This is a genomic window from Bradyrhizobium sp. CCBAU 53421 (assembly GCF_015291625.1).
Lineage (GTDB): Bacteria > Pseudomonadota > Alphaproteobacteria > Rhizobiales > Xanthobacteraceae > Bradyrhizobium.
Map to the genome: position 1 here is coordinate 8,475,515 of NZ_CP030047.1, position 54,171 is coordinate 8,529,685.

General features: G+C 59.6%; 66 protein-coding genes and 1 pseudogene (1 of these 67 running past the window's edge). 29 read left to right on the forward strand and 38 right to left on the reverse strand.

All coding sequences use genetic code 11. The annotated features are described in order from the left end of the window. Positions 1-16: 16 nt before the first annotated feature. Both XH92_RS39195 and XH92_RS39200 read right to left on the reverse strand, forming a co-directional pair. Positions 17-1,033 carry a VOC family protein gene (locus XH92_RS39195; RefSeq protein ID WP_246788033.1) on the reverse strand — a complete coding sequence of 339 codons (1,017 nt, stop codon included), beginning with the start codon at positions 1,031-1,033 and terminating at the stop codon, positions 17-19. Further along, on the reverse strand, positions 1,033-1,413 hold the full coding sequence (locus XH92_RS39200; RefSeq protein ID WP_194456802.1) for a hypothetical protein: 381 nt from the start codon (positions 1,411-1,413) through the stop codon (positions 1,033-1,035). The genes XH92_RS39195 and XH92_RS39200 overlap by 1 nt, the downstream gene beginning before the upstream one ends. Before the next feature lie 134 nt (positions 1,414-1,547). On the opposite strand from XH92_RS39200, the gene XH92_RS39205 reads away from it, so the two are divergent. The 3 genes from XH92_RS39205 to XH92_RS39215 all read left to right on the forward strand — a co-directional run bounded on the left by XH92_RS39205 (position 1,548) and on the right by XH92_RS39215 (position 5,559). Next, entirely contained in the window at positions 1,548-1,733 is a 186-nt protein-coding gene (locus XH92_RS39205) for a hypothetical protein (RefSeq protein WP_194456803.1), read from the forward strand. 116 nt (positions 1,734-1,849) lie between these two features. After that, entirely contained in the window at positions 1,850-4,096 is a 2,247-nt protein-coding gene (locus XH92_RS39210) for a TOMM precursor leader peptide-binding protein (protein WP_194456804.1), read from the forward strand. Positions 4,097-4,188: 92 nt separating this feature from the next. Further along, entirely contained in the window at positions 4,189-5,559 is a 1,371-nt protein-coding gene (locus XH92_RS39215; RefSeq protein WP_194461649.1) for a SagB family peptide dehydrogenase, read from the forward strand. A gap of 1,096 nt (positions 5,560-6,655) precedes the next feature. On the opposite strand, the gene XH92_RS39220 is transcribed toward XH92_RS39215, so the two are convergent. The 5 genes from XH92_RS39220 to XH92_RS39240 all read right to left on the reverse strand — a co-directional run bounded on the left by XH92_RS39220 (position 6,656) and on the right by XH92_RS39240 (position 9,696). After that, on the reverse strand, positions 6,656-7,126 hold the full coding sequence (locus XH92_RS39220; RefSeq protein ID WP_194456805.1) for a hypothetical protein: 471 nt from the start codon (positions 7,124-7,126) through the stop codon (positions 6,656-6,658). Between the two features lie 292 nt (positions 7,127-7,418). Continuing rightward, positions 7,419-7,667, reverse strand: a complete 249-nt coding sequence (locus XH92_RS39225) for a hypothetical protein (protein ID WP_194456806.1) — start codon at positions 7,665-7,667, stop codon at positions 7,419-7,421. Between the two features lie 298 nt (positions 7,668-7,965). Continuing rightward, on the reverse strand, positions 7,966-8,217 hold the full coding sequence (locus tag XH92_RS39230) for a hypothetical protein (RefSeq protein WP_194456807.1): 252 nt from the start codon (positions 8,215-8,217) through the stop codon (positions 7,966-7,968). Positions 8,218-8,488: 271 nt separating this feature from the next. Then, entirely contained in the window at positions 8,489-8,860 is a 372-nt protein-coding gene (locus tag XH92_RS39235) for a hypothetical protein (protein ID WP_194456808.1), read from the reverse strand. A gap of 641 nt (positions 8,861-9,501) precedes the next feature. Then, positions 9,502-9,696 carry a hypothetical protein gene (locus XH92_RS39240; protein ID WP_194456809.1) on the reverse strand — a complete coding sequence of 65 codons (195 nt, stop codon included), beginning with the start codon at positions 9,694-9,696 and terminating at the stop codon, positions 9,502-9,504. Positions 9,697-9,885: 189 nt separating this feature from the next. On the opposite strand from XH92_RS39240, the gene XH92_RS39245 reads away from it, so the two are divergent. The 5 genes from XH92_RS39245 to XH92_RS39265 all read left to right on the forward strand — a co-directional run bounded on the left by XH92_RS39245 (position 9,886) and on the right by XH92_RS39265 (position 11,629). Continuing rightward, the gene (locus tag XH92_RS39245) at positions 9,886-10,131 is read left to right on the forward strand and encodes a hypothetical protein (RefSeq protein WP_194456810.1); all 246 of its coding nucleotides are present in this window, start codon (positions 9,886-9,888) and stop codon (positions 10,129-10,131) included. Positions 10,132-10,515: 384 nt separating this feature from the next. Next, positions 10,516-10,782, forward strand: a complete 267-nt coding sequence (locus tag XH92_RS39250; protein ID WP_018273180.1) for a hypothetical protein — start codon at positions 10,516-10,518, stop codon at positions 10,780-10,782. After that, on the forward strand, positions 10,775-11,071 hold the full coding sequence (locus tag XH92_RS39255) for a hypothetical protein (protein WP_194456811.1): 297 nt from the start codon (positions 10,775-10,777) through the stop codon (positions 11,069-11,071). The genes XH92_RS39250 and XH92_RS39255 overlap by 8 nt, the downstream gene beginning before the upstream one ends. Positions 11,072-11,147: 76 nt before the next feature. Then, positions 11,148-11,384 (forward strand): DUF1488 family protein, encoded by a 237-nt coding sequence (locus XH92_RS39260; protein ID WP_194456812.1) that lies wholly within the window; start codon positions 11,148-11,150, stop codon positions 11,382-11,384. 44 nt (positions 11,385-11,428) lie between these two features. Further along, positions 11,429-11,629: a hypothetical protein gene (locus tag XH92_RS39265; RefSeq protein WP_194456813.1), complete on the forward strand. Its 201-nt coding sequence runs from the start codon at positions 11,429-11,431 to the stop codon at positions 11,627-11,629. Between the two features lie 217 nt (positions 11,630-11,846). Here XH92_RS39265 and XH92_RS44175 read toward each other — a convergent pair whose 3' ends face one another. Continuing rightward, on the reverse strand, positions 11,847-11,987 hold the full coding sequence (locus XH92_RS44175) for a hypothetical protein (RefSeq protein WP_194456814.1): 141 nt from the start codon (positions 11,985-11,987) through the stop codon (positions 11,847-11,849). 32 nt (positions 11,988-12,019) lie between these two features. On the opposite strand from XH92_RS44175, the gene XH92_RS39275 reads away from it, so the two are divergent. Continuing rightward, complete coding sequence (locus XH92_RS39275; RefSeq protein WP_194456815.1) at positions 12,020-12,247, forward strand: hypothetical protein; 228 nt, start codon at positions 12,020-12,022, stop codon at positions 12,245-12,247. A gap of 56 nt (positions 12,248-12,303) precedes the next feature. Here the strand turns inward: XH92_RS39275 and XH92_RS39280 are convergent, their stop codons facing one another. Beyond that, positions 12,304-12,540 (reverse strand): hypothetical protein, encoded by a 237-nt coding sequence (locus XH92_RS39280; protein ID WP_194456816.1) that lies wholly within the window; start codon positions 12,538-12,540, stop codon positions 12,304-12,306. 478 nt (positions 12,541-13,018) lie between these two features. Beyond that, on the reverse strand, positions 13,019-13,288 hold the full coding sequence (rpsU, locus tag XH92_RS39285) for a 30S ribosomal protein S21 (protein WP_016841194.1): 270 nt from the start codon (positions 13,286-13,288) through the stop codon (positions 13,019-13,021). A 425-nt stretch (positions 13,289-13,713) separates the two neighbouring features. Between rpsU and XH92_RS39290 the strand changes: the two genes are divergently transcribed. The 3 genes from XH92_RS39290 (at position 13,714) to XH92_RS44180 (ending at position 14,543) form a co-directional block, all read left to right on the forward strand. After that, a complete protein-coding gene (locus XH92_RS39290) occupies positions 13,714-13,923 on the forward strand; it encodes a cold-shock protein (RefSeq protein WP_194456817.1) in 210 nt (69 codons plus the stop codon). Positions 13,924-14,018: 95 nt separating this feature from the next. Continuing rightward, complete coding sequence (locus XH92_RS39295; RefSeq protein ID WP_194456818.1) at positions 14,019-14,261, forward strand: transcriptional regulator; 243 nt, start codon at positions 14,019-14,021, stop codon at positions 14,259-14,261. Positions 14,262-14,318: 57 nt separating this feature from the next. Then, positions 14,319-14,543 carry a hypothetical protein gene (locus tag XH92_RS44180; RefSeq protein ID WP_309296299.1) on the forward strand — a complete coding sequence of 75 codons (225 nt, stop codon included), beginning with the start codon at positions 14,319-14,321 and terminating at the stop codon, positions 14,541-14,543. Between the two features lie 922 nt (positions 14,544-15,465). Here XH92_RS44180 and XH92_RS39300 read toward each other — a convergent pair. The 4 genes from XH92_RS39300 to XH92_RS39315 all read right to left on the reverse strand — a co-directional run bounded on the left by XH92_RS39300 (position 15,466) and on the right by XH92_RS39315 (position 17,070). Beyond that, positions 15,466-15,696: a hypothetical protein gene (locus XH92_RS39300; protein ID WP_194456819.1), complete on the reverse strand. Its 231-nt coding sequence runs from the start codon at positions 15,694-15,696 to the stop codon at positions 15,466-15,468. A gap of 188 nt (positions 15,697-15,884) precedes the next feature. Further along, on the reverse strand, positions 15,885-16,196 hold the full coding sequence (locus XH92_RS39305) for a hypothetical protein (RefSeq protein ID WP_194456820.1): 312 nt from the start codon (positions 16,194-16,196) through the stop codon (positions 15,885-15,887). Positions 16,197-16,227: 31 nt separating this feature from the next. Then, on the reverse strand, positions 16,228-16,437 hold the full coding sequence (locus tag XH92_RS39310; protein ID WP_194456821.1) for a hypothetical protein: 210 nt from the start codon (positions 16,435-16,437) through the stop codon (positions 16,228-16,230). Between the two features lie 372 nt (positions 16,438-16,809). Then, positions 16,810-17,070, reverse strand: a complete 261-nt coding sequence (locus XH92_RS39315) for a hypothetical protein (RefSeq protein ID WP_194456822.1) — start codon at positions 17,068-17,070, stop codon at positions 16,810-16,812. A gap of 426 nt (positions 17,071-17,496) precedes the next feature. Between XH92_RS39315 and XH92_RS43730 the strand changes: the two genes are divergently transcribed. The 4 genes from XH92_RS43730 to XH92_RS39330 all read left to right on the forward strand — a co-directional run bounded on the left by XH92_RS43730 (position 17,497) and on the right by XH92_RS39330 (position 19,749). Then, positions 17,497-17,631, forward strand: a complete 135-nt coding sequence (locus XH92_RS43730; protein ID WP_016841200.1) for a hypothetical protein — start codon at positions 17,497-17,499, stop codon at positions 17,629-17,631. Between the two features lie 22 nt (positions 17,632-17,653). After that, positions 17,654-17,812: a hypothetical protein gene (locus XH92_RS39320; RefSeq protein ID WP_194456823.1), complete on the forward strand. Its 159-nt coding sequence runs from the start codon at positions 17,654-17,656 to the stop codon at positions 17,810-17,812. A gap of 336 nt (positions 17,813-18,148) precedes the next feature. Further along, complete coding sequence (locus tag XH92_RS39325; RefSeq protein ID WP_194456824.1) at positions 18,149-18,415, forward strand: hypothetical protein; 267 nt, start codon at positions 18,149-18,151, stop codon at positions 18,413-18,415. Between the two features lie 1,004 nt (positions 18,416-19,419). Continuing rightward, positions 19,420-19,749, forward strand: a complete 330-nt coding sequence (locus XH92_RS39330) for a hypothetical protein (protein ID WP_194456825.1) — start codon at positions 19,420-19,422, stop codon at positions 19,747-19,749. Positions 19,750-19,817: 68 nt separating this feature from the next. Here XH92_RS39330 and XH92_RS39335 read toward each other — a convergent pair whose 3' ends face one another. Beyond that, positions 19,818-20,045, reverse strand: coding sequence for a hypothetical protein (locus tag XH92_RS39335; protein WP_194456826.1), 228 nt, complete (start codon positions 20,043-20,045; stop codon positions 19,818-19,820). Positions 20,046-20,172: 127 nt separating this feature from the next. Here XH92_RS39335 and XH92_RS39340 point away from each other — a divergent pair, with 127 nt between their 5' ends. Beyond that, on the forward strand, positions 20,173-20,889 hold the full coding sequence (locus tag XH92_RS39340; RefSeq protein WP_246788035.1) for a Crp/Fnr family transcriptional regulator: 717 nt from the start codon (positions 20,173-20,175) through the stop codon (positions 20,887-20,889). A 351-nt stretch (positions 20,890-21,240) separates the two neighbouring features. On the opposite strand, the gene XH92_RS39345 is transcribed toward XH92_RS39340, so the two are convergent. From XH92_RS39345 to XH92_RS39365, 5 genes are all read right to left on the reverse strand, one after another. Further along, entirely contained in the window at positions 21,241-21,462 is a 222-nt protein-coding gene (locus XH92_RS39345) for a hypothetical protein (RefSeq protein WP_194456828.1), read from the reverse strand. Positions 21,463-21,548: 86 nt separating this feature from the next. Then, positions 21,549-21,740, reverse strand: coding sequence for a hypothetical protein (locus XH92_RS39350; RefSeq protein WP_194456829.1), 192 nt, complete (start codon positions 21,738-21,740; stop codon positions 21,549-21,551). A gap of 17 nt (positions 21,741-21,757) precedes the next feature. After that, entirely contained in the window at positions 21,758-21,937 is a 180-nt protein-coding gene (locus XH92_RS39355; RefSeq protein ID WP_194456830.1) for a hypothetical protein, read from the reverse strand. After that, positions 21,934-22,251, reverse strand: a complete 318-nt coding sequence (locus XH92_RS39360) for a hypothetical protein (protein WP_246788036.1) — start codon at positions 22,249-22,251, stop codon at positions 21,934-21,936. Before XH92_RS39360 ends, XH92_RS39355 begins: the two co-directional genes overlap by 4 nt. A 402-nt stretch (positions 22,252-22,653) precedes the next feature. Next, a complete protein-coding gene (locus XH92_RS39365; RefSeq protein ID WP_194456831.1) occupies positions 22,654-23,109 on the reverse strand; it encodes an Hsp20 family protein in 456 nt (151 codons plus the stop codon). A 733-nt stretch (positions 23,110-23,842) separates the two neighbouring features. Here XH92_RS39365 and rpoH point away from each other — a divergent pair. Continuing rightward, positions 23,843-24,790 (forward strand): RNA polymerase sigma factor RpoH, encoded by a 948-nt coding sequence (gene rpoH / locus XH92_RS39370; RefSeq protein ID WP_194456832.1) that lies wholly within the window; start codon positions 23,843-23,845, stop codon positions 24,788-24,790. Between the two features lie 949 nt (positions 24,791-25,739). Here rpoH and groL read toward each other — a convergent pair. Both groL and groES read right to left on the reverse strand, forming a co-directional pair. After that, positions 25,740-27,362: a chaperonin GroEL gene (groL, locus tag XH92_RS39375; RefSeq protein ID WP_194456833.1), complete on the reverse strand. Its 1,623-nt coding sequence runs from the start codon at positions 27,360-27,362 to the stop codon at positions 25,740-25,742. Between the two features lie 48 nt (positions 27,363-27,410). Next, complete coding sequence (gene groES / locus XH92_RS39380) at positions 27,411-27,725, reverse strand: co-chaperone GroES (RefSeq protein WP_194461651.1); 315 nt, start codon at positions 27,723-27,725, stop codon at positions 27,411-27,413. Between the two features lie 1,860 nt (positions 27,726-29,585). On the opposite strand from groES, the gene XH92_RS39385 reads away from it, so the two are divergent. The 7 genes from XH92_RS39385 (at position 29,586) to XH92_RS39415 (ending at position 34,288) form a co-directional block, all read left to right on the forward strand. Continuing rightward, positions 29,586-30,077 (forward strand): NADH dehydrogenase ubiquinone Fe-S protein 4, encoded by a 492-nt coding sequence (locus XH92_RS39385; protein ID WP_246788631.1) that lies wholly within the window; start codon positions 29,586-29,588, stop codon positions 30,075-30,077. Positions 30,078-30,533: 456 nt separating this feature from the next. Further along, complete coding sequence (locus tag XH92_RS39390) at positions 30,534-30,755, forward strand: hypothetical protein (protein WP_194456835.1); 222 nt, start codon at positions 30,534-30,536, stop codon at positions 30,753-30,755. A gap of 38 nt (positions 30,756-30,793) precedes the next feature. Further along, positions 30,794-31,429 carry a MarC family protein gene (locus tag XH92_RS39395; protein ID WP_194456836.1) on the forward strand — a complete coding sequence of 212 codons (636 nt, stop codon included), beginning with the start codon at positions 30,794-30,796 and terminating at the stop codon, positions 31,427-31,429. 493 nt (positions 31,430-31,922) lie between these two features. Continuing rightward, positions 31,923-32,372 carry an Hsp20 family protein gene (locus tag XH92_RS39400; RefSeq protein WP_194456837.1) on the forward strand — a complete coding sequence of 150 codons (450 nt, stop codon included), beginning with the start codon at positions 31,923-31,925 and terminating at the stop codon, positions 32,370-32,372. An 84-nt stretch (positions 32,373-32,456) separates the two neighbouring features. Further along, complete coding sequence (locus XH92_RS39405; RefSeq protein WP_246788037.1) at positions 32,457-32,954, forward strand: Hsp20/alpha crystallin family protein; 498 nt, start codon at positions 32,457-32,459, stop codon at positions 32,952-32,954. A gap of 92 nt (positions 32,955-33,046) precedes the next feature. Continuing rightward, positions 33,047-33,580, forward strand: a complete 534-nt coding sequence (locus XH92_RS39410) for a hypothetical protein (RefSeq protein ID WP_194456838.1) — start codon at positions 33,047-33,049, stop codon at positions 33,578-33,580. A gap of 474 nt (positions 33,581-34,054) precedes the next feature. Then, on the forward strand, positions 34,055-34,288 hold the full coding sequence (locus XH92_RS39415; RefSeq protein ID WP_194456839.1) for a hypothetical protein: 234 nt from the start codon (positions 34,055-34,057) through the stop codon (positions 34,286-34,288). Positions 34,289-35,239: 951 nt separating this feature from the next. On the opposite strand, the gene XH92_RS39420 is transcribed toward XH92_RS39415, so the two are convergent. Further along, on the reverse strand, positions 35,240-35,728 hold the full coding sequence (locus tag XH92_RS39420) for a MarR family winged helix-turn-helix transcriptional regulator (protein ID WP_246788038.1): 489 nt from the start codon (positions 35,726-35,728) through the stop codon (positions 35,240-35,242). Between the two features lie 72 nt (positions 35,729-35,800). Between XH92_RS39420 and XH92_RS39425 the strand changes: the two genes are divergently transcribed. The 3 genes and pseudogenes from XH92_RS39425 to XH92_RS39435 all read left to right on the forward strand — a co-directional run bounded on the left by XH92_RS39425 (position 35,801) and on the right by XH92_RS39435 (position 38,558). After that, positions 35,801-36,967 carry an NAD(P)/FAD-dependent oxidoreductase gene (locus XH92_RS39425; RefSeq protein ID WP_194456840.1) on the forward strand — a complete coding sequence of 389 codons (1,167 nt, stop codon included), beginning with the start codon at positions 35,801-35,803 and terminating at the stop codon, positions 36,965-36,967. Between the two features lie 77 nt (positions 36,968-37,044). Continuing rightward, positions 37,045-37,245 (forward strand): annotated as a pseudogene (locus XH92_RS39430) (transposase); the annotation flags it as partial. 449 nt (positions 37,246-37,694) lie between these two features. Continuing rightward, a complete protein-coding gene (locus tag XH92_RS39435) occupies positions 37,695-38,558 on the forward strand; it encodes a helix-turn-helix domain-containing protein (RefSeq protein ID WP_246788040.1) in 864 nt (287 codons plus the stop codon). Positions 38,559-38,606: 48 nt separating this feature from the next. On the opposite strand, the gene XH92_RS39440 is transcribed toward XH92_RS39435, so the two are convergent. The 12 genes from XH92_RS39440 to XH92_RS39495 form a co-directional block, all read right to left on the reverse strand. Next, complete coding sequence (locus XH92_RS39440; protein ID WP_194456841.1) at positions 38,607-39,839, reverse strand: ABC transporter substrate-binding protein; 1,233 nt, start codon at positions 39,837-39,839, stop codon at positions 38,607-38,609. Positions 39,840-39,939: 100 nt separating this feature from the next. Continuing rightward, a complete protein-coding gene (locus tag XH92_RS39445; protein ID WP_194456842.1) occupies positions 39,940-41,811 on the reverse strand; it encodes a long-chain fatty acid--CoA ligase in 1,872 nt (623 codons plus the stop codon). Between the two features lies 1 nt (position 41,812). Further along, positions 41,813-42,592: an enoyl-CoA hydratase/isomerase family protein gene (locus XH92_RS39450; RefSeq protein WP_194456843.1), complete on the reverse strand. Its 780-nt coding sequence runs from the start codon at positions 42,590-42,592 to the stop codon at positions 41,813-41,815. Positions 42,593-42,622: 30 nt separating this feature from the next. Further along, positions 42,623-43,753: an LLM class flavin-dependent oxidoreductase gene (locus XH92_RS39455; protein ID WP_194456844.1), complete on the reverse strand. Its 1,131-nt coding sequence runs from the start codon at positions 43,751-43,753 to the stop codon at positions 42,623-42,625. A 162-nt stretch (positions 43,754-43,915) separates the two neighbouring features. Next, positions 43,916-44,683 (reverse strand): creatininase family protein, encoded by a 768-nt coding sequence (locus tag XH92_RS39460; RefSeq protein ID WP_194456845.1) that lies wholly within the window; start codon positions 44,681-44,683, stop codon positions 43,916-43,918. Beyond that, positions 44,684-45,451 carry an enoyl-CoA hydratase/isomerase family protein gene (locus XH92_RS39465; RefSeq protein WP_194456846.1) on the reverse strand — a complete coding sequence of 256 codons (768 nt, stop codon included), beginning with the start codon at positions 45,449-45,451 and terminating at the stop codon, positions 44,684-44,686. 17 nt (positions 45,452-45,468) lie between these two features. Continuing rightward, positions 45,469-46,188: an ABC transporter ATP-binding protein gene (locus XH92_RS39470; RefSeq protein WP_194456847.1), complete on the reverse strand. Its 720-nt coding sequence runs from the start codon at positions 46,186-46,188 to the stop codon at positions 45,469-45,471. Next, positions 46,181-46,906 carry an ABC transporter ATP-binding protein gene (locus XH92_RS39475; RefSeq protein ID WP_194456848.1) on the reverse strand — a complete coding sequence of 242 codons (726 nt, stop codon included), beginning with the start codon at positions 46,904-46,906 and terminating at the stop codon, positions 46,181-46,183. The genes XH92_RS39470 and XH92_RS39475 overlap by 8 nt, the downstream gene beginning before the upstream one ends. After that, positions 46,903-47,934 carry a branched-chain amino acid ABC transporter permease gene (locus XH92_RS39480; protein WP_194456849.1) on the reverse strand — a complete coding sequence of 344 codons (1,032 nt, stop codon included), beginning with the start codon at positions 47,932-47,934 and terminating at the stop codon, positions 46,903-46,905. Before XH92_RS39480 ends, XH92_RS39475 begins: the two co-directional genes overlap by 4 nt. Beyond that, positions 47,918-48,724, reverse strand: coding sequence for a branched-chain amino acid ABC transporter permease (locus XH92_RS39485; RefSeq protein ID WP_246788042.1), 807 nt, complete (start codon positions 48,722-48,724; stop codon positions 47,918-47,920). Before XH92_RS39485 ends, XH92_RS39480 begins: the two co-directional genes overlap by 17 nt. A 69-nt stretch (positions 48,725-48,793) precedes the next feature. Continuing rightward, the gene (locus XH92_RS39490) at positions 48,794-49,252 is read right to left on the reverse strand and encodes a flavin reductase family protein (protein ID WP_246788044.1); all 459 of its coding nucleotides are present in this window, start codon (positions 49,250-49,252) and stop codon (positions 48,794-48,796) included. Between the two features lie 126 nt (positions 49,253-49,378). Then, positions 49,379-49,729, reverse strand: coding sequence for a VOC family protein (locus XH92_RS39495; RefSeq protein WP_194456852.1), 351 nt, complete (start codon positions 49,727-49,729; stop codon positions 49,379-49,381). A 484-nt stretch (positions 49,730-50,213) separates the two neighbouring features. Between XH92_RS39495 and XH92_RS39500 the strand changes: the two genes are divergently transcribed. Continuing rightward, positions 50,214-50,840 carry an Lrp/AsnC family transcriptional regulator gene (locus XH92_RS39500; RefSeq protein WP_194456853.1) on the forward strand — a complete coding sequence of 209 codons (627 nt, stop codon included), beginning with the start codon at positions 50,214-50,216 and terminating at the stop codon, positions 50,838-50,840. Positions 50,841-51,391: 551 nt separating this feature from the next. On the opposite strand, the gene XH92_RS39505 is transcribed toward XH92_RS39500, so the two are convergent. The 3 genes from XH92_RS39505 to dctA form a co-directional block, all read right to left on the reverse strand. Then, complete coding sequence (locus XH92_RS39505) at positions 51,392-51,946, reverse strand: hypothetical protein (protein ID WP_194456854.1); 555 nt, start codon at positions 51,944-51,946, stop codon at positions 51,392-51,394. Further along, positions 51,943-53,382: a thioredoxin gene (locus XH92_RS39510; RefSeq protein ID WP_194456855.1), complete on the reverse strand. Its 1,440-nt coding sequence runs from the start codon at positions 53,380-53,382 to the stop codon at positions 51,943-51,945. The genes XH92_RS39505 and XH92_RS39510 overlap by 4 nt, the downstream gene beginning before the upstream one ends. A gap of 97 nt (positions 53,383-53,479) precedes the next feature. Continuing rightward, positions 53,480-54,171: the 3' portion of a C4-dicarboxylate transporter DctA gene (dctA, locus tag XH92_RS39515; RefSeq protein WP_210345520.1), read on the reverse strand. Its footprint extends 673 nt past the window's final position; the window shows 692 of its 1,365 coding nt (coding positions 674-1,365); its start codon lies off the right edge, out of view — the gene reads right to left on this strand; the stop codon is at positions 53,480-53,482.

Consider the following 54,171-nt stretch of genomic DNA (forward strand, 5'->3'; position numbering starts at 1 on the left):
GGCTAAACATGCGGGCTTAGCGCTTCGTCTTGTGAAGAACCAATTTGCCCTGTGAAGCAACATCACCCCACTTGGCGGACCAATTGACTTCCGCGGCGGAAGGTCGCCCGGTGGCTTTCTGGTCCCAGGCTCCCTGCAGCGCAAAAAGGGCGCCCTGGGGATCGGCACATCGCACGATCCAGCACCCATCGGGCAACTCGATTGGACCCTGGAGGACCCGGCCCCCGCCGGCATTGACGCGCTCGGCGGCCGCGCCGATGTCGTCGACATTGAAGTAATAGAGCCAGCAGGGTTGCGATACGCTCGGAAGCTTGGTGAGCATTCCGCCGATCGTCTGCCCTGCCACCGAAAACAATTCATACAGGTCTGCCGGCTCGGCAGCGTAAGCCTTCTGCCAACCAAGAAGCTCGCCGTAAAACGGGAAGATCTTGTTCCGGTCGTCGGCCAGCAACTCGTGCCAGCCCACGCGTCCAGGCTCGTCCAATCCGCCGGGTTGCTGTCGGCCATATGTCAGCCCGGTAACCAGTGCGAACGTCGCCCCTTGCGGATCGGCGACCAGTGAAATCCGGCCGATATTGCTGTCGGTCGGCGTTACCAGAATGGCGCCCCCACGACGGCGGATCTGCGCGGCTTTCGCATCCACGTCATCGACGGCGATGTAGCCGACCCATCGCGGCCTTGCTCCCAACCGCAGCCCCTCTTCCGGGAGATGCATCAGCCCAACTGCCGGGGCATCGCCTGCGGTAAGCAGCGTGTAGGCGAATTCCGGCGTCGACGCATCTTTCACCGCCCAGCCGATGACCCGGCCATAAAATGCGGCTGCTGCCGGCATGCTCGTCGTCAGCAGCTCATACCAGGCGAAGCGTCCGAGTTGATCGACCAAGCTAATTTCCTCGTTCAAGCGGGGCCGACGATTGCGCACTGCGTCAAATCGCATCCGTTGCAATCCGCTCCACGGGCGCGGATCCTCGATGTAATCGACCAAATGCGCGATATCGTTCATGAAGATGAACGCAATCTGACCGCGCTTCATTACATTCTGTGTATGCTGTAATTCTTGTCTGCCGTGTCAGCTCGGCGTAGGATCGCCCCACGGAAATCCTTCTTCCAACCCGGGAGGATGCGGCCATGCAGCGAGCGAAGCAAGCTTCGAGAAAGAAGCGAACGACCAACGCCGCGGTACCGGCGCTGGGAGTAGCCGGTCTGACTTTTTCGCTTGCGGGCAGCGCATATGCATCCGCCGTGCCCACCGGCGACGTTCAACACAGGCCGAACTTCGCGCCCGGCCATATGACGACGCTCAGTGAGGAAGAACTCGCCGACGTCAGTCTCGCCACCTTCCACCTCAATCTCATCGACGATGAAAGCGTCGGAGGTCGCGTGCTGCTCGCGCGGGGATGCGGTGGTTGCCATGGCTGCGGAGGCGCCAGAGGTTGCGGAGGCTGCAGGGGCTGCGGAGGATGCAGGGCCTGCAGAGGTTGTCGCTGCGGCGTCGGTTGCGGAGGGTGTGGCGGCTGCGGCGTTGGCTGGATAGGCGTAGGCGTGCCATGGGTTACATGCGCAGGCTGCTGTGCATCCTGGGGCCGCTGCCGCTGGTGCTAGCGCTCACTGACTGGGCATCGACACGTCGCAATTTCATTGGCCGGGCGCGCGAGCGACCCGGCCAATTTTTTGCTTTCATTGCGCATTCGCCGCGCCTGGCTGATCAGCTTGCCGATGGTGGGCGAGTGTGATCCAAATTGTTCGAAGAATGCCGGTGGCCGACGCGGCGCACAAGTCGTGCGATGCCAATGGTCCGCCCCGCGCCGGCGATCGGAAGCGACAGCAACAGGATCAGCGTGCTGACCCGATGACAGTCAATGGCAAGAGCCGCGCTGCGAGGCAGAGCCGCAAGGGCATTTTGCGATTCGCGCCGAACTTCACCGCTTATGCGATTCCTCCCGATGTGGTCTGCCTCTACTCCGAGAACCGCAAATTCTTCCTGCACGGTGATCTCTATTGTGCGGTGGCCGCGGCGATCGGCAAAAATGGCAAGGCTGCGCCAGAGCTCGTTCGCCAGCTCTCAAAGAGTTTTCCAGCCGAAAAGATCGAGGAAGCGATCGGGCGGCTGCTGGAGCGCCGATATGTCGTAAGCGGAGCGCCGCGCGCGTTCGCGGGCGCCGTCGATGGATATTGGGCGAGTCTCGGCCTCCCCCCCGAGGTCGCCGAACGGAATCTCCGCGATTGCCCCGTGCGGGTCGAAGCGATCGATGTCAAAGGCGCCAAGGAACTTGCCGCGGCCTTGAGCAAGCTCGGCGTTCGGATCACCAAGCGGTCGCCCAAGCTCACGGTCACGCTGGCGAACGACTATCTCGACCGGCGGCTCGCCGAATTGAACGGACAGCGGTTTGGCGATGGGACGCCCTGGCTGCTGGCACAGCCGTCCGGCGTGTTTCCGCTGGTGGGACCTGTGTTCAAGCCGGGCGAGAGCGCCTGCTGGACTTGCCTGTTCGACCGCATGATCCGCAATCGGGAGATCAAGGGATTCCTCGATCGCGGACCGGCGCAAGTGGTCGCCGTATCGCCCCTGGTCGGCGACACCGTAGGACAGATCGGCATCCACTTCGCTGCTGTTGAAATCGCGAAAGCGATTGCCTCGGGATTTCGCACCGATCTGCGGGATCACATCGCAAGCTTCGACCTAACCGGCGCCGTCATTGCCAAGCATTACGTCGCGCGGCGCCCGCAGTGCCCTACCTGCGGCAGCAGGAAGCTGCAGAGTCCGCGCCGTGCGGCAGCGCCGATCGAGATCGCGGAGGGCGGAAAGCTCGTCATGACCAGCGGCGGTTACCGTGCCGTGACATCGCGAGCCACCGTAGCACGGTTCCGCAAGCACGTCAGTCCGCTGACCGGCGTCGTCTCGCGGCTCGAGCGGATCGAGGCCGATCTGCCGATGAACACGAACTTTTTCGCTTACCACAATTTCTCTGCGCCGGCCTGGAACGTCGACCAGCTCAGATCCGGATTGAGCGGCGGCAGCTTCGGCAAGGGCTCCACAGCCGAGCAGGGCGAGGCCAGCGCGTTGATGGAGGCGATCGAGCGCTATTCGGGCATTTTCCAGGGGGACGAGATCAGGACGAAGCGTCGCTTTGTCGATTTCGCGACCGGTGACGCCCTCCTTCCTAACGATGTGCAGCTTTTCAGCGACGCGCAGTTTCAAAACAGGCATACCCCGCGGCCGGACGATTCACATCTGGTGCCTGAACCGCTCGATCCTTCGACCAAGACAGAGTGGTCGCCGGTCTGGTCGTTACGCGACAGGCGTTTCAAACATTTTCCAACCGGTCTCTTGTACTTCTTCTATGGCGGCTTCCACACGGATTCCAACGGATGCGCGGCCGGCAACACCCGGGAGGAAGCCATCGTTCAAGGCTTCCTCGAACTGGTCGAACGCGATGCCTACGCGATCTGGTGGTACAACCGGCTGCAACGTGCCGAAGTCGACCTCACGCAATTCGAGGATCCCTATGTGCGCGACCTGCAAGCCCAGCTTGCCGACGCGGGGCGCAGGCTCTGGGTGCTCGACATCACCAGCGATCTCGGCATCCCCTCTTACGTGGCGATCACCCATTGGATACAGAACGGACACGAAAATATCGAGTTCGGTTCCGGCTCGCATTTCGATCGCCGCATAGCCCTGCTGCGTTCCCTCACCGAGCTGACCCAGTTCATGTCGATCGGCATGATGGGCGGCGGAGGTGGCGAGAAGCCCACGCTCGACGGTATCACGCCGCTGCGACTGAACGATTATCCGTTCCTGATCCCCAGCGACAATCCGATCGTGCCGTCGGCGCCGAGCCTCAAGGTTCACGACAATGCGCGCGACCAGGTCAATGCCTGCATCGAGATTGCCACCGGCGCGGGATATGATTTCCTCGTGCTCGACCAGACGCGGCCCGATGTCCAGGTGCCCGTCGTCAGAGTGCTCGTTCCGGGGTTGCGGCATTTCTATCGCCGCTTCGCGCCCGGCCGGCTCTACGATGTTCCGGTGAAGCTCGGATTGCTGAATCGTCCGCGACTGGAAAGCGAACTTACGCCGTTCCTTCCACACACCTGAAGGCTGGCTCGTTGCGCAACTTCCGGAAAATGCCGGTCAGGAAGATCGCACCCGTCATCGCCGCCCGATTGAACGGTCGTTGTTCCCTTTACATGGAGGCGGACGGAAGCATCGCTGCTGGCTTGGGCGGCTATTCGATCAATCTGGGACAATTCAGCGCGGCAGCGGTCGACCGTGCGGGACATCTCACCAGCGGCCTTCCGCTCGCGTCCTTTGCCGGCAAGGGCGTCCTCGCGAGGCAGGTTCATGCCCTCGTGCGGCGACTGGCAGGACAGGGGCTTCTCGAGTACCGCTTATCCTTTGACGAGCAGGACCTCGTGGTCATCGAGCCGCAGCTCGCCGAATACTGGCCACAACGCGCAAAGCTGGGGAACGGTGATACCATTGTGTTGTCGCGCTTCGCCTATCTGCGCCGGCGCGGCAGCGAGATGGTGCTGGAATCACCGCGCGCCGGCGCGCTGTTTCGGATTTTCGATCCCGCCATCGCTGCCACCCTCGCGGCCCTGTCGCGGCCTCAGAAGATCGGCAAGCTTCGCCGCCATGCGGCCTCCGCGCACCTCGATCTGCTCGGATTGCTGCTCGACAGCCAGATGCTGATCAAGCTCAATGCGAAAGACGGCGACGGCCTTCGGGTGAATGAAGGCGACGGCAATCTCGTTCTCTGGGATTTCCACGATCTCGTGTTTCACACGCGCAGCACGGAGGGCCGGCACGCCAATCCAGTTGGCGGCGCGTTCACCCATGCGGGCGTCGTTCCACCGCTGCCCGCGGTGCGCCCGCCTTGGCCCGGCAAAAAGATCGACCTCGGCAAATTCTCCACGTCAGGATCGATCTCGCACTTCGCGAAGCTGCTGCGCGAACGCCATTCAATACGAGATTTCGACGACCAGCATCCGGTCACGCTCGCCGAGCTCGCACAGTTTCTCGGGACGACAGCCCGCGTGCTGTCGGAATGGAAGATCGGCGCAGGTTCTGACGGTGGTCCAGAGGTCACCTACAGCGCAAGACCCTATCCGTCGGCAGGCGGCGCGTATGAGCTGGAATTATACTTGGCGGTCTTGAACTGCGAGGAGCTTGCGCCCGGCCTTTACCACTATGACGCGGGCAGCCACGCGCTTGTCGCGATCGACACCTCCGCCCAACAGCTCCAGGCGCTTGCTACGGCGGCCGTGCTTGCCATGGACGCGTCCGGCCCACCGCAGGTCTTGATCACGATCGCCGCGCGCTTTGGGCGGATCTCCTGGAAATACAGCTCAATCGCGTATTCGCTGATCCTGAAGGACGTCGGCAGCGTGATCCAGACGCTCTACCTGACGGCGACCGACATGGGCCTTGGCGGCTGCGCAATCGGCACCTGCAACATCGATCTGTTTGCAAAAATGACGGGGCTCGAATTCCATGTGGAGGGCCCGGTCGGTCAATTCGCGCTCGGGCGCGGCAGGAAACCGGCAATCCCTGGCTAGAGGGACGTCTTTCGAATCTCTACGGCCTGGACCGAACGCGAAACGGTGCCCAGGGGCGGGATCGAACCATCCGGCTTCGCCCTGCGGGCTACGCCGGGACGAGCGTTCGTGCGGATGGCTTGTTGGCTACGGCAGCACTGAGCTGGATGGTGCCCAGGGAGGGAATCATACGGAACCACCGACATGACGAACCGCTGTTTGTCCTTCGTATGGTGGCGTGAGTGCTTCGCATGATGGCGGAGGTTCGCGGAGATGAGGGAATGGTCTTGTCTTGGCCGATCGGCAAGCCTCCAGGGCGGCCTTTATCGACAGTGCCGCAACGGCCAAATCGGAGAAGCCGATAACGTCCGGGATTGGGCGGCAGCAAGCCGGAACTATCTCCGTAGACAGATCAGGAACGGAATGCCTAGGCACGACTTAGATTCATGAGATCGTCGCTCGCCGTCAACTACACGGCGCATGTCGCGGATAGCCAGAGGTCCTACAGCTGGACCCGCGTGTTCTCAAATACAAGCGCTCGCGCAGATAGTCAAAAGTTCCGGTCTCCAGTTCCATTGAATGAGCAGCCGTGCTCGCAGACGGCGGGAGGGCAGGCGCTTTTCTCTGCCAAAGGAGACTTCGCTATGCCCGACCGCATTGACATAGACCACAAGCACTGCCGAGCGATTCTTAGAGTCATTGGGCAGCAACTGCGCGCGTCGCTGAAGCTTGAGCCGGAACAACCGGAGAGTCTCAGAGCGCAAATCGAACGGCTTCGGGAATTGGAGGAAGGCTCACCAAATCGTTCCCGTTGACGAGCGTGGTGAAAGGGCCGCTGAAGCCGGTTCTTTTCAGATTGTCCCGTCAAAATGAAAAGAGTGATCTCCGCCAGGAAATTGACGCTCAAAAAGAGGGACCGTCCCCTATGGGTCGAGCGGCAATGCTCTGGCTGATCGTGTGATTTCCGCTTGACCGTCAGACGCTGACATCCGCCCTTATGGACACACACCTTAGTTCAAAGAACCGCCATCGGTCGGCACCACACCTCACTGCGCTTCGGCACGTTTCCACACCGTTTGCAAAATCATTCCAGATGGCGTTCGCGGATTCGCGAATTTCATTTCGCTAGCATCGAGAGACCCGATGAGTGAATAGGCCCGTCAAGAAGATTGGGAAAGTTGATCTTTTGGGAAAGATTGATCCTTCGAGAGAAACCGATGCGGCTTCGAACGGGGGCCGACAGCGTGATCGATCTCTCAGCCACCGATAGACGCCATAGGACCGTGCGTCGATGGCGTAAGTAGATACTCGTCAGGTTCCAGAGTCGGGTCAAATCGGAAAGTATGCGTGGTCGCCGCGTTACAGCGCTGTCGATCCATCTAAGTTCTCCCGAAAGCCGAACGGCGATCTGCCATACATCCAGGCTTGCGGTGCGATTCCGGGAAGTGGCGAGCTCAAGTTGGAGTACTCGATTTCGGGCTTCCGCCATGGCCAGTTCGGTTTGTGCCCGAAGCTCCACGCTGCGGTCGATAGCGCGCTGAGCGCCGTCGAATAGCTCCAAGGACTGTTCACTGAGTGGCTCGGCCATGGCGCACTCCCCTTGCTATGTAGGCGGAGCACAACGGTCTCTCAGCCACCGACGCCCACGGGACAAGCCTTGGCCGGTGACGAGCAGAAAACTACTCCATGTCGCCTCGGTGGGAAAGGCTTTGGCGAACCGAAACTGCCAGTGCTTCGGCCCCGACGGAAACCAGACAACAGTCCAACATCTCCCAGGCGGTGCCGGATGCAGGAGACGGGCTAGCAGCTAGCCACAAGAGCCGCGTCATCGCGATCCAGCCGTCGCACGCTCCGTGATACGGCGAACGAGTAGAAGTGTTTCAGCAACCGCGGCAGATATTCTTTATCTTGGCAGCTGTCCGAGCTTCTTCTGCTGCAAACGGGTCTTTGTATAGAGGCCGCCCTGCGTCGCTTTCAACGATTGCAGGCTTTTCTATTTTCGGCGGATAGGCCGCGTCGTAGCAAGCCAGGCGTTCGGTCGTGCCTCCGATGGCGCGACAGTCCGGCCCCTTAGCGATGGCGCCTTGCGCACATGTAAACAAAACAAACATTGCAATAATACTTCGCATCGATTTCCTCGTTACCCATATGGTCTATTGGCGCATGATGACGGAACCAGAATCTAGTTCCAGGAATACCACTCCCATCCGACACCTTCCGAGAGGAGCCAACGGGCATAAAATGTCACTTGTCCTGTCGTAGGCTCCTGCAGTGATCCTTGCGCCACCGTCTCGCTCAAATCGAGAGTTTGCCGCCATGCTACGATCTTTCGGCTCGGCCGCCGCCGCAATTGCTTCGATCTTTTTCGATTTAGGCAGAACGCACGCCAGTCTTCATTGCTGAAGAAGCAGTGACGCAAAATAGACATCAAGGCATCGAGTCGAATTCAGCCGGCACCCTACCTGCTCGAAAGAACACAGTCGGCTGGTCGTCGTAGTCGCCCGTCTCGGTATCCGAGCTTGTCGAGAAGGCAACGACGCCCGCCTTGCTCATGGCAAGCCTTTCGGCAGTTCGACGCGCACTTTCCTCGCTCCGGCACGCAATTGGCGCATCGGCCTTTAACTGATCGCCTTTCGCAGGGTCAAAGGATTGAACGAGAAAGTGCGTCTGGCGCGACATCGTGACCGCTCTTCAGGACCGTCGTCTCTTCAGGACCGTCGTCCATATTCTACCGACCAGCTATGCATGTCCTGACGCGCAGTCTCGATCCGACCAATTGAGCTCAGATTGACGCACCTGCGATTCGTCACGTTTCGGCTTCATCGGTTGCCGTCGCGGGTGCCTCCGCTTCGTTGGCGCACAGAATCGAGCCGGCGTCATCCGCACCTCATGAAGCACGAATGGCAATCTCGGGTCGCGCAATCCTTGACCCGGCTTGCTGGTACGCTCGTCAACTCTTTGTCGTTGCGTTTGCGAGCTCCGTTTCGATCCCGGTGGCACAAGCCTTTGCGAACGAGTAATCCATGCTGGTGGATGCCACATTCTTCACGAATTCGCTGACGACGTTCTCTTTGGAGTAAGCGCTTGCCGCCTTGAATTTGGCGAGAGCGCCGTCCGCGGCTGTGAACTGAGCGACGCAAAGCGGTACCAGAACGGACATCCGGCCGCTGGTCTCCGCCGCGCTGCGCATGATTCTAGCGCTTTCCCCTGTGACCCAACCGCCCCAGATAAATCCAATCGCCATGGTCGCCACCGCGCCGAAGGCAATCCCCTGAAGGAAGCGGGTCCGTGCCTCGCCTTGCAAGATTGCAGGAAGTTTCATGAAGGTCGCCTTTCTTGAGCGCGCGCAGAGACGCACCTGCGACGCTGGCGCGCTGTGATAAACACAATGTTATGATTGCGCCTTCCGATGGCACGTGAGCTGCTGCTGAGCAGCTTCGAGGTGAGCATTTTGCTAACCTGTACAGGGACGCTATATGGCTAGCTTGATGGTGTAAAGGGCGTTCTGCTCTGCGGCGGGCTGCGCACGCAGATTGTCACTCGTGTCGTGAACGCTACTGGAGAGGGATTGCGACAGTTGGCTACTTCCACTGCTTATCGGATAAAGTCCTCGACGATTGGCCCGCTTTGCGAAGCACGATGTGGCATGCCCCGTCACCGCCGGTCAGCGCGACGACCATCCCGACGAAACACTCCTCCGCAGTGTGCAATTCGCGAAGAATAGCGTTGGCCCGCTTGTCGCTCATTCGCGGCAGCAACATCACGGTATTAGCACCTGACATTTCGAGCACTGAAAGCTGCTGGTCTCCGGATCAATGCAGGCAAACCCGGCCGGCACATGATCGGCGCGTGTAGCGATGTCCCCCCTCACATAGGCGTAGCCATCCGCCTGTGAGAGACGTGCCACGTCGAGCCTCCCACAACGTGGACACTCAAGGTCTACGGTCCATTCGTCGCGCGTGGTCATTCGCTGCTTTTTGGGACGGAACCACGCGACCCCAGCTCATCGGCCTGGCCAGAATCAATGAATTCCTGGGCCTGCGCCTTGTTGGCGAAGGTGATGAGTCCATTGCCGACTACACCACCCTCAAGCAGTTCGGCCACTGCGTATTTGCCGCCAATGGAGGGGCAAGTCGTCCAGCCGATGCGGTTTTTCATTCGTCGAGTATGCGCCCTGGCCGGTCAACATACCAGCCCGAACCTCACCACAACCCGAACTGACCCATCGTCCAAGATTGAGGAATGCTTGGAAGTCCGCTAGCTTGGCAACCATCACCGATCCGACCTGGGCATTTTCCGGTGACAGAGAGACGCTACAGCGCTCCCGCCTTATTCGGGAGCAATTGCATGTGTAGGTACTTTTTCGATCAGCGCGAAGGTGACGAGATGATCCCCGACGAACAGGGGATAGATCTCGTTTCGCTGGAGGCTATGCATCACGAAGCAACCTTGGCGCTGGCACACTTGGCCAAGGATGAAGTTCGACGCTGCACTATCGATGCTCCTGCCCGCCGTCTTGCAATCAACGTTCGTGACGAAGATGGACCGGTCTTACGGGCGACGTTCACCTTCGAGATTAGACGTTTCCAGTGAGGCCCTATATCCGCCTCTCGCTCGGTGCGAGGGGTCGGCCAACGCCCGGTGCGGGCAACAGAGCTATCACAGTAATCAAAAGCAGGAGAAACAGTGGGGCGACCACCGGCGGCACAATAAAGTGGACTTAGGCGAAGCTATGAAAATGGACGCTCCTCGTCTTTGGCGGGAGCGCAGTTAACTCTCAGTGACCGATGGATGCCCACCAATGGGCGGTTATGGGGCGTCATGACGCGTCCTCCGGTGGAACAACGAGCGCTTGAGGCGTTCCGCGCCGCGACATCGGACGGTGAGAAAGCGGTAGCTAATGCGGCTGAAAGAGCGCATGGTGGCTTATGGGCGAGCCGACATCGGCATCCGAGCATTGGCAAAAGGCGGGCGTACATGAAAACTCGCTCGCGACGGGAAGTCGTCACCTTCAAGCATTCGTTTCAGATCAGAGGCATCGATCACCCTCTCCCTGCCGGACGCTACGAGGTCATCACTGATGAGGAGATGATCGAAGGGCTCTCCTTCGCGTCTTATCGCCGCGTTGCGACCATGATGATCGTGCCGGCAGCCTCGCACGGCGCCAGGATGGAGATGTTTTCCATCGGTCCGGTCGATCTGGCGGATGCACAACGGATCGACGCGAGCATGCCAGATGAGTGACGAACCGCTCGATCTCGACAAACATCGCGGGATGGCAGCGCAGAAGGCGACGGAAATCCGCCGCGCAATGACGGATGTCGAAGGCCGTGCGCGGGAGCTGCGCGAACGGCAAAGCGTGCTGGAAAGCGGACTGATGTCGGTCGCCGCGACCTCTTGGCCGGAAGCTGCTGCCAAGGCACGGTACGTGCTGAATATCTACGCTGCGAGCCTGTCGCCTGACGACACAAGGCATCGCGATCTCATCGCGGCGATTCTGGCGGATTTCGCCCGGCTCGATGGGCAGGGCTGAAGCTGTGCCGGCTTCGGCCAACGGCAACGGATTAGTCGCATGGCACTTGAACAAGCCTGTTTCACCAGTTGACCGCATGATCGTCCAGTTCTCGATGCGCGACGGCGCGAAGGTCATCCCCTGCGCGATCTCGACCTCCGCAATGGATGAGCTGGAAGGCGCGGGACGCGCAGCATCGAGCGAGCGCGAAGCACAGTTCATGCGACTCCGAGCGCGCATTGAAGCCCGCGCCACCGTCAAATACATGGCGGGCGAGTTCGAAGGTGTGCCCGCCGGGATCATCCTGAGAAGCATCGACTTCAGGACGCCGTGATAGTCGGCACACCACCGAGTTCGCGAAAACAAGGGAGATCACGCTTGAAGGGCGACATAGTCAACAGTGATGGCGTACACGTCGCCGTGGTGATCGATTCTGCTATTTTCGACCTTAAGGGCCGGAAGCTTTACGATCTGAAGGGCAGCAGGATTTATCGAATCTCCGGTGAACTGGTGGGTCACCTCAACGAAACTGGCGGCTCCTTAAGACGGCTCGACAAGTCGACAGACAGTTTGTTCTAGCAACTTCCGTATGGAGGCGTCGTCGCAGGAACTGGAATGACACCAGGACGTTTGACGAAGGCGGCGAAAGGATCGTGAATCGTAAGGCCGCCGCCAGCGACGGACGAACAACACGCCGAGGCCTAAGCCGGAGTCGGGTCTCCCGAGACCCATCTCATAACTTAGGGAGGATCGAGTGCCAGGGATGATCAGAGACCGAGTCTTCGGCCGTCAGGGCTCAACCGCCGCGGCGCGAGAAGCCAACAAGATGTTCCGAAAAGTGGAAGCCGCGCAGAGCGAGCACGCCAAGGCCGACAAAGCGTTCCAAGCCAACCGCGAGCGTCTCAAAGCCGAGCGACTGGCGCGAGAATCCAAGCATCCCGTCAATGCACCGCCGATAAGGCCCGCTAGATGACGTCGTATCATCGCGAAGCGAGGCAGGCGATCGTTCGCGAATGGGATCACTGGATCAAGACGCAGCCGCTTGATGGAGAAGCCTGCGCACGCGACGCGCGGCGATTTTTCCTCGAAATCAAAGCCAGACGCGAGCCAACATTACTGGATTTTCGGTCAGGCGCTGAGGACAAATGGGAGATCGTCCATCAATGGCTCATGGCGGAGCAGCGGATCTCAAGCTAGGCAATTGTGAGCAAGCCGAGCACCGAAAGCGAGCAACGCCGCCAGTTGCAGCGCCGTTACCGCTTTGTCTCGGTTCTGTCGAAAATGAGGGCGGCTTGGAATACGCCTCCAACAACGGTTCTCACCTCAACCGAGAGATCCGGTCGATCGTCCAGGGTGGCGAGGTCACGCGCTAGGCCTGCCAGCGATTCTGCTGCCTCGACTTCAGCTTCACGCTGCGTTGCAAACTCCATCCCTTCCTCATCGGGATAAATTCCGTTGTCGTCTCTGATGTCGAAGTAGTAGCGGATCATCCGCGTTTCCTTTCGGCGGCAACGGATGGTATGCGGATTTCGTTCCTCGTATTGACACGGTCAGACTTCTCCTCCCTCGCAATGCCTTTTCAATGGATCTGGCGCGCTGGTTGGAGTCCTGGACGCTTAGCAGTCATTTGACGGGTCCCACAGAGAGCATGGCGAATAGAGCGTCATCCCCCTCGATTTGTGCCGTTTCTCGGCTGGTCGCGTACCCGTAGGCCAGCTCAACGTTTGCTTCGGAAACGTGCCATTTCCAGCGCGTGGGCGCTTGAGGCGTCACGGTGACCTCTAGCAAGCGAGGGGTGAAATAGGTTTTCATTTCCTCAATAAGCGCCCTAACCCATCCGATTCCCAAACATATCCAGCTGCCACAATCCAACTGAACGAATTGAAGGTCATCCGGCTTCGATAAGTCTCACGTGCCATTCTGACCGGTCGTTTTACCTCAGCGGAGTCAACCCGGCCGATATCCTTGCTAGGTGACGGTGACCTGCGGCAAAGGCGGCTTGCGCTCTGGAAGCTTTTTCTTCGGAGGCGCCGGCAGCAATCCTTCGCGGATCGCCTGCTTCCGAGCGAGCTTGCGGGCCCGACGAATGGCCTCCGATCTTTCTCGCGTCTTTCTTTCCGAAGGCTTCTCATAGGCGCGGCGTTGCTTCATCTCCCGGAAGACGCCTTCGCGCTGCATCTTTTTCTTCAGGACTCGAAGTGCCTGGTCGATATTGTTGTCGCGAACAAGGACCTGCATCAAAACTCCTCGGTGGCTGCGAACTGGAACAGTCCTGCACGCAGCCTTCGCGCAGGGGACGTTCACGATTGTGAGGATGAGAGTAACGGCGTAATTCTACGCCAGCTTCGAACAAGCCGGTCTGCTCGCCGTGCCGATACGGTTGGTAGAATGACCGGATCACTACCGCACGGCCGTGTCAATCGATTAGGCCTCCCTCGGCGGGCCCGTTCGAAGCTCTCGATCGGCGGCGGAGGCGCCCAACGGAAACAAATCAGCGCTCTCCCTTGTATATCGACCGCACATAGCGTACATGTGAACTGTATTCGATTAGCCGCTGTGCCTTGTTGAACGCGCCCGCGGGCTCCTTTTCCAAAGACATCGACGAAGTTGAAATCACCGCGTGACTGTCACGCGGTACGCGTTCGTGCGCTTTGGAGATCAAGATGACGACAGGTACTGTTAAGTGGTTCAATAGCCAAAAGGGTTTCGGTTTTATCCAGCCGGAAGACGGCAGCAGCGATGTGTTCGTTCACATGAGCGCGGTCGAACGGGCCGGTCTTTCGGGTCTCGCGGAGGGCCAAAAGGTCCACTACGAGGTCAAGACCGACAGGATTCGGGGCAAGGTCAGCGCCGAGAGCCTCTCGCTGGCGTGAGTTTCGTCGTGTCGTTTCACGGATGTACTGAAACGACCATGCTGCCCGCTCGATCTCCGGATTGAGCGGGTTTTGCCTGTTGAGCGGTGGTGAGCATGAGCGTCAAGAAGCCGGCAGAATTATCACCGGAAAGCATCGCGCGTGCGAACCGAAAGCGATTGGCCGTTGAAGAAGGAGCGCGCGCGATGGTGGATGTCGGAAGGCAGGCCATCGAGGTTCGCAAAAACATGGCGCGACTTCGAGAACTCCGCGAGACCAGGGAAGCCGCCGCTGCAACGTGTCTGACACCGTTGCCGGCGCTTTCGCCAAAGAAGCGCACCAGGAAGTTGCCGCGATAGTCAACTTCGGCAGTGGTCGATGATTGTGCCGAGGACCAAGCCTCACCAAGCCGGAGCATGCAGATCGTGCGTAGAGCCAAGTCACTCGGCGACGGAACAATAACGTTCTCTCTTGCGCTCGGCGCAGCTCGACAGATGTGCCGGCTCACAACGACATTTCAGACGGACAAGCAAGCCCTTAGTTATCTTCATAAGTACCGGACGGAACTGGAGCAGATGGCGCGGGCGCGCCTTGCTTCGGGGCAACTTGAAGACGGGATCGTAGTGCTCTCGATGCTCTAGCTTTGGCCGGGACCGCGATGCCACGCTATTTGCTCCCAGCGTCTTGCCTGAAAGGTCGTTCCTAACGAAGCCAAATGCGGCACCCAGCGGAACGGCCATCATCTGACGCCCGCTCGGCTGTGGGCCGGTTCCAGTTTAGGGTCGCCTCGGTTGGCGAGCCTCTCGTCGCTCTCTTCCAGAGAGCCGCGTAAGCTTCAAGCGGCTCAGCAGGCGCTTTGGCATCTCCTCCCAATCACGGCCGAAAAGCGACTATTCGATCCTCATCCAATGCACCCCTCATTGCGTCCGGCTGGACTGGTCCTCATGTTTCTCACAGACCCAACGCGGGTCATCGCAGCGGATGCAGTGAGCCATTATGACGACCCGGCGGGCACACGGAATAATTGCCAACCCGAATAGCTATAAGGGCTCGACCATTGGTGCACCAATCTAGCGCAATGAACGCAGTGAAACTGACCGCTTCGATTGTCGTGATCTTGTGAGGCGTTATATGTGGCGCCACAGCTCTGGCAGGAAAAAAATACCGAGATTTGAGGCAAACTGATCATTTGACCGTGCGCTACTCCCTGCGTGGGGCGAAAGCGCAATCGGCGTTCTCATCACCGATAGAAGCCACGGGCGGAGCGGTGATGTAGAAAGCATACGCCGAACCTGCTGGCAGCGATAGGCCCACAATTGAAAACAAAGAAGTGGAACATCCGGTCCGAACTCCCGGTCAAACGCAAGACCCGCAAGGTAAGGGCAAAGTCACGGACAACAACTGAGGGGGGCTTAGACAAAGCGACGCCGCCCGTTTGAAAATCTTACAGGCGGCGCAGCCTTCCAGCCCGAGAGGGAACTAACAAAATCCCGGATATTGATCCGTCCGGCCGGGACGAGAAAAGGTTCAGCCTTTTTCGAACTGGCCGCGATTGAGGCAGCCTTACTGCTTCAATCCGTGGAACACGAAGGCGGCTTGAAACAGCAGCCCCTTGCCTGTTCGAACTTCGATTGTCACGTCATGGTCGTCGCCAGAACGCCCCGCGTCTCGTGCGATGTCGGCCATTGTGTGTGCTGCCTCCATCTTGGCGTCTCGCAGATCATTCAACTCCAGGCCCTCTTCGTCAGGGTAGAGATGTCCATCGTCTCGGATGTCGAAGAAATAGCGGATCATGGCTGGCTCTCCCGTCCGTTCGAGGCGGGAGCGCATCGCGTCTCTCAGCCACCAGCGCCCAAGGACTTCGTGCCGGTGATTTCCTTACAACGAAACTCTCGCGGGTTCGTTTCTAGCAACCGATTGCTCGAAGTCCTGAAACTGGGATGTCGGCCCATTCTTCCCATTTTCCGCCAACTGAGGCGGCCTTACTTCTGTTCGGGATGCAATTCGCGCTTCTGATCTTCGTAATGTTTGGTCAGAAGGGCCATCCCCGCTAAGGTCAGCTCATCGGTTACATTCGGGGACAGCGCTTTTAAATGCGCAATCTTGCCGTCAAGTTCGACGCATTTTTCGCACATGACACGCTCCCAGTCCGTGAAAGGCGGGAGCGCAAACGGGTCTCTCTGCCACCGGCGCCCGGTGTAGTTGTCGGTGATACCGGGATAACAGGGGCCGCCATGGATGCGTTCCTGTAGAATTCGTCTGGCCAGCAAGGGTTTGACCGGAACTCCGTTCACCCATGGAGAACTCCCGGAGACATACCTTGCTTCAATGGGTCATCGGCGGCGATATCGAACCGATCACGCGCATATCCTCACTGCGGACAGTGACGGCGCGCCCCGTCTCTCGTGCGATCTTCCGGGCGGCCCTCATGGCGGCATCTTCATCAGTGTATTCGAGCACGATGATGCTGCCTTTCCCCGAAAACGCGGCGGGGTTCGATACGTTGAGAATAATCAAAGGCGCCTTCCGGGTCATTGTAGTGACCTCGTATTTCATCCCAGCAGAAGCCAGGCCACGCTAGCGATCAGGGCCACAAACGACACTGCCGCAGCACAGACGAAGGCAATCTCGACGCTGTCGAATTGGTGTTGGTCCGCGTGCATCGTTGCCCCCATGGTCTAGAGGGGAGCCCGTGGACCGGGGGACATGAGCCACTCGGTCAAATGAGCGGTGGTCTCGTCGTACCGCGCCTTTCTCAGCAAAGCTTCCCGCTCTCGACACGGGGGAAGGTTTCTAGCTCGTCGGCGTAGCTCGCTCGCTTCCTGGGTGAGACGTTCTTCAAGGGGGATAATCTGAGCAACCCTGCGTCGTCGCTTCATGACACCAACCTCGTCTTGCTTACGGGTCCTAACCGTTGGGTTTGAGCTTCACGAACATAATATGCGGTTCCCCGGCGTTCAGAAGCATCTCGAATCCGACATTGATCTTCATTCGAAATGCTTTCTCGGCTGTGCTCTCGCTAAAGGTGGCGACCGAGCCACCCGAATACAAGGCTTTCACGGCGGGCACGACAAATGAGATGAATGCGTACTGCGCGATCAGGACTATATGACACAGCGCTCGTTCCAAATCTTCTCTGCGCAGTGACTTTCGGATCGCGACCGGCACACGACGTTTTAGTGCTCGCTATTGGCCAGCCACAGGCGTAGGGTCGCTGGCATCACCGTATTATCAACGGCATCGACCGGTGACTGAGGGTCACATGCGCTCGCGCCAACGAACTAGCAGGAGCGTTCGATGTCGCGTTTTCGTGCCTCGGAGTGGATCGTCCCACCGGTGATCGTGCCACTGTTTCTTCTGCTTCTCGTATGTGCGGCGGCCATCCTCAATGGCTAGCACGGCTCTCTTGGTCTGCTCGGTCACAGAGAGAGCTTATCACGTCACTTTCGGCGCGGCGCGGAAAGACCGTCATGATGCGCCTTACGCGAACTCGGCGCGAGGGCAACATGGACGCCAGCATCCTTACGTCGCCCTCGACGCATATTGCAACTAAATGGGCTGGAAGAACTCAGACCCCAATTGGAGATAGACATCATGGCCAAGGGACAGCAACGCGGCAATCGCGAAGCCAAGAAACCGAAGAAGGAAAAGGCAAAGGTGATCGCAGCGGCGCCGAGCCGCAAAGAGGCCGCCTGGCAGCCGGACTTCGGTCCTGCAAAGAAGAAGTAGGCAGAGGTTGAGCTTTGTTTCGATGGCTTCCAAGATCCCGAGCGAGATGGCGCTGGAAGTCGCCCTCTATCAGTCTTGGAACGTCAACTTCGTCATCACAAGCGGCACAAGGCCGTCAAGCGTTGAAGCAATCGCTGACGGCACTGAGCTTCTCCTCGATGCCTATCGACGGCGGTACTGAGGACGACAGGCGCTCCCGCCTCCTAGCTGGGGACTCTCCATGTGCGAGAAGTGCATCGAACTCGACAGGAGAATCGAGCATTACCAAAAGCTCTCAAGCTTTGTAACCGACCAGACCGCGCAAGAGGGAATCCGCTTTCTTATTGCAAAATACTGCGCAGACAAGAAAGCGATTCATCCGGATCAGGGATAACGCCGCCTGGCTGTTGGGCGAAGCATTCCGCGGGCTCTTCACGCCGGCCACGACGACGTAGCGATCTTCAAATAGAAATTCGAAGCCCAGCCGGTCGTCGGCATTAGTCCATAAGTTTCAAGCCGGCGGCCCAGTCGATCCCCTATGACGGTCGGCGAGATGCTCACGGCTCAGGAGCGCCACCCCGGCGGCCGGCACATTGCGTTTCATGATGGAAGCACCCCATCACGAGAAGCTCACGACGTCTTTGTCAATGACGACCGGTATATTGCGTCCGCATCCGTCTTCGGGATCACGGATTTGCTGATGGCCAATTTCGTTCGCCATGAAGCATGGCGTAGCGCCGGACGCACACTGGACGTGTCGTTCTTCACCCAGGCGTACGATTCTGTGATGAGGCAAACGGCATGATTGCGGGAGCGGGCGACATGGAGGAGCCCTCCACGGCGGAGCTTCGCTCGGCGGTACCATCAAGCCAGTGAAATCGTACAAGATAGTAGCATGTCGCACAAAATCGTAGATTTGGTAGCCGGGGAGCACCCGCCCCCCGACCTTCATTTGTTTGCGAACTGCGGTTCGGCGCTAAAGCGAACAATGCTGAAGGGCTCCCGTCCGTTAACGCGAATTCGGCGAACGCCCTTCGCGCGATCATCCAGCGAACGCAATCGTACAAGATCGTGCTCTAGCGTGGAAAAGCGTAGTTTGGTGCGCCATTCAGAACAAAACAGCGAACTCTTATATAATTGAAATATCTAAATAATTTACCGTTCGCCCAATGGCGGCCAGAGCTGTAGATGCCGTTCGGATGAACTCAATGTGCTCGAATGGCCATCCGACGCGCAGTTGGGCCGTGACAGTTATTTCATGCCAAGGAGCTCCGCACTGGAAGACTATATCAGCAGGGCATAGATGCTTTCCCGAGGTCCGGCGCCGTGCACGTCGCCGGCTGACCGGACGACCGGCAAACGATCCGGATTCGATAGCCGTCTGCGCGGCGGCGGAAAGCACCGCGCGGCCTCCCAGTCGCTGATTGCGAGCCGCCATCTTGGCGATAATCTGAGACGGTGCACTGACATACATCCCTCAGCACCGCAGGTGCAACGTCGATCGGGGCTCGCCCGTCGGGCTCGCCAGCGTTAGTTTTTCTCCGTTATTTTCGAGGCCAGATCATGAAAAGGTCTGACCGAAGAGCCGCCGCAATTTGGACATGGCGGCTGGAGACCGTTTGCCGGAAGCTGCCTAACGGCGGTGACCACGAAACCCTCAGCGAGTGGCCCAAGCACTTTTGCCGGCGGGCAAAAGCGGCCATGCGATCTCGGTTTGGCTATGGTGACACCGCCACAGTATGGGAGCGATGCGGACTGGCTGATACTCTGGTTTACGTCGATTTGCCGCCTGCGGAGCACTATTAGTGGGTGACAAAGCGCCTGATCAAGGGCTTGATTGCCGACCCGGAAGGCTGGCCAAAGGACAGCCCGCTTTGGGACAGCACGATGTCGAGCTACAGGGTTCTGCCGCGCTGCCACCGCTACCTGACGCCGACATACAGGCAACTTGTCTCCGAAATGGCGGCCTCCAAGCGCGCCGCTCATCTCAGATCGTCGCGGGAAATGGTTGCATTTCTCAGCAATGTTACGGACGAGTGGAGGGGTCGGCGCTTGCAGCCCATCGTGACACATTGCGCCGCATTAACGGAAGATCAGTTCTCTCGAAGCGATCTGCCCGACCTCCTTTCAGGGCCTTGATGAAGGACCGCGGATTACACAAATTGCCAGGGCTTGGCAAAGCATCAGGAGGCCTGCTTCGGAAGCGATCAGTGCCTTTCGGCCAACACGTGGACGATGCAAACTGGATTCTCCGCCTCATCGGATACTTCCAGTCGCCATTCCCGGCCAGACTCGAGCGCACCATCCAAGTCTTGAAGAAGTTGTCCAGTGGTGAAGATGGCCTCTTTCCACGCAGCGTCCTTACCAGGAAGTTCGACGCCGGTTTCATCGGCGTGACGGTTCCCGTGATGGATATGAAAGAAATAACGTGGCATTTTAGATAGTGGATCCGGATCATTGCGGTAAATCCAGCGAAACAATTGAATACATATGCGCTCGTTCCAAGCGTATGGTCGAGAAGCGGACTGTTTCTCGCCTTACGCCCTCTCAAGGAACCCTGAGATGCCCATCGAGATGGTGATACGCAAATTGCGGCTGCACTCTGAGTTGCCTGACGCGGATGTTGCGGCGCTCAGGTCGATCGTGGCGCCGGTAAAGATTTATCCGGAAGATTCGGTCATCATTCGCGAAGGGGAGCCCAGTACTCAGTGCTGCGTGATACTGAGCGGCTTTGCGTACCGGTCCAAGGTTTCGGAACAGGGGAAGCGGCAGATCCTGTCTTTCCACATTGCGGGCGACATGCCCGATCTCCACGGCCTGCCGCTGAAGCGCATGGATCATGACCTGACGACGCTCTCGGAGGCGCAGCTCGGTTTTATCAATCATGATTCGCTGGAGCGGATCCTCATCACCCGTCCGGCATTGGCGCGGGCACTCTGGCGAGAAACGCTTCTCGATGCAGCGCTATTCCGACAGTGGATCGTCAATCTGGGCACGCGATCGGCGTCAGGACGCTTGGCCTATCTGATTGCGGAATTGCGCCAGAGACTTGGAGCCATGGGGATGGTAGCCAACGAGCAGTTTAACTTTCCGGTTACGCAATCGAAGCTCGCCGACGCGCTTGGACTAAGCGTCGTGCACGTCAACCGAGTCCTTCAAGCGTTCCGCTCGCAGGGTATTCTTGATTTGAAGCGAAGCGTGGTCACGCTTGGCGATCTCGAGAAGATCGTCGAGCTCGGCGGGTTTGACAGTCTCGAGGACGACATTAGCACGGCATAGCTCTGCGCCTGCCTGGCTGTACCGTGATGGCTTGCTGCCCCCGCATTGATGAGGAGCAGCCGCGTAGCAAATTGCTCTGCAAAGGCATGGGGAAGGCGCGTCGCTGCCGCGGGCATCATTCATAAAAAACTGATCTCAGTGCCTCTTCCCACCCGGAATTGTGATCAATTCTACCCAGCTCGCATCACGCACCGTCACCTCGCGCCCCATGCGCTCAGCGATTCTTCGTGCCACCTCAAAAGCCCGATCTTCATCGGCAATTTCCAAAACGATGAACGAGCGCCTATTCGCCGAGACCCCAGCGCCGGTAAGTATCATGTGGGACGATCCTTCGCTTGAAGGTCTCATTTGTCACCGGACTTCCAATTGCTTGATCGCCTGAGCCGAAATCTCTGCGGGATCAGCGATATCGGTCTGTGCGACCTTGATGATTGTCTTCGCGATCATTTCCGTGAGTGGGTCGTCACGATCCTTGACACAGAGCGCATGTAGAGTGCGCTCGTAAGCTGTCACAATGCGGCTAATCTCCGTCGGCTTCATTTGCCGGATTTGCGTATGCAGATAGGTAGACATTTTTAACCTCCGAGCCCATGTAGGTAGTCAAAGTCAATCTTCTTGCTCGTGAACTCAGCGAGTCCGCTTATGCTGAGCTAATTTCTTCAAATCTCATCCATACCCATGGTCGTCAGAGCAGGGAGCGTGTCACGGATTTCGACGTAACCCATCTGGGTGAGCTTCTGAACGTCGGCCGGATCGAGCGGGCTAACGATGAAGCGCCTGGCTCTGATGTCCCGCAAGACCCAGCGAAGTCGGATAGCTTCATCCAGTGGCAACCTCTTCAATTCACTCATGCGGCCAAGTCATCCTTTCACGCTGCGCGAGCAGGTTGCTCAGGCTGCCGAAGCTTGTCCAGCAGCTGCTGCTCTTGGTTGATGCGCTCGCGAAAGCGCTCGCGCTCCCGTTCCGAGGTCGCGGTAGCCAAGAGATACTGGTAGTGACCGATGATCTTCTCGCTGACGCGAATAAGTGTCTTTTGAAGGTCGATCATGGGGGGCTTTCTCCCGATGTTTCGGCGGCCGGGATTGACATCAGGCGCGTACCGATGGGGGGCACGTCGGATGCCACGCGTTCTACGGCTTCGAGCTCCTCGGCAAGGCGTCTTTCGATGAATTGGCGCTCTAACTCGGAAAGCTGGGTTTTCAGGAGCCGCCGATAACGCCAGATGTTGTTACGGTGCGCTCGAAGTTGCTCGAGCCGCCTGTCGATCAATCTGGAGTGTTGCTTCTCCATCGGGCGGTATCTCGAGGTCCAGCGGGCTTCAATCCTGTCCACGACTTGCTTGGGCAGCTTGATGTCGGTCATGACACACTCCTATGCTGCAAGAGGACGCGCCGTCGAGCGTCGGTGCGCTGACTTTCCTCCCGGCGGTCGGCGTGGATCGCCGTCCAGACCACGAAGTGCAGGCAGGATCACGTCGACGCGAAGGGAAGCTGAATGTCCCTTGGGCGCGCGCCAGGTACGATGAGATGGAATGGCGGTGGCATCGGAAGCCCGGGACGCCAGAATGGCCTGCTTCTCGGTCATGATCAGCGAGGGATCCGAGAATACATCCCGCGGACGTTCGAACCGTCGCTCGTTTGGGATCAATGACTTCAGAGCGTGCAGATTTGTATACGCGGTCGTCGGCCGCATGGTTGCCTCCGTTCTGTAGACGATATCGATGTGAAGGCGCGTGCCGGATGTCCGGCACGCGGCTACGCCGGGTCAGGCCGCAGATTCGAGCTGTCGGGGCGCCTTCGTCGACGCTGCGTTAATCGCGATCCGCCGCGGCTTCATGGCCTCGGGAATCTCGCGCGCAAGCTCGACCTTGAGAAGCCCGTTGTCGAATGCAGCACCCTTTACCTGAACGTGATCGGCCAAGCTGAACTGCCGCTTGAACCTCCGGGTCGAGATCCCCTGGTAGAGGTATTCGCGCTCGGCCTTTTCGAGCTTGTTACCTTCGATCGTGAGGACGTTCTGCTCGGCCGTCACCGAAATCTCGTCAGGTGAGAAGCCTGCGACTGCAAGCGCAATCTGGTAGCGATCTTCGGCCACCCGTTCGATATTGTAGGGGGGATAGTTGTCGTCGCCACCGGCCCGATTGGCCATCTCGGCAAGATCGAAAAGACGGTCGAAGCCGATCGTCGAGCGGAAGAGAGGGGAGAAGTCGTATGTGCGCATAGCCAAATCCTCCAGAGAGCAAGATGGATATGAACGGCACCGGGACACAACCGGCGCCCGTCTCGCCTGGGCCCGAATGGGCGCCCAGACGCCGCCCCAAAGCGGGGCTGGCGCGGCAAAAATTATGCAGCAGAGTGACGGCGTCAAGAGCTGCTCTGAGAAAATTTGAAATCTGCCTTCGGCCCGACCCGCCAATGGTGAACGAGGGGAAGCATCGCGGGGCCGCGCAGCAGCTCGGCACCGCCCCTCTCCAGATTTGTTGCAATGCGGTACCTGGCGTCGGCAAGTTGCGGGCGTGGTGACCTACATGCCGGCAGTTCGTGCGACCTTTAGCAGCGAAGATCGGCCCTGCAGATGCCGAAAGTAAACGTGCCACCGGCAGCGACCGGCGGGTGTAGTGCTTTTCGACTCCAAGAGCTGCGATTGCAACGCTTCGCTTGGCTCCCGGTGAGGGAGCGCACCGACTACATCCATCTGGTCAACTGGAAACAAAACCTCGCCATCACCGTTTTAGTCACCGTCTGGATGGGTCTCCCAGACGCTTTCCGGATGTTGACTTGGATATGCGACGTGTCGACATTCCTGGCACGATCTGGCGCGGCGTTGGTGTCGCTTTCGCTAGGTCGCATCGCGGATTAAAATATGTTCTCACGTCGAGTAGTCGAAAACCTTACGTTGAGCTTTATCTGCTTGATTTCTGTGTGGTTGGAAGGAACAGAATGGAGCGAGCATAATGCCTACCATCGCTGCGCTGCCCTCCCTATCCTCGAGGGACGGGCTCTCTCGGTACCTAACTGAGATTCGAAAATTCCCCCTTCTTGAAGCTTCCGAAGAGGTCGCTTGCGCAAAGAGCTGGCGAGATCACGGCGATCGGCAGGCGGCATACCGCCTCGTGACAAGCCACCTGCGTCTGGCCGCAAAGATCGCAATGAGTTACCGCCATTACGGCTTGCCAATTGCCGACATCGTCTCAGAGGCCAATCTCGGCTTGATGCAAGCCGTCAAGCGCTTTGAACCCGAGAGGGGTTTTCGGCTGGCCACTTATGCCATGTGGTGGATCAAGGCGTCGGTCCAGGAATACATCCTGAGATCGTGGTCGCTCGTGCGGATGGGCACCACGCCCGCACAAAAAAAGCTGTTCTTCAAGCTAAGGCAGCTCAAGACCAGAATTGCCGCCGCCGACGAAGGTGATTTGAGACCGGAGCACGTCAATTATATCTCTAAGCAGCTCAAGGTGAGCCCGCCGGACGTTATTGAAATGAACCGTCGGTTGCGCGGTGATCATTCGTTGAATGTTGCGATTGGCGATGCGGAGGCAACAGAAGAATGGCAGGACCGCCTGATAGATCCTACCCCAGATCCAGAAAGCCGCCTCAGCGAGATCGATGACTATCATCGGCGAAAGGTCGCACTGAAGGAAGCGCTCAACACCCTGTCAGCGCGCCAGCGGGCCATCGTCGAGGCGCGCCTGCTCGCCGATGAACCGAAGACTTTGGACGAACTGGCGCGGGAGCACAGGGTTTCGCGCGAACGGATCCGGCAGATAGAAGGGCGTGCGGTCGAGTTGATCAGGAGGGCGGTCCAGGCCCGCATCGCCGACACCCAAGCACGCTCGACCTCCAGGCTGAAGGCACAACGGTCGCTGCAGGCCAAGTTTCCTAGCTACGCGAGATCTCGATAACTCTGCCCCACAAGCTCTCGGCGCTGTTGGACACATTGCTGGCTCATCGCATCGGAGATGCAAGCATCATTACCGAGATCGTAATCGCTATCGCTTTTGCAAATTTACTCATCGCGGCAGCGTGGGCGCCTTTATTTCTTGAAGGACTGGCTTCATCGTGTGAGCCAACTACAATTGGAGACCAATCTACTGGCGCGCTCGATCAAGCCGCTGGTCGACAGGTTCAATCGATTCTTCCATAGTCCTCTCGGACAATTATGCCCAGCCGGCCACGAAACCGTCGGGCTCTTCGCGATCGTGCGCGATGAGGGGTTCGCACCTGTGGCCGACCAGCCTACAACGCGTGATTGGCACTGCGCGGTGAGCATCGCGATGTCGCGGTGCGCACCGGCCATTGTAGGCAGCGTCAGCCGATCGTCGGCTCTCCGTGCACGCAGTCTGGCGAAACCTCGAAAGCCTTCGATGGGTCAAGGCCCGGCACTATGAGAGTGTCAATTTTCATTGTCGGTGATGTCGTGTTCCACCTCATCCAGGGCATCGAGCCGGAATATGGGATCGGCTGAAGCGGAAGTAGGTCCACCTTCGTTGTCAGTGGACCATTTGTCCGTTGCGGGCTGTCCGCTCCCCACGCCGCGAGCGACGGTAGGCTCAGGACGGCTGCGAGCAATCCCGTCAGCAGCGTACGGGTGGTACGGGGTGCGGTGGAACCGTTGCTTCGATGCTCCGTACGAGCGGAGCCAATGATTCGATCGAGCATCATCTCATCCTCCTGTCGTTCGAAAACCTGCCAGTGCGATCGTTGCGAAAGCTCGACGCGAGCGCAGCTCCGCCTCGACGCAACACACCTGGAAACTGCATGCTCATCGTGAGATTCTTGCTCGTTATCTGCTACCTCCCTCCTACATTGGGCGAGCGGTGCCCGGGGCGCCACGCCCGGGCACCGACCTGGTCAGAAGTCCATCGACGGCGCGACCGGAGCCGGGTCCGCCTTCTTGGGCTTGTCGGCCACCAGCGCCTCGGTCGTGATCAGCAGCGAAGCGACCGAGGATGCGTCCTGGAGCGCGGTGCGTACGACCTTGGCCGGATCGATCACGCCGGCCTTGACCAGGTCCTGGTAATCGCCGGTGGCCGCATTGAAGCCCCAGTTGTAGTCGCTGTGCTCAAGGAGCTTGCCGACAACCAGGGAGCCATCCTCGCCCGCGTTCTGGACGATCTGCCGTGCCGGCACCTGGATCGCGCGACGCACGATGTCGATGCCAGCCTTCTGGTCGGCGTTGGCCGTCTTGATGCCGTCGAGCGCTCTGAGCGCGCGCAGCAGGGCGACCCCGCCGCCAGGAAGAATGCCTTCCTCGACCGCGGCCCGGGTCGCATGAAGGGCGTCGTCCACCCGGTCTTTGCGCTCTTTCACCTCGACCTCTGTGGCACCACCGACGCGGATCACGGCGACGCCGCCTGCGAGCTTGGCCAGCCGCTCCTGCAGTTTCTCCCGATCGTAATCGGACGTGGTGTCGTCGATCTGGGCCTTGATCTGGGCGACGCGCGCCGCGATGTCCTTCTTGGCGCCGGCACCGTTGACGATCGTGGTGTTCTCCTTGTCGACCACCACCTTCTTGGCGCGGCCGAGCATGTTGAGAGTGACGTTCTCGAGCTTGATGCCGAGGTCTTCTGAGATCGCTGTGCCGCCGGTGAGGATCGCAATATCCTCCAACATCGCCTTGCGGCGATCGCCGAACCCCGGCGCCTTGACGGCAGCGACCTTCAGCCCACCGCGTAACCGATTCACGACCAGGGTCGCGAGCGCTTCCCCCTCGACGTCTTCCGCCACGATGAGGAGCGGCTTGCCCGATTGCACCACTGCTTCGAGCAGCGGCAGCATGGTCTGCAGTCCGGACAGCTTTTTCTCGTGGATCAGGATGTAGGGGTCTTCGAGCTCGACCCGCATCTTCTCGGTGTTGGTGACAAAGTACGGCGAGACATATCCGCGATCGAACTGCATGCCCTCGACCACCTCGAGTTCGGTGTTGAGGTGCTTCGCTTCCTCAACCGTGATTACGCCTTCGTTGCCGACCTTCTGCATCGCGTCTGCAAGGAAGCGGCCGATCTCGGTGTCGCCATTGGCGGAGATGGTGCCGACCTGCGCGATCTCGTCGTTGGACGTGATCCTCTTCGCATGAGTTTTCAGATCGGAGACAATTGTCTCCACCGCAAGGTCAATGCCGCGCTTGAGGTCCATCGGATTCATGCCAGCAGCCACCGATTTCGCGCCCTCCTTGACGATGGCCTGCGCCAGCACCGTCGCGGTGGTGGTACCGTCGCCGGCGAGGTCGTTGGTTTTCGATGCCACTTCGCGGACCATCTGTGCGCCCATGTTCTCGAACTTGTCCTCAAGCTCGATTTCTTTGGCGACGGTGACGCCGTCCTTGGTGATGCGCGGCGCGCCAAACGACTTTTCGATCACCACGTTGCGTCCCTTGGGACCGAGCGTGACCTTCACTGCGTTTGCCAGTGTGTCCACGCCGCGCAGTAGGCGGTCGCGGGCTTCGGTCGAAAATTTTACGTCCTTGGCAGCCATGATGTCGATCTCCTTTCTGTTCAATGACTGTCAGCCTACCAGCGGCCTTTAGGCCGCCTTCTTCAGCTTGCCGCTGTCTTCGACGACACCAAGAAGGTCGCTCTCCTTCATGATCAAGAGATCCTGGCCGTCGATCCTCACCTCCGTCCCCGACCATTTACCGAACAGGACCCGGTCTCCAGCCTTCACATCGAGCGGGATCAACTGTCCCTGTTCATTCCGCGCTCCGGGACCGGCGGCGATGATTTCGCCTTCCTGCGGCTTCTCCTTTGCGGTGTCGGGAATGATGATGCCGCCGGCGGTTTTTTCCTCGGCATCAAGGCGGCGCACGAGCACACGATCGTGCAGCGGACGGAAATGCATGCACATCCTCCTTAGCAATCTAGCGATGTCACTTGACCGGGCCGGATCCCAGCCCCGGCGGAAAATCCAATTAGGATCGTAGAAGGACCGTTCAAGAGGTCGGCCAAAAATTTTTGACAATCCGGGCTTGTAGTTTGCCAAGCAGTTCGTTGAACTCTGTTTTGCACTTCCCTGACGACCGCTATTTTAGGAACGGCGAAACTTGGCTTTCAATGGACCACGCGTGCGGCCGTGCTGGCAGACTCGTTTGCCACCTGGGCGTCAACGAAAGTGCCGATGGACCGTCCCACTGACCTCCCTGGTCATAAGTACCCCTGCGGCCAACATCTCCGTGAAGGCGAATCCCGCGAGGCAAGCCGCTCTATCGTGAGCCGCGGTCCACCAGTTCGGAAACGATGGATTCGAAGATCAGGAGCTTCTTGAAAGATCGAGCAGCTCATCTAAATCAATTGTCGCCAAGCCCCTATTGCAGGGAACGGCACGCCAAATGCCGCGAGGATCTGGCGTTTCGGCATAACCGCGTTGCTTGCAGGAGAATGTGGCTATGAAGCTTTATCATCTTCCGTCTGCACCCACTGGGGTGCGATCATCGAACGTAGCTTCAACCGACTTGTTCGCTGGTTCGCCGGCCCATTCAGAAATTGGCGCACCAGGCTCTCGGCTTGGAGAAACAGGGCTTGAACTGGAGGGCGAACATGCGTGGCTTTTGTGCAGCGCTTGCCTTGTCGATGCCAGTGGTCAGCACAAGCCAGGTCGCCGGAATGGAGCGGGCGCCGCCTCGAGCGTCAGTTCAGCGCCACTCCGGACTTCCGCGCTGAAGAGCTCATTCCCGATATCTGCAAGGGATGCTCTTCCTGAGCCGGTGATGGAATTCGATGACTCGCGTTGCAACCGCTAGGACGTCATCGCGCGGATAGGTGCCGCACGACGTCTGCGACCACCCGACATAACCCGCGCAAGCGTGTCATCGTCGATCGCGGAGCCTATTCACGCTTTTTGTTTGGTAAGGAGGATCCAATGAAGGGAAAAGCAGCTCTGACGGCCCTTGCGGCTTTGGCTTTCACGTCGAGCGCAGTGGCCATGCCGAATGGTCTGCCGCGAGCGCAGCAGACCTCTAACGTTGAGCCCAATGTTGAGCAAGTTCGCTGGATCTGCAACCCGTGGGGACGATGCTGGTGGCGCCCGAACTTGTATGGCGCATACGCCTACTATCCGCCGCCGCCGCGCTTCTACGTGGCCCCGCCGTGGTGGCATCGCCGCTGGCATTGGCACCATTGGTGGTGAGGACGAGGACAGTGGGGCCGCCCCGAGGGCCCCGTTCGTTGATTAAGCTCGAAAGACGCCATTGACGGACGGATTGCCCGCAACAACTCTTCAGTTAGGTGGGGCACGACGCGCTTCGTCTCGCCGTAGCTCGTAGGAGCTGACGCCTCGCTCGTTTGGTGGAGCTGTGAATACCGAGGGGGCGCCGCGCCCCCTTGCGATGAAATCGCTCCACGCATGATTCATTCCACAGAGACGGCAAGTAGAGATGGGATGGCACACGGCGCGTCTGCACGAGATGGCAAGGGACTTGAAACGTCAAAGGTCGCTTCTAAGTTGGCTCGGCACAAACAAGTAATTGCTCGCCTGCGGTCACCGCGTTTGCGATCATGACCGAGCAAAATGCCCGCCCGCCGCATTCGAGGACGGTGTCATTAGTGGCCATCGCGCCGCGTTGCCGCTCGAAGAAAAGCGGGGAGCAACGAATGTGAATTAGGCAACTCAACACTTACCGCGGAGGCGGAGATGCCGGCCAACGCCCGATCTACATTTCCAGCTGATGCTCAAGCCGTCATATACAGGGTGGCGCGTTCAGTCATGACTTCAGCGCCAAGGCGGAAAGAGGAATGGAAACTTAAGTTTGAGCGTCGCACGCCGCAAAGCATCGAGCCATTGATGGGTTGGACGGAGGACGATGACCCGCTCGCCCAACTCGAGCTCTCATTTCCCTCAGCAGAGGCGGCGATCGCCTACGCTCGCGGACAAGAGTTGCAGTACCTGCTTCTGGATCGTCCAGCACGTGACCAAGACCCCGGGCTAGTCTCGCCTCATGGCGTATCTGCGGGCCCAGCAGCGCCGGATCCGCGACGGAAGTCTGAGACGCTTATGAGGGCAGCTCCGCGAACCATTACTCGCCGTAAGATGCCCTTTCCGAGGATTTCGGTTTCGGTGATCTCAAGAGGCTTGCAATCGAACACTGCTTGGACGTCGAGCGCGAACCGGTGTTCAGGACTTCCGTCATCAGGGCGTCTTCATCCGAGACGAGGCTGGGCGTCAGAGGGGCGTCATGCAGGATGCGTCACCCGCTGACTCTGACGAATCCGAACACAGAGTTGCCCAGCGTACCCGTGCGGCGCTGGCACGGCAGCCGTGCCATTGCGATTGATGACCTGACAACCAGACACTCTGTTGCCGCGACAAGCAGGCTAACTCCCTTCCGAGAAACCTTGAAATACCCGAGTTTGCTCCTATCGTCTTTTGTGAGCAAGCTTCACATTGCTGACGGATCTTCGGTCGGAGGCAATTGACTATGGACACGAAACGGGGATCGAGCTTTGCAGGTGCCGGAGATCTTGTGGCGCACGCTGAGGCGGCCCGCCGGTACCTTGCCGAGCTGAGCGCAGCCTGTGCGAACGGTGACAAGAGCGCGGCCCGCAGGGCACTGCGCCAAGCAATCAGTGAACTCGAACTCGCTCGTGCGATGTTGCGGATTGGAATCGACTGACCTGGACTACGGATGTCGGGCATTTCGCCAGAGATCTCGTCATGACGGTACAGCTTCACGATCTACTCACTGAGGCACTTGAAAGCATCAAGTCGGGCGGTTTGATCCGCAGATACAGCCTGGTTTGGGCCGGCCGCAGCGAGGCGCCACGCATCATCGTGTGGAAATCCGCCGACGTTTCCGACGCGGCGTTGCGTCGTACGATGATGAGATCGCTGGCCGGCCTCGCGGCTGAGTCGCAGATTGTCATCGAAAAGGATTGAGGACTGCGGAGCACCGCTGTCCGCGGTAGACCACGACCATGCTTTGGAATCAGTTCATCGGAATCACGATGCTGCTCTACGCGCTGACGAATCCGGTCGGTGCGATTCCAATCTTTCTCGTGATCACGCGGCAAGCCGGAAGCGCGAATATCCATCGTATCATCGTTCTGGCCTGCACGGCGGTCGCGGTCTTCTTCGTTGGGGCCGCCGTGCTCGGCAAGGAAATCCTGGGCTTTTTCAACGTCGGTCTCAATGACTTCCGTATCGCGGGTGGGTTGCTCGCGCTGGTCATCGCGCTCGAGATGTTTCAGGCCCAGTCTGGGAAATTCATACAATCACCCAGCGGGGTGGACAGCAGTGAGGTGGATATTCATGGAATGGCGATTACGCCGTTTGCATTCCCGTTACTGGTCGGCCCAGCCGAAGTGAGCATCATCATCACCCTCTCCAATGATAATCCTGGCTGGCTATCGAAGGCGCTGCTTGCCGCGGCGTCGCTCAGTGCAACATTCTTGATCGGGGTGACCCTCTGGACGGCGGCGGCGATTGAGCGGTTCCTGGGAAAGACCGGAATTAACGTCATAACCCGCATCATGGCGCTCATCGTAGCGGCGATAGGCGTGAACTTCATAATGACGGGCCTTCGGAGCGAATTGCCCGGATTGGCGGGCTGAGCTTCTGCAGCGGCCAGCTGCCGGCAGGGGCTCCGAGCCCGGCCGGCGCCGCTCCCCCGGGGGAGGCTCAGCTCCCCGCTGCCAGCGACCTAGCCGGGATGGCACCGTTCTCTAGTTGTCCGCCGCTTGACCTGGATCAAGGAATTTATACCTCTCGAACAGGGTACAAGCGTGCCTCCATTCCTGTTTGGTACCCGAGGGACCAATGCCCCGCACCGAGTGGGCTCATCGCGGATCGCTCGTCGTGCGCTTGGTGGGCAAATTGACCGAGCTCGGTTCCGTTCGGGACCGGAATTATCCGGCCAAACCAACCCAAAAATTTTTGCAGCTACCCTTGAAACTGAATACCGCTTTTCTAATTGGATTTTTGCCGCTTTCGGGCGGTGCCGGGCGCCAGGTTGGGCTCGGCAGAGCGAACAGGGCGCCGACCGGTGTCTTGCACCGTGTGTCTTGCGCTCCTTCGTATCCATCTTGCTCTCAGGAGGACTTGGCTATGAGGACATACGATTTCTCCCCCCTGTGGCGTTCGAGCATCGGATTCGACCGCCTCTTCGATCTTCTCGACGAAACCCAGCATCGGTCCGAAGACAATTACCCGCCCTACAACATCGAGCGGCTCGGCGAAGACCGTTACCAGATCTCGGTGGCACTGGCCGGCTTCAGCCAGGATGAGATTTCCGTGACGGCCGAGCAGAACGTACTGACCGTAGAGGGGCGCAAGGGCGAGAAGGATCAGCACGAATTCCTCTATCGGGGCATCTCGGCGCGTCCCTTTAAACGGCAGTTCAACCTCGCCGATTACGTCCAAGTAAAGACGGCGATGTTCGACAACGGTCTGCTGCGGATCGAGCTCGTGCGCGAAATCCCCGAGGCCATGAAGCCGCGGCGCATCGCCATCGAAAGCGACGCTCCTGCCGCGCAACTCACGCAGAAGGCGGCCTGAGCCCGCCTCATGTTGGGTCAAATCACGCACGGACGATAGCCGCCCGTGCGCTGGACCACTGCATGTCAAGTTAAGGAGGATATCATGGGTATTCGCGATCTTGTTCCCTGGACGAAAGGTCAAGAACTCTCAACCAGACGCGAGGGATTTGATCCGTTTCTTACGCTCCACCGCGAGATGAACCGCCTGTTCGATGATGCCTTCCGCGGCTTTGGCTCTTTGGGTCGCGTCAACACTCCGCTGATGGAAGGCCAGTTCAGCTGGCCGCGCCTGGAACTGAGCGAGAGTGACAAGGAGGTCTCGGTTTCTGCCGAACTCCCGGGCCTCAGCGAAAAGGATGTCCAGGTTGAAATCGTCAATGGCGTCCTTTCGATCCGCGGTGAAAGGAAAGCTGAACGCAGCGACGATTCCAAGTTCGTCAGCGAGCGATATTACGGATCCTTCGAGCGTCAGATTTCGCTTGATGGCGTCGAAGAAGACAAGGCGAAAGCCGAATTCAAGAACGGCGTCCTCACCGTCACGCTACCGAAGTCCGAGCAATCGAGATCGAGCGTCAAGCGTATTGCGATCAATAGCAACTGACATCTGAGGTCGGCGGCGCGTAAACGTCGCCGACCTCATCCTAAACCCGCATCAACCCGTCTCTGGACGAAAGGAGAAATAGGAGACACGACATGAGCCATGTCAATCGCAATGCCAACATCATTGATCCCCTTTTCCATCCGATATCTCACTACAATTCACCTGGAGATGTATTGCACGACGCGCGGCTTTCGACAGACGAGAAGCGCGTTATCCTCTCGTCCTGGGCGTCGGATATGTACGCTGTCGAGTCCCAGCCAGCTCTTCGGGAGGTGCCCGGCATCCCACATAGGTTGCGCCTTGCCGACATCCTGGCCGCGCTGAAGCGCTTGGACGAGGAGAATGACCCGCCGCCTCGCGGCGGAATGGCGATGCCGCCGCCTCGTTTCAGCAAACCTGTTTACGCCGTTTCCGACCCGCAACGGCATACCGTGACGAGGCGGCATCGGCCGTTGAGAATATCTGGCGCCGATGCTCGGTGGACCCGCGAAGCAAATGTTCGGCGGTACCGGCGGCTGTTAGACACTCAACTGACCGACGCCGAACGCAACTTCGTCGGGCGGCGTCTTGTGGAGGAACTAAAGGGCTTGATCGCCTCCAGGAGCGAGCATCGTCGCACAACCTGAGCCTCGGGGTTCCGACGGTGTACAACTGCGAAACTGACGATGAAAGCAGGAAAAGATGGCAGCAGATCCGTTAGCTCAAGCGAAGATGGGCACAGAGGCCCTTGCGCTGTGTATTGCAGGGGTCTTGTGCGAACGTGAACCATCGCTTTTGCCCGTTTTCCAGGAGAGCGCGAAGACACTGCATCGCATTCTCGATGAACGCGGAGATCACGAGGCGGCAGCAATGATCGGCGCATTTGGCCGGGCACTAATCAAGCGCCCTCCAATCCCGAATTAACGAGACGACCCAGAAGAGTCCAAAGAACGTTCGATCTAGGCGCTCAAGTTAGAAGGATCGTCGTTGAGCTTGAACAACAACGTGAATTGGTGCGACATTTGATCTGTGATTTATCTCCATGCCAATCATGTGCGGAGCATCGCAGTTGCGTTGCCGCGTCGGTTCATAGCGAAGTGCGATCTAGATTGAGCTTCCGGATGAAACGCTATTTCTTCGACATCCGGGAGGGCGATGAACTCGCGGTAGACGAGGAAGGCATCCTCCTGCCCGATATCGAGGCAGCCGAGATCGAGGCAGCTAAATCGTTAGCTGACGTTGTGCGCGATCGAGCCGGTGCCAATACGTCGCGTCAAGTCACCATCGAGGTGCGAGATGAATCTGGAGCCGCGGTGGCAGAGCTCAGTCTTCAGCGTCCGGCGCGAAGGCATTGATTGACGATGGACTGCTCGTGACGCGTGGGTGGCCTCTGGGACGAACGACGTCTTTGCGTGGGCGCTGATTTTTTCCCGCGAGAGAGTGGCCAGAGCGCGAACAATCGTTTTCACTAAGCCAAGACACAGAGCCATAGCGCCGCTGTCAGTGACTTTCATCTCATCGGTCAGGAATCCACCGGCTGGCGAGGCCATGAGCATGCTGGAGATCGGGCGCCCATCCAATTCATCACACGCACCGATCGTGAGATGATCTAGCAGGCTGTTGAAGAAGTGTTTGAGCGACGCGCGATGAATGGGATGTCGTCGCCGTTGAGAAGGCAGATCTCACCTTCGAGCGAACCGTCATCCTGCAGTTCGGCCCAGCCGTTACCATTGGCTGGCTATCAGGCAAAAGCTGTTTGTAAGGCCTCAGAAACTCCCCGTCTTCCACCTTACGCGACTTGCGAAAGTGCTGCTCCACGCCGATCAGCATGGGATGGCGGCCTTGCCTGAGGGTCTTGGTCACAGCGGCGCCATCTCGCTTCTTTCGGACGCGAACTTTGACGGGGATGGTGAGCGACTTGTCCTTTGTCCAACTCAGCTGATCGCCCGGAAGCGCAACCGGCAGTTCGGGACGAGGGCTGGCCTTCCCAACCGCCTTTTTCTGCCAGTAACCCGTCGGTGGGCGAGGCACGTTGAGTGCTCCACAGACCCTTGCTAGGTAAGAGCCTGACACCTTGAACTTTTCCACCAGGTGGCTGATGGGTGTAGCCCAGACCATCTCATATAGATCTTCGCGTGATATCTCACTTGCTTTTGTATTCGGCGTCTCGGAGTCCATATTTATTAAGAGACCTTTCACCTTTGGAGCGGTCTTCAGCCTCGCGTTGATACGCTTCGCGCGACGGGATTGTACCGGCTGTCAGATAAGGCGATGTTGGCCCGATAAGCAGCAACATCTCGTGGCCATCATGTCGGCTGCGGCCCGGATCGCTTGGCGGCGTCGGTGAACCATCGATCGTCGTCGCCGAGGTTCGCTATTATGCGCCGTAGCAGCCCGACCAGCAGTTCAGTCTCCTCGTTCGAGAAGCCTTCGAGCGCCATGTTGCTGGTCTCCGTCAGGGCGGCGCGGGCGGCGCCGATCTGATCGAAGACATGATCGGCCAGCTTTATGAGGCTGCTCCGCCGGTCCGTCGGGTTAGGCTCTCGCACCACCAGCCCGTCGCGTTCCATCCGCCGCAGCAACTCCGCCATGCTGGGCTGTTCGATGCCGGCAAAGCGAGTCAGTTCGCCCTGCGTCCGGCTACTGCCGTCCTTGAGTTGCACGAGCACAGGTAGCTGATTGACGCTTATCCCAAGCGCTCTAAACCTGCTGTCGTTCTGCCGTGCGAGAAGATGCGCGCAGCGTGTCACCAGCATCGTCGGCGATTCACTGGGATTCCAGCCGTCTCGCTTCACTGATCGCTCCTCATTGCATAGGGCCCTATATTGATATATAGAGGCCTATGTTTCTAACCCAAGAGGCCGAACATGCAAAAGGGAGGGATCGCCATTATCGGCGGCGGGCCGGGCGGACTGATGCTCGCTCGCGTCCTTCAGCATCATGGCGTGGCTGCCACAGTGTTCGAACGCGAAGCGCGTACGTCCGCGCGTCAACAGGGCGGCTCGCTCGATATTCACGAGCCATCGGGTCAATGGGCGCTGAAAGTGGCCGGCCTCCATGACCGCTTCCGCGAACTTGCCCGATATGACCATCAGGGCGGCGCCATCTACGATGAGCATGGTAGGAAGCGCTTCGAGGAGCCCGACTTCGGCTCAGGCACCAGGCCGGAGATCGATCGCAGCCAGTTGCGCCAAATCCTGCTCGACAGCTTGGACACAGACGTCGTGCGCTGGGGCGTGAAGGTCGTCGAGATCAGTGAGAAAGCGACGGGGCGTTTCGATGTGATGGACGAAGCGGGCCTGCTCGGCACTTTCGATCTCGTCGTCGGCGCGGATGGTGCATGGTCGAGGGTCCGGCCGCTGCTGACGGCAGTGAAGCCCGCTTATTCAGGCGTTGTCGCCTATGATATCCGCATCACCTCGGTCGACGAGCGGCACCCTGACCTTGCTGCGATGCTGCCACGCGGGAAGATCAGTGCGATCGGACGTCATCGGGGCTTGATGGCCCAGCGCAGTAGCCGTGGCGAAATCCACATCTACCTTATGCTACCCGTACCGGAAAAAGACCTGTTGCCTGGCCCTGTGAACCTCGGCTCCGTCGAGACGGCCCGCTGCGATATGAGAAACCTCTTGCAGGGCTGGGCGCCATCCCTGCTCCGGTTTGTCGAGGCGTTCGATGAACTGCCCATTCAACGTCCGATCGTGGGGTTGCCCGCCGGATTCACGTGGCCACACCATCATGGCGTGACGCTGATCGGGGATGCCGCGCATGTCATGGCGCCGTTCGGTGGCGAGGGCGTGAATCTCGCGTTGCAGGATGCGGCCGAACTGGGACTGGCGCTTGCCCGGCACGGAATCTCTGACAGCACGATAGAAGATGTCGAGCGTCGGATGATGCGGCGGGCGGAACCCGCGGCTACGATCGGGCTGGAAGGTATTCGCGGGTTTGTTGCGGAGCATGCCCTTGAACGCGTTCTCCGCCGTTTCGAAGCTTTCAGCCATGGCGCCAGGGGGGCGGCGCAACCAGCACGCTAAGGCTCAAACGCAATCAGAGGGTGAGTTGCAGTGGCTTTCCTGATTTACATGCAGCGTGGGATTGCGGGAGGTGAGGCGTGGCGCTCTTCGGGCTGTCGGACGAGGCGTGGGCGACGATCGAGTCGCATCTGCCGAAGAACCAACCGGGCGCCAGGCGTGTCAATGATCGCCGTGTGACTCCGGCATTCTGCACGTGCTGAAGGTCGGCTGCCGCTGGGTGCGACTGGCCGGCCGACTACGGGCGGTCGACGACAGACCGCTGGTCGCGCCGGGGCTTCTAGCTCAAGTTGTTGGACGCGCTGGTCAACGCCGGCGCGGTGACAAACGCGCGCAACATCAGTCGAGGAATTCGCAAGCCAGTTCGGCAGCGCGATGAGCAATCGCGGCCCTCGCCTGATTGAGGTCGTTCTATAGTTGCTGATGCCGAACATCGTGGCCAGATTCCCACGCATCAGCGCTCGCTACGGGCCTTGCAATAACGCGCGAACTTGCTCGACAGAGGCTATCCACGCCCCGCACGCATGACACCGAGCGGCGACCGCAACCGTCGCGGGCAAATCGCCTCGCCTCCGCGACGGGCGGCCCACAGTCCTCTGCCGCGGCATCCTCTCCTTCGCCCTACTTTCCCGTGACGATCACCTGTCAAAGAGCTATCCTTTGAAGGAACCCTCCGTCGGAGTTATCGCCGCCCAACAGATTGGAACTGCGGTTTCCATGAGCGAATCCAATGCACAAGTCACCCGCTGTTGAAACGGACGACGGCTTTGCCCGAATGAGCTTGCCGGACATTCGGATCAATTACGATCCGATCGATCCAGACCAGTTCGACCGACCGATTATCTCCATGTCCATCGAGACAGGTCAGGGGAACGATGAACTGCCGCTTCATTCGCACAAGAAGGGGCAGCTGGTGGTGGCCTCTCATGGATCGGTCATGTGCCGCGCTCCGGGAGGACTATGGATCGTTCCGCCACAGGGTGCTGTATGGATACCCGCCGGAGTCCTGCACAGCAACTGCATGTCGGACGCCGGAAAGGTCTACGTCGTCTTCATCGATCCACAGGCGAGTGCGCTTCCAACCACATGCTGCACGTTCACGATATCGTCGCTGGTCCGCGAGTTGATCCATCGATTGTCGGTATTTCCGCCCTTGTATCCGATGGAGGGACCGACAAGCCGACTCGGGCGCGTCCTGCTCGACGAACTGGTGCAGATGACGACCGAGCAGATGTATCTGCCGATCTCCACCGATAGTCGACTTCAGCATCTTGCCGCATCGCTTCTCAATGATCCTGCCGATCGGAGCACAGTCGACGAGTTAGCTGCTCGATACGCCATGAGCGAGCGCACATTCGCCCGCCTGGTATTGAAGGAAACCGGAATGACATTCGGACGCTGGCGGCAGCGTCTTCACATCCTTGTCGCGCTGCAGCGCCTGTCGGCCGGATCTTCCGTCCAGGCGGTCTCGCTCGATCTGGGCTATGAAACGCCCAGCGCCTTCATCACCATGTTCAAGAAGACGATGGGCAAGAGCCCTCGTCGCTTCCTCGCTGAGCGGTCCAGCTTCGTCGGTCACGAGTTGCCGGCATAGGCCCTCCGCCCGCGTGCGGCTTTGCCTTCTGAGCCGCAACTCAGGTCCTTACCTCGAGTTGAACGGCGCCAGCGGGTACTGAAGGGTTGCTTCGGCCGCGGCTTGCGGCGCTACCACGCGAGGCCTTCCGTTCTGTCCCTGCAGCATCGTCACATCACCCCCCATGTTCTGGCCGCTGGCATCGAACTTGATCCTGCCGCTGGACATCAGGATCGGCGTCATATCGGTTGCCTTGAGCGCGGCATGGATCGCCCCCGATTCGGAAGAGCCCGCGCGGCTGACGGCATCCGCAACGATCTGCACGGCTTCGAAACCAGCCCCTGAATTTGCATCGAGCCAGTCATTTGGATAGTCGGCTGCAAAACGCTTGAGGATCGCTGCGGCGTCCGGCGCCTTCGGGTTGTACCACAACGTCGACAGTACCGCGCCGTCACCGTATTTGCCCAATGCGTCGTAATATGCCTTGTCTTGCACGCCATTCGAATTCGGCGAGAAGATCAGTTTGGGATTCCACCCTTGCTTGACGCATTCCCGGATGATCATGATGGCATCGTTGACACGCGTCACCGATATCAGCGCGTCGGCGCCGGAGGCTTTCGCCTTCGCCACCTCAACCGAGAGATCCCTGGCCCTCTCGTCGTATGGGATGTACTGCGCAATCTTCAGAGGGACATCGACCTCCTTCCAGGCCTGATCGATGCTGGCCGCGGTCGATTGCCCCATGGTGTTGTTGAGATGCATGATCGCCGCGCTCGTCGGCATATCCTTGAGCGGCGACAACAGCGACTTCAATTCGGCCAGGGACTTCCTGACGATCGTCAGCGACGTGGGGCAGTAGCGAAAGACTTGGGTGAATCCCTGTGAAGTCACCTGGGTCGCGGTCGCGATATGCACCACCATCGGGACCTTCGCGGCTTCCGCGGCCTGCAGCGCGGATATCGTTGCGCCGGAGTCCCAGGCCCCGATGAGCACCGTGCAGCCTTGCCGGATCAGATTCTCGGCGGCAATCCGCCCGTTCTCCGGCCTGCTTTGCGTATCGGCATGGATGATTTCCATGTCTATTCCGAATTTCTCCTTGGCGAACTTCGCGCCGGCATCGATGCCGCGCACACAGGCCTGGCCAGGAAACGCCAGTACCCCGCTGCTCGGATTGATCGCGCCGACCCGTACCTTGCCTGTAGCGTTTGCCTTTGCCGGCCACGACACGAGGCCGGCGGCGGCACCGACGCCACTGCCCAGCAATGCACGACGCGTCAGGCCACTTTCGTTGCGATTCTTCATGTGACATTCTCCTCAGTCGGCTGCATGAATATTGCGGCGATCAAATCACAACGCTCGATTTTGGGCGGCGCGCATCTCGCAACAGACGCGCCCCTTCAAATCACGTTTTCATCTCGGCCTTGACCAGTTCGTCTTCACTCTCGTCGTAAAGCGTATCGATCAACGACCGATATCTTTCGATAATTTGCCTCCGTCGCTTCTTCCTGGTCGGCGTCATCACACCGTTCTCCGGAGACAGTTCTTCCGGCAGAATCCGGAAGGCCTTGATCTGCTCGGCTCTGGCCAATTTGCTGTTGGCCTTGCCGATCTCTCCTTCGATCATCCGGACGACGATTTCGGAATTTGCCAGATCCGCGTACTGCGCGATCTGAAGGTCCCGCGATCGCGCCCACTCCATCGTCGCAACAGCGTCAACTTCGATCAACGCAGTGAGATACTTCTTTCCTTCCCCGATCACCGCGGCTTCGGAGATGAACGGACTGTGCCGGATTTCATTCTCGATCTGCGTCGGGCTGATGGATTTTCCGTTGGACGTGTTGATGATCTCTTTTTTTCGATCGACTAGCTTGAAGAGGCCTGTCGGGCCGATATCCACGATGTCTCCGGTGTGAAGCCAGCCGTCGCGCAGAGTCGACTTTGTTTCCTCTGGCTTGTTCCAGTACCCGACGAAGAGCCCCGGGCCCCGGACAATCATCTCTCCGTCCTCGAGAACCGCTGTCTCCCAGGCCGCATCATGCACGGGCACGCCAACCGTGCCGGCTTCCGGCCATTCCGCCATCTGCACCAGATTGGCTCCGACCAGCTCGGTCTGGCCGTAACATTCCTTCAGCTGCAGCCCCCAAAGCTGCCAGAGCGACATGAGTTCGGAAGGCATCGCAGCCGACGATGTGTAGGTGATCGCGAGCTCTTCGAACCCGACTTCAGCAAGCAGCGGACGGAAGATCTGGTCCTGGCACACGGCGAACAGGGCCGATATCAGGGGATCCGGCGTGCCGCCGGCCTGACGGTCGTCGAGCGCCTTGCGGGCGATCGTCATCGCAAATTGATAGTCCTGCTTCTGCTTCGCGGATCCGGAATGGACCTTGCTGAGGATCTGTGTGGCAAAACGCTGATAGAAGCGGGGCGGCGCCGTGAAATATGTCGGCTTCACGTCCTTGATCGTCTGGGCGAACTCCATGCTGGTCTCGCCGAAATGCGGCACCATCCGCGCGAGCAAAGGCAAGGTCGTTGCCTGCGCGCGCGCGACCGTATGCGACATCGGCAGATGCACGACGACGCGATGCGTGTCGGAACGCATCCGCGGGCTGAACGTCGTCACGCTGTGCGCACCGGCAAGCAGCGACAGATGTGTCAGCATCGCGCCCTTCGGAAAGCCGGTGGTTCCTGACGTGTAACCGATGCTGACCAGATCGCTCGCCTTCGCTTGCGCAGCCTGCTTGCGAAGAAGTCCATCGGCGTCGACCGAGGTCGTGCCGCAAAAGTCCTTGAGAGAAACGACGTTCGCCGCCGCATCGCCCCCATTCCAATCCGGATCGAGCACAATGATCTTCCGCAACTGTTCGGCCTGGCCGGACGCCAGGACGATGCCGAGTTGAAGCTCCCTGCCGACAAAGATGAAGGAGGCGCCGGAATCGCTCAGGTAATAGGCGACTTCCTCCGCCGACGAAGTGAAGTACACGCCGACCATGACGCCACCAGCGCAGATCGTCGCCATGTCGGCGAGAAGCCATTCCTGGGACACATCCCCCATGATGGCTGCACGATCACCGCGCTCGAACCCGGCCTGCTGCAGGGCGGCTGCCAGATTGGCCACCTGATCCGAATACTGCCTCCACGTCACGGCAATCCATTCGCCGCGACGCTTTTGCTTGTAGGCGACCGCCTCGGCCCGCTCCGCCCGTCGCGCGTTCAGGAGCTGCGGAATGGTCACGTCGACGAGTTGAGCTCCGGACGTGATGGATTCGACGTCCATCTCACCGCTCCGCGAAGCGCTTTCGCTTCTCAGCGAAGGCGGCGACGGCTTCGCGGCGCTCGGGCAGCGCGAAGGTCAGCATCTCCAGCGCGCCCGAGGTGTCGAGTACCAGATGCGCGTACTGCTTGATGATCTTGTTGACGCTATACTTCGTCCAGATGATCGACTCCCGCGGGCCGCTTGCAAGCATCTCGGCGTATTCGATCGCCGCGTCCTTGACGTCCCTTCCCAAAATGACCTCGTTGATCATGCCCATGGCGGCGGCCTTCTCGGCAGAGATGAACTCACCCGTCATCAGGTAGTGCTTCGCGCGCACCGGCCCCATCAGCAGCGGCCAGATCACCGCGCCGCCGTCGCCCGCGACCACACCCGCCGTTACATGCGTATCCGCAAATCGCGCGGTCGGATTTGCGAAAATGACATCGCAAAAAAGAGCAAGCGTCGCCCCGAGCCCGACGGCAACACCGTTGACCGCCGCCACGATCGGCACCTCGACCTCGAGCATGTTGCGGACCAGATGGCGTCCGCTCCTCGTTGGCGACGGCAGCGGACCCTTGTCGAGCGATTTCTGATCGCCGCCCGAACAGAAGCCACGCCCGGCACCGGTCAAGACGATCGCGCGAACGTCCTTGTCGTGATCGAGCTCGACGAAGACCCGCTCCAGTTCCTCGTGCATGTCCCAATTGATGGCGTTCAGTATCTCCGGCCGGTTCATGGTGACGACGGCAACGCCGCTGGAGCGCTTCTCGACGATCAAATACTTGTAGCTATGCTGCAACATCGGGTTTCTCCGCCCTGTTTTTCTTTGAGTTCACTTCTGCGGCCGCATCGCGCGGATCCTGTCGAGGATTTCTTCGGTGGGTCGCACAACGTTGTTTTTGTCGTTGAAGTGCGGGATCACGTAGCGACCGCACATCTCGATCGCTTCCATGATCTTCTCGTGGTTCACCGAATCGAGGTGAAGCAGGACTTCATCGATGCCTAACGCCTCGAACTTCTCGAGCTGACGGATGATGGAGTCCGGGCTCCCGCAAACGGTGGTCGCCGATTCGTTGAGCAGGTAGTCCCAATCCTTTCCGGCGCGTTCCGCCGCCGGCTGGCTCTCGCTCATGTATGCGTAGTCATCGGAGAGCTTCGCCAGGCGGGGGTAAGCGTCGGTCGCTATCCGGGCGTAGTGCATCAGAGGCTCAGCGTAGTCGTCCTTCGCCTTCTGGTCCGTGGAACCAATGCCAAAGAAGAGCGGAAGGCCGATGCGAGAGCGATCGAGCGGACCGCGCTCATCGCGCTTCCAGGCTTTGCGGTAGGTGTTGATCAGCCTGGCTTGATAGTCCCACCCTTGGTAAATGTTACTGCTCAGCACGGCGAACCCTTCGGAGCCTGCCCAGCTATGGCTACGTTCGCTTGTGGCGGCGATGCCGATCACTGGATGGGGCTTCTGAAGCGGCTTCGGAACCAGCATTCGCGGCGGAATCTGGTAATACTTGCCTTCGAAAGTGAAGATATCCTCGCGCATCGATTTCCTGAGCAGCGCGAGCCCTTCCTCCATTTGGGGGAGCGTTTCATTCGGGTCGACGTTGAAGGCCCGCATGGCGATGGTCGTGTTGGCACGGCCGGCATAGAACTCCATGCGTCCGTGCGACAGAATATCGGTAACGGCCAGCCGTTCCGCCGATCGCAAAGCGTGATTGATCTTCTGCGGCATCAGGGTCACCGCGGATCGCAGCTTCACGCGGGATGTAACCGCGGCAAGGTAACCGTAGACCACTTCGGGGGCGGAACTCGAAATGCCGCCGAGTGCGACGTGCTGCTCGGATAGCGCGACGCTGTCGAACCCCATCTTTTCTGCGAGGCGTACCTCGTCGACCAGTTCATGAAGCCGGCGAGCGTAGCTCTGCCCGACCTGGGTTTCCTGCTCCGACCAGAAGCCGAACTTAAGTGCCATCTTTGAGGTCCCCTAGGGAAATTCGAGATGGCACAGCGTTTCACAGGCACAGCAACATTTTCGTCCGAATGCTGTACGAGGCTAAGCAGCTTTCCAAATTTTATGCTGTCGGCAGGCGGATCACCTTCCTGCCCTCGACGAAGGCGCGGAAGCAGCGTCTCTTCACTTGCGGAACGAGGTGGCCAGCAGATCCGAGATCGCCTCGAGGCACCGCGCGCCGATTTCGGCCGACGAACCGTACGGGTCGCCAATGATGCCGTTGTCCGTGACCGACTTGATCCCGTTCTTCCACATGGCCTGAAGCTGCGCTTCGGACAGCGCTCCGAGGTGCCCCACTTCGAAACGATGGAGCCGCACGCTGTCCGGGCGAAGTAACATCATGAGCGACGTCTCAGCGATGTCGGCATGCCCACCGACCGCGTTCGGGTCACCCCCGGCCTCCTTGACCGCGCTTCGCCATCGGTCGATCCAGGCAATCGAGTCACAGAATGCATCGATCTCGACGTCCTGCGGAACCGCGCGCCTCAGCCGGGGAAGCATGTCACGCAAGACAGGAAAATTTCCGATGTGCCCGGAGAACAGCAGGATCCGCTTGAAGCCATGCTGCGCGAGGCTTGTGCAATAGTCCAGGCAGATCGCTTCGAACGTTTCCGGCCGAAGCGAGATGGTGCCGGGAAGGACAAGATGGTGGGCCGAACAGCCGACCCTGATCGTGGGCGCTATCAGCGCCCTGCCAAGGCGCTGCGCCACGTTGACGGCAAGCGCATCCGCGTGATCGGCATCCATACAGAGCGGAAGATGCGGCCCATGCTGCTCGACAGCGCCGCATGGTATCAGGACCGTCGAGCTCCCGCTCGCCACGGCATCCGATACGTCCTCGAAGCTCATGAGCTCAAGGTGGAGATGGTCAGGCGGCGCGAGGGATGTCATTCATACCTTCGTTGAGCTCTTCGAGAGAAAGCGGGCGCGCGCATCTGCCGAACTGTCCTCGGACAGATAGGCGCCGAGATCGTCAATCGTCATCGCCTCCAGCGAAGCGTCATCCATCTGTCCCGTCAAGTTCAACGAGCGCTTGATCGCGGCAAATAGCTTTGGTTCCTTTGCACGCAGAGCCCCGCAGACCTCCACGGCGCGACTTGTCACGTGCGTGGTGGCTGCGATTTCGTTGATCGCTCCGATCTCGAGCGCCTTCTTTGCGCCAACCAACTCGCCCCGGTAAAGCAGTGCCTGAGCTTCCCGAAGTCCCAGTTTCCGGGCCGCCTGCCGCATTCCCTTGGCTGCGGGCAAGAGGCCATGATTGATTTCCGGAAACCCGACCATGCATTCGCGATTGGCGACGACGTAATCGGCAAACAGGAGAAATTCCAGCGCACCGCCGACCGCATACCCGCGAACGGCACACACGAACGGAGCCGGATATCGCTCCATCCCGCACAGCAGCGCGTGGAAAGTTCGCATGCGGGGCCTCGATATCTCGATGCCCGCCACCTCCTTGATGTCGCCACCCGCGCTGAAGAAGCGATCACCTCTGCCTGTCAAAACGATGCCTGGCGGCGATGCCTCCGCGGACAGTGCGCGAATGGCGTCCAGCAAGCGGCCGACCAGCGCGTTATTCAACGCATTTGCCGGCGGCCTGTTCATCGTCATTGTGACGATGTCGCCGTCGCGTTCGATGATGAGGGCGCTGTTGCTCTCCATGATCTTACACTCGCCGGCTACATTCCGAGATAGGCCCGCTGAACCTCTGAATTGCTCAGCAGTTCGTCGCCCGATCCGTGCAGGACGATCGAGCCGTTTTCCAGGACGTAGCCGCGATTGCTCAGGGCGAGCGATTTCGCGACGTTCTGCTCGACCAGCAACACCGTGATTCCCTGCGCGTGCAGAGACTTCACCACGCCGAACATCACGTCCGTCAGGGCGGGCGACAGTCCAATCGACGGTTCGTCGAACATGACGATTTCAGGCTTCGCCATGATGGCGCGCCCGATCGCCAGCATCTGCTGCTCGCCCCCGGACAAGGTCCCCGCCAACTGCCGCCGGCGCTCGCGAAGCCTCTCGAACAATTCGTAGACGAATGCGAGCGTTTCGAACCGACTGGCCCTCGCCCGCTTGAGTGATCCGGCCAGCAGCAGGTTGTCCTCGACCGAGAGGCTTCCAAAAATCTGGCGGCCTTCGGCGACCTGCGCAATTCCGCGTTCGCAGATATCCCATGGCGGCATCCCGGTGATATCGACGCCGTTCATCTTCACGACGCCAGCCGAAGATGAAACGATCCCCGAGATCGACCTGATCAGCGAGGTCTTTCCGGCGCCGTTCGCCCCGACGACACAGATCAACTCGCCTTTGTGGATCCGCAAGGAAACGGCGTTCAGGGCATTCGCTCCATCGTAGGCAACACAAAGCCCGTCGATCGACAGCAGCGCCTCGTCACGCATGGAAGCCGGTCCCCAGATAGCTCTCAAGGACCCGCGGATCCGCGACCACGTCGCCGGGGCACCCTTCCGCGATCTTGACGCCATGATGAAGCACGACGACATGCGAGGCAACCTCCATCACGATCCGCATGACATGCTCGACGAGGAGGATCGTCAGTCCGGCTTCGGCAAGCCGCTGCAGCACGCGGACAACGCCGGCGGCTTCGGTGGGCCGGAGGCCCGCCATCACCTCGTCCAGCAGCAGCAGTTTGGGTCGTGTCGATAGCGCCTTGGCCGTTTCCAGCATCTTCCGATCCGGCAGGGTGAGCTGGTCCGTCCGCGCATCGGCCTTGCCCGCCAGTCCGACGCTTTCAAGCGACTCGTAGGCCGTCGATCGGGCTTCGTTGACGTTTGTAGTCCAGCTGAAGGCACCGACCATGGCGTTCTCGAGCACCGACATGTCGCGCATCGGCCGCACGATCTGGAACGTCCTTGCGATCCCCATCCTGCAGACGGCCTCCGGCGGCGTATTCTCGATCGGGCGTCCCGCGAAGACCACTTGGCCACTTGTGGGCCGCATGGCCCCCGCGACGAGATTGAAGCATGTCGTCTTTCCCGCCCCGTTCGGCCCGATCAGCGCGGCGATACGTCCGGCTTCCAACGCGAAGCTGACATTGTTCACCGCGACCAGTCCCCCGAACGATCGGGACAGGTCCTTGACCTCGAGCAGGACGGTCATTCTTCGGCCTTCCGCGGTTGCGGAAGCCACACTCGGGACGGCGGCTGGGTTGTCTTGCAGAGCCGGACGATCGCCGGCCAGATGCCGTCGGGCAGGAACCAGATGACCGAAATCAGAACGACGCCGTAGGTGATGTTGTTCAGCCCGGGGATCCGGAAATGGTCGCCGAGGGCGCCCATCAAATGGTTCAGCGGAATGGCTGTGAGCGCCCCGGCCAGCGGACCAAATGTCGTGCCCAGCCCGCCGACCACGGGCCCGATCAGGACGTCTACGGACAGTCCCACGCCCATGATCGAGTCCGGAAATATCGAACCCTGCACCAGCGCCAGAATTCCACCACCGGCGGCCGCCGTCGCCGCCGATATCGCGATCACCAGAATCTTGTGCCTGAACGTGCGGACGCCGAGTGCGCGCGCCGCCTGCTCGTCGTCCCGCATGGCGCGCCAGACATATCCGAGATACGATCGCGAGATCAGGTCCGTTCCGGCGATCCCGAGCGCCGCCAGCGCAAGCGCGACGAAGTAGTAGAATCGCGCGTCTCCCCGCAGCATCGCGATATCGATCGCGTTCGTCGGCGCGGGAAAGAATAGCCCCTGCATGGCACCGACGAACGCCCAGCCGCTGAACATGATCCTGGCGAACTCCGCGGCAGCGATCGTCAGCAGCGCGAAATAGATACCACGCACCTCGAACCGGAAGCTCAGCCACGCCAACACCGCGCCGACCGATCCGGCAATAAACATTCCGAGCAGCAGGCCGAGCCACGGCGAAATGCCGTACTTGACATCGAGGACGCCCACCGAATAGGCACCGAGGCCGACAAAGAGCGCATGGCCGATCGACAATTGCCCACCGATCCCGAGCATCAGATTCCAGGATTGGCCGAGGAACGTGAACAGCAATACGATCGTCAGCAGCGAGATGAGGTACGGATTCCCCAGCGCCCCGACCAAAGCAAAGATCACGAAGACCAGTGCTCCGGCGAGCCACCGCTTCACGTCGATCGCACCCTCATATCTCTTTTGCACCAAAGAAACCCCTTGGAAGAAAAACCAGAATGATGATCAGGAGCGCATAAGGAAGCGCGGTTTTCATCGACGGCGCGAACATCAAGGCCGCAATGGCTTCGGCCACGCCGATCACCAGGCCGCCTAGCAGCGCCCCACCGAAGCTGCCGAGACCACCGACGATCACAGTCACGAAGGCCAGCAAGGTAAAGTCGACGGCGAGATAGGGCTGGGCATCGAACAAGGGCGATATCAATGCGCCGGCGACGCCCGCGCAGGCCGCTCCGATACCGAAGGTCACCGCATAGACCCGGGGAATATTCAACCCGACGACGAGGCCGCCCAAGCGATTGTCCGCGGCCGCGCGCAAGGACCGTCCGAACGATGAGAATTTCAGATACGCTCCCAGCAGGACAATGAGCAGGCCGGCGGTTGCCGCCGCCTGAAGCCGCGCCAGATCCAGCGTCACGACGCCGAGCGATACGGTGTGAAACGACAGTTGGGAGGCCGTGGGGCGCGGATCCGGTCCGAACGCCACGAGCAGGACGCCGGTGAAAAGCAGCGACAGGCCGATAAAGACGATGAATTGATAATGATGCGGCCGGCTGACAAACCGTTTGACGACCAGGGTCTCGAGGAGATAGCCGAAGACGAACATCACGACCGCCGCGATCGCCGCCGCGACGACGATCGGAACGTCCCAAAGGCGGACGGCCCAATAGCCGATGTAGACGCCGAACACGACCATCTCGCCATGCGCGAAATTGACGACGCGCATGACGCCGAAAATGATGGTCAGGCCGAGCGCCACGAGCCCGTAGACGAGGCCGAGCAGAACGCCGCTTGCGAGAACATTGAGCCAGAGTGACAGCATGAGTGGTCACTGGCGCTTGGGCACGGTGAATTCGCCCTTCACATAGACAAGAGGTTCGCGATCAGCGTTTGTCGCCTGCGCGATCACCTTGCCGACGAAAATCGTATGGCTGCCGGCGTCGTACCAATCGGACACGCGGCAATCAAAGCTGCAGATCGCCTCGACGAGACTTGGAGCACCCGTCGCGAGTTCGCGCCACAAGCCTTCGCTAAAGCGTATGTCGCCCTTGCTGCCGTCCTGCCCCGCGAATTTTTGCGCCAGCGCAGCGTGATCGGCCGTGAGGATATTCCAGCAGAATGATCCGCTCTGCTTGATCGTGTCGTGGGCGCCAGCCGACTTGTTGACACAGACGAGCACGCTCGATGGCTCGGTCGACACCGAGCAACCGGCCGTGAGCGTCAAACCGTGCCTGCCCGGCCGCGCGCCTGTCGTCACGATCGACACGGCGCCCGGGACGTTGCGCATGGCGCTGCGGAATTCCGCGCTGCTGAACGCCGGGATCTGCTGACTGGGCATGGGCGATACTCGAAGGTTCATGGTGGATTGCCCTGATATTTGGAGCCGAAGCGGCCCGGAGAGTTGGTTTGCGGCCTACCCGGCCGCTGCCTGAAACAGCTGGATCGTATTGTGCTGAGGGTCCTTGAGACGGACCACTCGACCATGCGCCCCCATGTCCCTGATGTCGCCAAGCACCTCGGCGCCCTGCGCCCGCGCACGATCGAGAGCCAGCTCGAGGTCATCCACCTCGAAGACAAGGACGGCATTTTGAGACGGTACAGATACGGATTCGGCCGGGCTTGCGACACAGAGAGCGGCCTTCTCTCCGGCGAATTGAATCCACTTGCCGGGATCGGCAAAGCGGATCGTCAATCCGATCGCCTCGTAGAACCTCGCCAGTTCTTCGGGCGCGACGGCGGTCAGATAGACGTGCTTGAGCTTCACCTTCTCACTCCCGATTCAGAACACGCTGTCGATCCGTGATTTCCGCAGGCTTCGATCGTCCGGTGATCATCGCGCCGTTTGCCCGGCATGAATGCTCGAACAATTGGTCCCCCTCGTCGTTGAGCAGCATTTTGTGCCGGGACATGCGGGCCTCGGCGTCATGACCTTCCGGCGCACGCGGCGAGCGGAGACGATCTATCCCTGCTGGACCCGTGCCTGGCATCCGCGAAGAAGGCGGCCCTCTCAATGCGCGATTGCGACGTCCGGCATTGCCGCAATCCCTCATGAGGTCGGTGCGGCTGCGTGCCTCATGCCCCACGGCCAGCTCAGGGGAGATTGACCGTTTTTCGATACAAGTCGTCAATTTGTCGAAATTCCCACGGTCGCGACTGCGGTTAGCATCGCTGTCATGGAGACGTCACCACGCGGGATAACGCACGGGACCGGGCCTCGACGAAGCCACAGTTTGCCAGGGAGAAATCGAATGACAACGACGGCTCTGGACAGGATCGACATCAAGATTCTGAATGAACTGCAGAAGGACGCCGGCTTGACCAACGTCGAGCTTGCTTCGCGCGTCAATCTCTCACCGTCACCCTGCCTCGCCCGCGTTCGCACGCTTGAAAAACTCGGAGTGATCGACCGGCGAATTGCCGTGTTGGATCCGGCGGTCGTCGGGATCGGCGTTACTGCGTTCATACAAGTCAAGCTCGAGAAGCAGGTCCAGCTCTCACTCGAGAACTTCACGCGCTCGATCGATCGCCTGAACCAGGTGATGGAGTGTTACCTGATGACGGGCGATAGCGATTATCTTCTGCGTGTGATGGTGTCCGACATCGGGGCGCTTGAAGACCTCATCGTGAACAAGCTCTCACGCATACCAGGCGTGACCAGCATTCGGTCAAACCTGGCGTTGAAGCGGATTTCTCACAAGACGGTACTTCCTATCGACTCCAATCAGCCCGTTCAGATCAAGGCGCCCAGTCCGGCCTCCAGGCGCATCGCGAGACCGGCCAAGTCACACTACGACACAGCCCTCCAGACGCGGATCGACGGCGGCATGAGCATCGAGACTTCGCGCGCGCTCGACCACAATGCGGTCAGCTTCTAGCGACCGGGCAGTTCCCAGCCTCGGCGCGGCAACTGGAGCCGCCCGCCGACTACGCAGCGACAAGGCGATCGAGACGTCTTGTCCGGATATCCGAGCATCTATGCGAGCAATCGTGTCTCGTCGCTGCACCGAGCGTCATTAACTCTCGGACGCTTGGCGGCGTTCTTCACCGCCTGCGTCCTGCTTCTCTATGGTCCGATGTTCGCGATCTACATCTTGTGGGGCGGCTTTCAGGCGATAGCTTCAGTTCGGCAACGTCGTCATGGTTTGCACGGTCGTTCTCTCCGCGCTAGGCCGCCTAGCCATTTTTGCAGATCGCTGTGGATCGCGCGAAATCGTAGTTTGGCGCACGAAATCGTGCATCCGGTGGAGAGAATGTCAGGCAATCCCTATTGAAAGATAAAGCATTTTCGACCTTCCCAAATCAACTACCCACCAATTTGGCTACGGGCGGAAAATTGAGTTTCGTCTGTGCGCAAATTTGTAACCGGGAACCTCCGGTTAAGCGGCGACGGCCGCGCTGATTATTATCTCTTGCGGGCCGACCCTATTCAGACAGTTTCCAAAGCGGTCACGCACGAGGTATCGTGCGCGATCGCCTGGAGAATCTTGTCCACCGCTGCATTCGCCCACTGATGGAGTTCGGCTGTCGTTTTGTTCTGCAGAGGATGAGGTACGTAAACTGCTGCAGCGTCGAGCCCGATCGCTCCCTTTTGAGACTCGAAAGCTTGTTGAAACTCGGTAGTCAGTACGCTGACACCGGCGAGTCCCTTCTTGTCGAGATCGTTCAGGTCGTGCGTAGAGCACGACGTGCAGGATCCGCAGTCGGACAGCGCGATGATGACGGCATCGCAATTGTCCGCGATATCCTTGATCATCTCGCGAGGGGCTACCCGCGTGTTGGTGGGCTTCTTATACCTACGCGTCTCGATACCGCGTTCTGTGCAGAGCTGTTCGAGACGGTCGATGAACTCGTCGCCGCGCATTTTTCCGATGTCCATGAGCGCGATCGTCTTACCGACGACCGAGTCGAGTGGCGCCGCCCGTTCGCGCAACTCCGATGCAGTCTCCGAGGTGGGGTCGCGAAAGCTGATGCCGTATTTCATGTTGTGATCTCCATCGTCACTGGTTTGGATTCATTGCGAAACCGGCCGCCGGTCCAGCCGGCGCAAATCGCCGAGAACAAGCCTGCCTGCCCACCCGCCTGCACGATAAGCAGACCTTCCGGCCAGAACTTGTTGACCATCTCGTCCGCCCGGCGCGGGTCGACCCCTTCGCCGACGCCATGGGCACCCTGTATGACGTCCTTGCCGGGACGCACCATCGCCGTGTGAAGCTCTTCGGTGATGCGCCCGCGATCCCACCCCGCTTCGCGGAAGATGGCGTAATGCTCCGGAACGAGGACCAACAAGGCGTTCGTGAATTCGCACAACTTATGGTGCCCGACGGCCAGCAAAGACATGGCTAGCGATTTCGTGAGTTGCTCGGGAGTCCTCGACCGCTGATCGATGAACCCTTGAATGCCATCGCCCTGGAAGAGCGTTACGGCGTTCTTCCCGGGCTCGATTCCACGCGCGACCGACAGGGGCATCCACGTTGGATCCGATTCGTCCTCCGCGAAGCAGAACGTGTACTTGCCTGGACCGCCGAGGACGGCGCGGTCAAGTTCGCCGGGACGGCCGCCGCCCACGTTGCGGATGATCAGCTGAAGCGCCCGGCCGATGGTCGCATTGGCGCGATTACCTTGGCCGAGGCAGTTGATGCCAGAGTTCATGCCGATTTCCCGCGCGACCGGTCCGTTCACGACGATGATCGGGCTTGAGAAGCACGTCGTGCAGAGCAGGCCGTGCATCGTGAACAGAGGGTCCAGCGCCGCCTCCAGCGCGGTCAGAACCACTGGCATGTACTCGGGACGGCAGCCCGCCATTACGGCATTGACTGCGACCTTCTCAACGGTGATCGGCGACAGGTTCGGAGGCACGGCGCCGATGATCTCGTCGGGCTTGCGCGAGGTGCCCTCCAGCATGCGGAGAATGCGCACATCCGTCGGAGGAACAACAGGAAGGCCATCGCTCCATCCACGATCGAAGCAGGCTTCGATCTCGTCATCCCATTCTCCGAGCCTGATCTGCCGCGATTTGAAATCGAGCTTGCCGTACTTCGCACGCAAGACATCGTAGACGCCCGGCTCGCGTGACTTCGAACCACAGCCCGGCCGCATCTCGGGCAATCCTTCGCCCAATCCCTCAAGGCCCGTGAGCTTCTCCCAATCCGCGCGGCTCCAGCCGAAGGTGCGGGCGACCTCTTTGCCTTCCCTCATGCGGACGACCGTAGGCACCGCTTCCACGTCGAACGCAAAGGACGATTCGAGCGAAGAGTCGTCAAGCGCCGACACGGTTGACGGAAAAGAGGGATCGTCTTGAGTGTAAACGACGGTTGGTATCTTGTCGGCGATCTGACCGATCACGTGCTCCACCATCTGACAGGTCTCGCATTCGCGTTTGGCGAAGATCAGGATGCCGTCCTGGAGTTTGACATTCATATTTAAGGCACTGCCTCCATGTTGCTGCGCCCTCCTCCGTTGCCATTCGACGAGGTAGTTCGGCGCTTTCGGTTTTTCCCGATCGAATGTTTTCAGTTCAGTCCGGTTGCGGCTCGGGCGACATGATCCCTGCCGTGGGAACAGGAGAACAGTCCGCCGGAACGGTCACGGGTTTCAGGTTGAATTTCACGCCGGCGCCGAAACGCTCCGCATAGGCCGCGTCAGCCTGGACGGGATCGAATTCCCCACTCATCTTCGAGACGACGACCGTCGCGACACCGTTTCCAATAATATTGGTTACCGAGCGCGCCTCCGACATGAAACGATCGATGCCGATCAGCAGAGCCAGACCTTCGACCGGCAGAACATGGGTGGCGGACAGCGTTGCTGCCAGCACGACGAATCCGGATCCTGCGACCGAACCTGATCCCTTCGACGTAATGAGCAGCAGCAGCAGAAGTCCGCACTGCTGGGCCAACGACATCTCGATTCCGTAAGCCTGCGCGATGAAGAGCGCCGCCATCGACAGATAGATCGCGGTGCCATCTGCGTTGAAGGAGTAGCCGACCGGAAGGACGAGGCCTACGCTGGAACGCGTGCATCCCAAGCGCTCGAGTTTGTCCATCAAGCGGGGCAACACGCTTTCGGACGAACAGGTGCCGAGCACGATCAACGCCTCGTCGCTCATGAAGCGCAGGAAGCGCGTGAACCCGAAGCCATTCAATCGAGCGACCGCGCCGAGCACCACGAAAAGGAAGATGATGCACGTCGCGTAGACGGCGATAAGCA

Bases quoted from the DNA above. Each gene is read 5' to 3' on its own strand.
- XH92_RS39195 (WP_246788033.1), bottom strand. From the start codon at position 1,033: ATGAAGCGCGGTCAGATTGCGTTCATCTTCATGAACGATATCGCGCAT.
- groES (WP_194461651.1), bottom strand. From the start codon at position 27,725: ATGCATTTCCGTCCGCTGCACGATCGTGTGCTCGTGCGCCGCCTTGAT.
- XH92_RS39460 (WP_194456845.1), bottom strand. From the start codon at position 44,683: ATGACATCCCTCGCGCCGCCTGACCATCTCCACCTTGAGCTCATGAGC.
- rpsU (WP_016841194.1), bottom strand. From the start codon at position 13,288: ATGCAGGTCCTTGTTCGCGACAACAATATCGACCAGGCACTTCGAGTC.
- XH92_RS39385 (WP_246788631.1), top strand. From the start codon at position 29,586: ATGACTTCAGCGCCAAGGCGGAAAGAGGAATGGAAACTTAAGTTTGAG.
- XH92_RS39355 (WP_194456830.1), bottom strand. From the start codon at position 21,937: ATGATCGACCTTCAAAAGACACTTATTCGCGTCAGCGAGAAGATCATC.
- XH92_RS39255 (WP_194456811.1), top strand. From the start codon at position 10,775: ATGAGTGACGAACCGCTCGATCTCGACAAACATCGCGGGATGGCAGCG.
- XH92_RS39490 (WP_246788044.1), bottom strand. From the start codon at position 49,252: ATGCGCAACGTCCCGGGCGCCGTGTCGATCGTGACGACAGGCGCGCGG.
- XH92_RS39415 (WP_194456839.1), top strand. From the start codon at position 34,055: ATGAAACGCTATTTCTTCGACATCCGGGAGGGCGATGAACTCGCGGTA.
- XH92_RS39500 (WP_194456853.1), top strand. From the start codon at position 50,214: ATGACAACGACGGCTCTGGACAGGATCGACATCAAGATTCTGAATGAA.
- XH92_RS39225 (WP_194456806.1), bottom strand. From the start codon at position 7,667: ATGCGAAGTATTATTGCAATGTTTGTTTTGTTTACATGTGCGCAAGGC.
- XH92_RS39365 (WP_194456831.1), bottom strand. From the start codon at position 23,109: ATGCGCACATACGACTTCTCCCCTCTCTTCCGCTCGACGATCGGCTTC.
- XH92_RS39235 (WP_194456808.1), bottom strand. From the start codon at position 8,860: ATGAAACTTCCTGCAATCTTGCAAGGCGAGGCACGGACCCGCTTCCTT.
- XH92_RS39280 (WP_194456816.1), bottom strand. From the start codon at position 12,540: ATGATCCGCTACTACTTCGACATCAGAGACGACAACGGAATTTATCCC.
- XH92_RS39230 (WP_194456807.1), bottom strand. From the start codon at position 8,217: ATGTCGCGCCAGACGCACTTTCTCGTTCAATCCTTTGACCCTGCGAAA.
- XH92_RS39215 (WP_194461649.1), top strand. From the start codon at position 4,189: ATGGAGGCGGACGGAAGCATCGCTGCTGGCTTGGGCGGCTATTCGATC.
- XH92_RS39435 (WP_246788040.1), top strand. From the start codon at position 37,695: ATGCACAAGTCACCCGCTGTTGAAACGGACGACGGCTTTGCCCGAATG.
- XH92_RS43730 (WP_016841200.1), top strand. From the start codon at position 17,497: ATGGCCAAGGGACAGCAACGCGGCAATCGCGAAGCCAAGAAACCGAAG.
- XH92_RS39465 (WP_194456846.1), bottom strand. From the start codon at position 45,451: ATGGAGAGCAACAGCGCCCTCATCATCGAACGCGACGGCGACATCGTC.
- XH92_RS39340 (WP_246788035.1), top strand. From the start codon at position 20,173: ATGCCCATCGAGATGGTGATACGCAAATTGCGGCTGCACTCTGAGTTG.
- XH92_RS39425 (WP_194456840.1), top strand. From the start codon at position 35,801: ATGCAAAAGGGAGGGATCGCCATTATCGGCGGCGGGCCGGGCGGACTG.
- XH92_RS39445 (WP_194456842.1), bottom strand. From the start codon at position 41,811: ATGGACGTCGAATCCATCACGTCCGGAGCTCAACTCGTCGACGTGACC.
- XH92_RS39240 (WP_194456809.1), bottom strand. From the start codon at position 9,696: ATGAAAAACCGCATCGGCTGGACGACTTGCCCCTCCATTGGCGGCAAA.
- XH92_RS39360 (WP_246788036.1), bottom strand. From the start codon at position 22,251: ATGACCGACATCAAGCTGCCCAAGCAAGTCGTGGACAGGATTGAAGCC.
- XH92_RS39470 (WP_194456847.1), bottom strand. From the start codon at position 46,188: ATGCGTGACGAGGCGCTGCTGTCGATCGACGGGCTTTGTGTTGCCTAC.
- XH92_RS44175 (WP_194456814.1), bottom strand. From the start codon at position 11,987: ATGCTTGGATTCTCGCGCCAGTCGCTCGGCTTTGAGACGCTCGCGGTT.
- rpoH (WP_194456832.1), top strand. From the start codon at position 23,843: ATGCCTACCATCGCTGCGCTGCCCTCCCTATCCTCGAGGGACGGGCTC.
- XH92_RS39455 (WP_194456844.1), bottom strand. From the start codon at position 43,753: ATGGCACTTAAGTTCGGCTTCTGGTCGGAGCAGGAAACCCAGGTCGGG.
- XH92_RS39275 (WP_194456815.1), top strand. From the start codon at position 12,020: ATGACGTCGTATCATCGCGAAGCGAGGCAGGCGATCGTTCGCGAATGG.
- XH92_RS39205 (WP_194456803.1), top strand. From the start codon at position 1,548: ATGGGTTACATGCGCAGGCTGCTGTGCATCCTGGGGCCGCTGCCGCTG.
- XH92_RS39390 (WP_194456835.1), top strand. From the start codon at position 30,534: ATGACGGTACAGCTTCACGATCTACTCACTGAGGCACTTGAAAGCATC.
- XH92_RS39410 (WP_194456838.1), top strand. From the start codon at position 33,047: ATGAGCCATGTCAATCGCAATGCCAACATCATTGATCCCCTTTTCCAT.
- XH92_RS39220 (WP_194456805.1), bottom strand. From the start codon at position 7,126: ATGGCCGAGCCACTCAGTGAACAGTCCTTGGAGCTATTCGACGGCGCT.
- XH92_RS39245 (WP_194456810.1), top strand. From the start codon at position 9,886: ATGTGTAGGTACTTTTTCGATCAGCGCGAAGGTGACGAGATGATCCCC.
- XH92_RS39475 (WP_194456848.1), bottom strand. From the start codon at position 46,906: ATGACCGTCCTGCTCGAGGTCAAGGACCTGTCCCGATCGTTCGGGGGA.
- XH92_RS39250 (WP_018273180.1), top strand. From the start codon at position 10,516: ATGAAAACTCGCTCGCGACGGGAAGTCGTCACCTTCAAGCATTCGTTT.
- XH92_RS39310 (WP_194456821.1), bottom strand. From the start codon at position 16,437: ATGACCCGGAAGGCGCCTTTGATTATTCTCAACGTATCGAACCCCGCC.
- XH92_RS39210 (WP_194456804.1), top strand. From the start codon at position 1,850: ATGACAGTCAATGGCAAGAGCCGCGCTGCGAGGCAGAGCCGCAAGGGC.
- XH92_RS44180 (WP_309296299.1), top strand. From the start codon at position 14,319: ATGCAGATCGTGCGTAGAGCCAAGTCACTCGGCGACGGAACAATAACG.
- XH92_RS39350 (WP_194456829.1), bottom strand. From the start codon at position 21,740: ATGAGTGAATTGAAGAGGTTGCCACTGGATGAAGCTATCCGACTTCGC.
- XH92_RS39405 (WP_246788037.1), top strand. From the start codon at position 32,457: ATGGGTATTCGCGATCTTGTTCCCTGGACGAAAGGTCAAGAACTCTCA.
- XH92_RS39345 (WP_194456828.1), bottom strand. From the start codon at position 21,462: ATGTCTACCTATCTGCATACGCAAATCCGGCAAATGAAGCCGACGGAG.
- XH92_RS39440 (WP_194456841.1), bottom strand. From the start codon at position 39,839: ATGAAGAATCGCAACGAAAGTGGCCTGACGCGTCGTGCATTGCTGGGC.
- XH92_RS39400 (WP_194456837.1), top strand. From the start codon at position 31,923: ATGAGGACATACGATTTCTCCCCCCTGTGGCGTTCGAGCATCGGATTC.
- XH92_RS39290 (WP_194456817.1), top strand. From the start codon at position 13,714: ATGACGACAGGTACTGTTAAGTGGTTCAATAGCCAAAAGGGTTTCGGT.
- XH92_RS39395 (WP_194456836.1), top strand. From the start codon at position 30,794: ATGCTTTGGAATCAGTTCATCGGAATCACGATGCTGCTCTACGCGCTG.
- XH92_RS39510 (WP_194456855.1), bottom strand. From the start codon at position 53,382: ATGAATGTCAAACTCCAGGACGGCATCCTGATCTTCGCCAAACGCGAA.
- XH92_RS39335 (WP_194456826.1), bottom strand. From the start codon at position 20,045: ATGCCACGTTATTTCTTTCATATCCATCACGGGAACCGTCACGCCGAT.
- XH92_RS39295 (WP_194456818.1), top strand. From the start codon at position 14,019: ATGAGCGTCAAGAAGCCGGCAGAATTATCACCGGAAAGCATCGCGCGT.
- XH92_RS39505 (WP_194456854.1), bottom strand. From the start codon at position 51,946: ATGAAATACGGCATCAGCTTTCGCGACCCCACCTCGGAGACTGCATCG.
- XH92_RS39450 (WP_194456843.1), bottom strand. From the start codon at position 42,592: ATGTTGCAGCATAGCTACAAGTATTTGATCGTCGAGAAGCGCTCCAGC.
- XH92_RS39325 (WP_194456824.1), top strand. From the start codon at position 18,149: ATGACGGTCGGCGAGATGCTCACGGCTCAGGAGCGCCACCCCGGCGGC.
- XH92_RS39300 (WP_194456819.1), bottom strand. From the start codon at position 15,696: ATGATCCGCTATTTCTTCGACATCCGAGACGATGGACATCTCTACCCT.
- groL (WP_194456833.1), bottom strand. From the start codon at position 27,362: ATGGCTGCCAAGGACGTAAAATTTTCGACCGAAGCCCGCGACCGCCTA.
- XH92_RS39260 (WP_194456812.1), top strand. From the start codon at position 11,148: ATGATCGTCCAGTTCTCGATGCGCGACGGCGCGAAGGTCATCCCCTGC.
- XH92_RS39320 (WP_194456823.1), top strand. From the start codon at position 17,654: ATGGCTTCCAAGATCCCGAGCGAGATGGCGCTGGAAGTCGCCCTCTAT.
- XH92_RS39200 (WP_194456802.1), bottom strand. From the start codon at position 1,413: ATGGCAACCACCGCATCCCCGCGCGAGCAGCACGCGACCTCCGACGCT.